General features: G+C 43.5%; 34 protein-coding genes, 1 tRNA gene and 1 pseudogene (1 of these 36 running past the window's edge). 31 read left to right on the forward strand and 5 right to left on the reverse strand.

Annotated features, from left to right (window positions below; all coding sequences use genetic code 11):
* Positions 1-828: 828 nt before the first annotated feature.
* The 6 genes and pseudogenes from ACGF5R_RS06500 (at position 829) to ACGF5R_RS06525 (ending at position 5691) form a co-directional block, all read left to right on the forward strand.
* Entirely contained in the window at positions 829-2121 is a 1293-nt protein-coding gene (locus ACGF5R_RS06500) for a hypothetical protein (RefSeq protein ID WP_387690185.1), read from the forward strand.
* Positions 2122-2191: 70 nt separating this feature from the next.
* Positions 2192-2383 (forward strand): hypothetical protein, encoded by a 192-nt coding sequence (locus tag ACGF5R_RS06505; RefSeq protein WP_112876726.1) that lies wholly within the window; start codon positions 2192-2194, stop codon positions 2381-2383.
* 597 nt (positions 2384-2980) lie between these two features.
* Positions 2981-4294: a hypothetical protein gene (locus ACGF5R_RS06510; RefSeq protein WP_112876725.1), complete on the forward strand. Its 1314-nt coding sequence runs from the start codon at positions 2981-2983 to the stop codon at positions 4292-4294.
* A 211-nt stretch (positions 4295-4505) separates the two neighbouring features.
* Positions 4506-4733: pseudogene (locus tag ACGF5R_RS06515) on the forward strand (helix-turn-helix domain-containing protein); the annotation flags it as partial.
* Positions 4734-4867: 134 nt separating this feature from the next.
* Positions 4868-5386, forward strand: coding sequence for a hypothetical protein (locus ACGF5R_RS06520; RefSeq protein ID WP_112876724.1), 519 nt, complete (start codon positions 4868-4870; stop codon positions 5384-5386).
* A gap of 53 nt (positions 5387-5439) precedes the next feature.
* Positions 5440-5691: a hypothetical protein gene (locus ACGF5R_RS06525; protein WP_112876723.1), complete on the forward strand. Its 252-nt coding sequence runs from the start codon at positions 5440-5442 to the stop codon at positions 5689-5691.
* A gap of 131 nt (positions 5692-5822) precedes the next feature.
* Here ACGF5R_RS06525 and ACGF5R_RS06530 read toward each other — a convergent pair whose 3' ends face one another.
* Both ACGF5R_RS06530 and ygfZ read right to left on the reverse strand, forming a co-directional pair.
* Positions 5823-6428 carry an HD domain-containing protein gene (locus ACGF5R_RS06530; protein ID WP_112876722.1) on the reverse strand — a complete coding sequence of 202 codons (606 nt, stop codon included), beginning with the start codon at positions 6426-6428 and terminating at the stop codon, positions 5823-5825.
* A 10-nt stretch (positions 6429-6438) separates the two neighbouring features.
* The gene (gene ygfZ, locus ACGF5R_RS06535; RefSeq protein WP_387690187.1) at positions 6439-7431 is read right to left on the reverse strand and encodes a tRNA-modifying protein YgfZ; all 993 of its coding nucleotides are present in this window, start codon (positions 7429-7431) and stop codon (positions 6439-6441) included.
* Positions 7432-7607: 176 nt separating this feature from the next.
* Between ygfZ and sdhE the strand changes: the two genes are divergently transcribed.
* Both sdhE and ACGF5R_RS06545 read left to right on the forward strand, forming a co-directional pair.
* Positions 7608-7874, forward strand: coding sequence for an FAD assembly factor SdhE (gene sdhE / locus ACGF5R_RS06540; RefSeq protein WP_112876720.1), 267 nt, complete (start codon positions 7608-7610; stop codon positions 7872-7874).
* Positions 7855-8271, forward strand: coding sequence for a protein YgfX (locus tag ACGF5R_RS06545; RefSeq protein ID WP_112894409.1), 417 nt, complete (start codon positions 7855-7857; stop codon positions 8269-8271). Before sdhE ends, ACGF5R_RS06545 begins: the two co-directional genes overlap by 20 nt.
* A 21-nt stretch (positions 8272-8292) precedes the next feature.
* On the opposite strand, the gene fldB is transcribed toward ACGF5R_RS06545, so the two are convergent.
* Complete coding sequence (gene fldB, locus ACGF5R_RS06550) at positions 8293-8811, reverse strand: flavodoxin FldB (RefSeq protein WP_112876718.1); 519 nt, start codon at positions 8809-8811, stop codon at positions 8293-8295.
* A gap of 107 nt (positions 8812-8918) precedes the next feature.
* Here fldB and xerD point away from each other — a divergent pair, with 107 nt between their 5' ends.
* The 11 genes from xerD to ACGF5R_RS06605 all read left to right on the forward strand — a co-directional run bounded on the left by xerD (position 8919) and on the right by ACGF5R_RS06605 (position 19919).
* On the forward strand, positions 8919-9830 hold the full coding sequence (gene xerD / locus ACGF5R_RS06555) for a site-specific tyrosine recombinase XerD (RefSeq protein WP_240000698.1): 912 nt from the start codon (positions 8919-8921) through the stop codon (positions 9828-9830).
* 23 nt (positions 9831-9853) lie between these two features.
* Positions 9854-10555, forward strand: a complete 702-nt coding sequence (dsbC, locus tag ACGF5R_RS06560; protein WP_112876717.1) for a bifunctional protein-disulfide isomerase/oxidoreductase DsbC — start codon at positions 9854-9856, stop codon at positions 10553-10555.
* A 5-nt stretch (positions 10556-10560) separates the two neighbouring features.
* Positions 10561-12294: a single-stranded-DNA-specific exonuclease RecJ gene (recJ, locus tag ACGF5R_RS06565; RefSeq protein ID WP_112876716.1), complete on the forward strand. Its 1734-nt coding sequence runs from the start codon at positions 10561-10563 to the stop codon at positions 12292-12294.
* A gap of 157 nt (positions 12295-12451) precedes the next feature.
* Positions 12452-13550 (forward strand): peptide chain release factor 2 gene (gene prfB / locus ACGF5R_RS06570; RefSeq protein WP_112876715.1). Its coding sequence is split into 2 segments (ribosomal slippage): positions 12452-12526 and positions 12528-13550, totalling 1098 coding nucleotides; the frame shifts between segments, so codons are not numbered across the junction.
* Positions 13551-13559: 9 nt separating this feature from the next.
* On the forward strand, positions 13560-15074 hold the full coding sequence (gene lysS, locus ACGF5R_RS06575) for a lysine--tRNA ligase (protein WP_112876714.1): 1515 nt from the start codon (positions 13560-13562) through the stop codon (positions 15072-15074).
* Positions 15075-15217: 143 nt separating this feature from the next.
* Positions 15218-15295: transfer RNA gene (locus ACGF5R_RS06580), tRNA-Gly, on the forward strand.
* 340 nt (positions 15296-15635) lie between these two features.
* Positions 15636-16388, forward strand: coding sequence for a hypothetical protein (locus ACGF5R_RS06585; RefSeq protein ID WP_112876713.1), 753 nt, complete (start codon positions 15636-15638; stop codon positions 16386-16388).
* 1083 nt (positions 16389-17471) lie between these two features.
* On the forward strand, positions 17472-18095 hold the full coding sequence (locus tag ACGF5R_RS06590) for a CatB-related O-acetyltransferase (protein ID WP_387690189.1): 624 nt from the start codon (positions 17472-17474) through the stop codon (positions 18093-18095).
* Positions 18096-18385: 290 nt separating this feature from the next.
* Positions 18386-19300 (forward strand): Rpn family recombination-promoting nuclease/putative transposase, encoded by a 915-nt coding sequence (locus ACGF5R_RS06595; RefSeq protein WP_387690191.1) that lies wholly within the window; start codon positions 18386-18388, stop codon positions 19298-19300.
* A 101-nt stretch (positions 19301-19401) separates the two neighbouring features.
* Positions 19402-19611, forward strand: coding sequence for a hypothetical protein (locus tag ACGF5R_RS06600; RefSeq protein WP_387690193.1), 210 nt, complete (start codon positions 19402-19404; stop codon positions 19609-19611).
* Positions 19612-19712: 101 nt separating this feature from the next.
* Entirely contained in the window at positions 19713-19919 is a 207-nt protein-coding gene (locus ACGF5R_RS06605; protein ID WP_049582303.1) for a hypothetical protein, read from the forward strand.
* Positions 19920-20289: 370 nt separating this feature from the next.
* Here ACGF5R_RS06605 and ACGF5R_RS06610 read toward each other — a convergent pair whose 3' ends face one another.
* Positions 20290-21057, reverse strand: a complete 768-nt coding sequence (locus ACGF5R_RS06610; RefSeq protein WP_387690195.1) for a DJ-1/PfpI family protein — start codon at positions 21055-21057, stop codon at positions 20290-20292.
* Between the two features lie 176 nt (positions 21058-21233).
* Here ACGF5R_RS06610 and ACGF5R_RS06615 point away from each other — a divergent pair, with 176 nt between their 5' ends.
* Positions 21234-22205, forward strand: a complete 972-nt coding sequence (locus ACGF5R_RS06615; protein ID WP_112876708.1) for a GlxA family transcriptional regulator — start codon at positions 21234-21236, stop codon at positions 22203-22205.
* Here the strand turns inward: ACGF5R_RS06615 and prpR are convergent, their stop codons facing one another.
* Entirely contained in the window at positions 22206-23870 is a 1665-nt protein-coding gene (gene prpR, locus ACGF5R_RS06620; RefSeq protein ID WP_262980182.1) for a propionate catabolism operon regulatory protein PrpR, read from the reverse strand.
* Positions 23871-24194: 324 nt separating this feature from the next.
* Here prpR and prpB point away from each other — a divergent pair, with 324 nt between their 5' ends.
* From prpB to ACGF5R_RS06675, 11 genes are all read left to right on the forward strand, one after another.
* Positions 24195-25085, forward strand: a complete 891-nt coding sequence (gene prpB, locus ACGF5R_RS06625) for a methylisocitrate lyase (protein ID WP_112876706.1) — start codon at positions 24195-24197, stop codon at positions 25083-25085.
* Positions 25086-25146: 61 nt separating this feature from the next.
* Complete coding sequence (prpC, locus tag ACGF5R_RS06630; protein WP_112876705.1) at positions 25147-26313, forward strand: 2-methylcitrate synthase; 1167 nt, start codon at positions 25147-25149, stop codon at positions 26311-26313.
* A gap of 55 nt (positions 26314-26368) precedes the next feature.
* The gene (locus ACGF5R_RS06635) at positions 26369-27820 is read left to right on the forward strand and encodes a bifunctional 2-methylcitrate dehydratase/aconitate hydratase (RefSeq protein WP_387690197.1); all 1452 of its coding nucleotides are present in this window, start codon (positions 26369-26371) and stop codon (positions 27818-27820) included.
* Positions 27821-27892: 72 nt separating this feature from the next.
* A complete protein-coding gene (locus ACGF5R_RS06640; protein ID WP_262980179.1) occupies positions 27893-29791 on the forward strand; it encodes a propionate--CoA ligase in 1899 nt (632 codons plus the stop codon).
* An 807-nt stretch (positions 29792-30598) separates the two neighbouring features.
* A complete protein-coding gene (ectB, locus tag ACGF5R_RS06645; RefSeq protein WP_192880989.1) occupies positions 30599-31909 on the forward strand; it encodes a diaminobutyrate--2-oxoglutarate transaminase in 1311 nt (436 codons plus the stop codon).
* Between the two features lie 16 nt (positions 31910-31925).
* Positions 31926-32774: a cupin-like domain-containing protein gene (locus tag ACGF5R_RS06650; protein WP_112876703.1), complete on the forward strand. Its 849-nt coding sequence runs from the start codon at positions 31926-31928 to the stop codon at positions 32772-32774.
* 18 nt (positions 32775-32792) lie between these two features.
* Positions 32793-33248, forward strand: a complete 456-nt coding sequence (locus ACGF5R_RS06655) for a GNAT family N-acetyltransferase (RefSeq protein ID WP_112876702.1) — start codon at positions 32793-32795, stop codon at positions 33246-33248.
* 59 nt (positions 33249-33307) lie between these two features.
* Positions 33308-43150, forward strand: a complete 9843-nt coding sequence (locus ACGF5R_RS06660) for an amino acid adenylation domain-containing protein (RefSeq protein WP_387690200.1) — start codon at positions 33308-33310, stop codon at positions 43148-43150.
* Positions 43147-52974, forward strand: a complete 9828-nt coding sequence (locus tag ACGF5R_RS06665) for an amino acid adenylation domain-containing protein (protein ID WP_387690202.1) — start codon at positions 43147-43149, stop codon at positions 52972-52974. The genes ACGF5R_RS06660 and ACGF5R_RS06665 overlap by 4 nt, the downstream gene beginning before the upstream one ends.
* Positions 52975-52976: 2 nt before the next feature.
* Positions 52977-56378, forward strand: coding sequence for an amino acid adenylation domain-containing protein (locus ACGF5R_RS06670; RefSeq protein WP_387690279.1), 3402 nt, complete (start codon positions 52977-52979; stop codon positions 56376-56378).
* Positions 56375-57671, forward strand: partial view of an amino acid adenylation domain-containing protein gene (locus tag ACGF5R_RS06675; RefSeq protein WP_387690204.1) — the 5' end (the start) only. The gene runs 8561 nt beyond the window's last position; 1297 of the gene's 9858 nt are visible here — the first part of the coding sequence; the start codon lies at positions 56375-56377; its stop codon lies off the right edge, out of view. The genes ACGF5R_RS06670 and ACGF5R_RS06675 overlap by 4 nt, the downstream gene beginning before the upstream one ends.

A 57671-nucleotide genomic window follows, 5' to 3' on the forward strand; every position in this document is an offset into this window, starting at 1 on the left:
TTTTTTATTGGAAATCGTCGCGGGCTTAATTGCTTATACATTCCAACCTAAAAAACCGAGCTTGAATTTACGGGATTGTGATATCGCTATTTTTAAACGAAGCTGAGGTTATTTACTTTTTTATCGGTCATTTAAGCGTTTATTTGTAAGAAATCTTCTTATTGTAAAGAGAGTTATTTTCTACTTTTAATTTAAATTATATTCATAATTTCATTATTCAATAATATCTATGGATTTATATCTTATGGTGATTTTTGAAAATACAATTATACTTGTTGTTTTTATTTGTATTTTCTAATAATACCTCATGAGATAAGTATAAAATTGAAATTTTAATTAGTATCTATTAAAAGGTAGTGATATATAACAGAAATATTCTCCATAATTAATGGAAAAAATGAGAATTTACATTAATATTTTAAATTGTGTAATTTCAATGTTGTATTTAATTGATTTCTGTAAAGTGAATAAATATTTACCTAATTAATTCTCGTTGGAATTATCTTTCTGGCCTACCTGTTGTTGAAGTAGCTGTATATTTTGCCAGAAAAAATCGGTGCTTTCGTTATGGCTAATTTTGACTATTAGCAATTTAGTGACATAACCGGTAGGGATAGCAATAGAGACTTTGGAACTTGGTTAAATGGATAATTGATATATGAAGTTATTCTAAATGTATATACCCTATGGATTCCAAGTTGCATCGCGACGGCAAGGGAATGAATCCCCGGGAGCGTAGATAACGATGTGACCGGGGTGAGTGAGTGCAGCCAACAAAGAGGCAACTTCAAAGATGACGGGTATAAATTTAAACTCAGGAGAATTCTCATGGATAAAATAAGAACGGTTGCTGAGACTTTGGCAATATTACATCAGTATCATCATCTGATTGGTGTAGAACGACAGCCAAAACAACTTAAGACCTTGGATTTTGACGGCAAGGTAATATTCTCCAACGATCCAGAAACAGCGACTGTGCCACCTGCATTTTTTACAGTACAAACTATACAAGAGTTGAAAGCGCTCGGCGGTGTACCTGACCGTGAGTACGGCCCTGGCAAAATGAAACCCCATCATACGTTACCGGAGCCGTTTTCTGCTGAACGGCTGGCAAATGTTTCTGGTAATCATATTGATCTGTGCAAAGCTTTTAGGGCCTATATCTATAGTGATTCTGCTTTAGTCAAAGATTATGAAGAAATGCTTAATGCTAAGCGCTTCCCGATGAAGGTTGCGTTATACAGTGGCGAGAAAATGACTATCTCCTCCGATAATCCATTGGTTGTTGAAGATAAAGATGATTATGGTGAACCGGTTGTCTTGGTGTATGAGCAGATAATCATTGAACCGGGAGGTCAAATTATTTACCGCACTAATGGTCGAATCGAAGCTAACACTATTGTAGGGAATGAAAATACTGGAAAGGAGAATGTTGTCAATAGAGGCAGTAATGGCACCGATGGTCTTGATGGCGCACCAGGAAATCAAGGGGCTAATGGCAGTGATGGTAAAGATGGTACAGATAGTAAAAATGGCTGCTTAATTAACGCCACATCAGGTACTGATGGAGCCAGCGGTTCTGTCGGAGGATTAGGGGGGGATGGTGCAGCGGCTGGAAATGCGAATGACCTGACTATTACTAGTCAATCTCTTACTGGAACAATAAATGCGGCAACGATAGGTGGTAATGGTGGTAACGGTGGAAGAGGCGGTCTTGGGGGACGTGGGGGTAATGGGGGTAATGGAGGTAATTGGGGCAATGAAACAATCAAGTGGTGTCCTGCTGGGGAGGCAGGAAATGGGGGCGCTGGAGGAAATGGAGGGAATGGAGGCAGGGGGGGGAAAGGTGGGGACAGTGGTAACATATATATTAATTACTCTGACGGTGGTCCAGTACTTCAGGTTATGTCAATTAATGGTCTTGGTGGGGAAGGTGGGAAGGCCGGTTGGGGAGGAATAGGGGGTGAACCTGGAAATAGTACCAGAGTACTCGGTGTACATGGTTTGTCGGGAGCCTATGGTACAGATGGTCTTAAAGGAGAATTTGGAGATGACGGTAACACCGGCAAGATATATGTCAACGGTCATGAACGGGAATCTGATCGGAAACTTAATCGCTAGTGGTGCCGCAATCAGACGGGTCTGAACGACGATAAATAAGGGGAAATAGGGTCAGATCTTGGTTTTGCTTATGTTCAAGTGGTTTACATTATTAATTACTGAATACTTATTGGGGCTGGCCTTGCTGGTTGGCTTCGTTTTTCGCCACTCAGGTTTTACAAGTGTACTGAGTATGAAGCCGATTTTGCATTGGTTCCTGGGTAAATTAATGGCGATTGTTATCGGCATGGCAATAGTGCCTGTTGCTCAATGTGATTTTTGAAGAATATAATCATGATTATTATCTTTTATTTGTATTTCCTAATAATACTTAATGAGACAAATATAAAATTGAAATATTTAGTCAGCACGTATTAAAAGATCGTGATGTATCACAGAAATATTCTCTTTAATTAATGAAAAAAGTGGGAAATTACATTAATATTTTAAATTGTGTCATTTAAATATCGCATTCAATCGCTTTCTGTAATGTGAATAAATACTTACCTAATTGATTCTTATGGAAATTATTTTTCTGGCCTACCCGTTGTTGAAATGCTTACATCCTTTGCCAGAAAAAATCGATGTCTCCACTATGGCTAATCTGGTAATTAGCCAGGGGCAATATTCTGGCTATTAGTAATTTAGTGTCACAATCGGTAGTGATAGCAGTTGATACTTTGGAGCTTGGTTAAATGAACAACTGATATATAAAGTTATCCTAACTGTATATACCCTATGGATTTCAAGATGCATCGCGACGGCAAGGGAGCGAATCCCCGGGAGCATAGGTAACTATGTGACCGAAGTGAGAGAGTGCAGCCAACAAAGAGGCAACTTGAAAGATAACGGGTATAAATTTAAACTTTGGAGAATATCTATGGATAAAATAAGAACGGTTGCTGAAACTTTGGCAATATTACATCAGAATTATCATCTGATTGGTGTAGAACGGCAGCCAAAGCAACTTAAGACCTCGGATTTTGACGGCAAGGTAATATTCTCTAACGATCCGAAGACCGCGACTGTGCCACCTGCGTTTTTTACGGTACAAACCATACAAGAGCTGAAGGCACTCGGAGGTATACCTGACAGCGAGTACGGCCCTGGCAAAATGGAACCCCATCATCCGTTACCTGAACCGTTTTCTGCTGAACGATTGGCAAATGTCACGGGTTATCATATTGATTTGTGTAAAGCTTTTAGGGCCTATATCTATAGTAATTCTGCTTTAGTCAAAGATTATGAGGAAATGCTTAATGCTAAGCGTTTCCCGGTGAAGGTTGCGTTATACGTTGGCGAAAAAATCACTGTTACCGCAGATGCACCATTGCTTGTTGAAGATAAAGATGATTATGGCGAACCCGTTGTCTTGGTATATGACCAGATAATCATTGAACCGGGAGGTCAAATTATTTACCGCACTAATGGTAAGATCGAAGCTAATACTGTTGTAGGGAACGGCAATGATGATAAAAAGCAGAGCATTATCAGTAAAGGCTCTGATGGAGACGATGGTTTTGAGGGTGAACAGGGAAGTAATGGGGTTAATGGCAGCAATGGTAATATTGGTTCAGAGAATAAACATGGTTGCTCTGTTAAATCCACACCAGGTACTGATGCAACTGGCGGTTCTTCGGGAGCACAAGGGATGGATGGCAAAAGAGCTGGCAGTGCAAATGACGTAATTATTAATGTTGACATTTTTACTGGAGTAGTCAATGCGGCATCGATAGGTGGTAAGGGTGGAAAGGGTGGATATGGCGGTAATGGAGGTAATGGAGGGAATGGTGGAAATGGAGGATCTGCAACAAACAAATGTAGTGCTGGATATGGAGGAAGGGGAGGAGATGGCGGTAATGGAGGGGATGGAGGTAATGGGGGTAACGGTGGGGACAGTGGTAACATATATATTAATTTCACTCAGGGTCAGCCAGTAATTAATGCTCTGTCATATAGAGGAGATGGCGGTAATGGAGGGGTAGGTGGTAAGGGAGGAATAGGCGGAGCAGGTGGGGTAGGTGGCGTTGGTAATAGAGGATTAAATAGTAATGGTCATCCCGGAGTATCTGGTGAAGCTGGTATTGATGGAAAATCCGGCAATGCAGGGACTTCTGGCAAGGTATATGTTAACGGTAATGTAGGGAATCATAGTGATAATCATACTTTAGACTGGCTTGAAGACTATAAATAAGGGGAATGGGTTCATATTTTCCGTATCGTTTGTGGCAAGGTTTACTTGCGACAACGAAGATGTGTTCATAAATAACTCTTTTTTTATCGTTATAGATCATACGGTAAATTTCGTGATGGAGTTGTACATCTAATAATTGTTTTCCACTGGTCAGTTATTTGTATTTCATAATGCATTTTCCTTTGGGTGGAAAGATGCTGAAGTATAGCAACTGACCGAAACAGAAAGATACCAGATTTCCAGTTTAAAAGAAGCCGGTTTTTCACAGCTTTTCATTGCTGAATCATTTAAGCGAAGCCCGTCGACCATCAGCAGAGAATTGAAGAGAAATCAAGAAGTCCAGATATACTGCCCTGAACAGGCTCATTTGAAGGTATTGGCTCGTCGTCATTTTGCAAAGAAAGCCGTGAAAATAACGCCGGAAGTAAATTGGTCAAAGATTATGAAGAAATGCTTAATGCTAAGCGTTTTCCGATGAAAGTTGCGTTATATAGTGGCGAAAACATCACTGTTACTGAAATTAATCCATTGATTATTAAAGATAAATAACACTCTGGTGAACTGGTTGTCTTGGTGTACAACCAGATAACCATTGAACCGGAAGGCAAAATTATTTGCTACACCAACGGTAGGATTGAAGCGAATATCATTCAAGGGGTTGGAAACGGTCCACAGCACTTTATCAGTAAAGGGCTTGATGGAGAAATTGGTGCTCCTGGTGCAACTGGAAATAGCGGAACTGATGGCGTTGAGGGTTCACCTGGTCGTCAGAATAAACATACCTGTCTAATTTCCCCTACATCAGGTACTGATGGAATTAAAGGTTCTTCGGGAGCGCAGGGATCGGGTGGCGCACCAGGTGGAGAGGGGCCGAGACTAACTGTCGTATGTGATAATGTGGATGGGCAGGTAGAGTTGTGGTCGGCGGGTAGTGATGGTGGCATGGGGGGGATGGTAGTTTTTATGGTAATGTTGCTGATTATAATCATTATCTTACTGTTGGCACACTGTGCCAGCCTGCGATTGGAGGGTGCGGAGGAGATGGAGGGGATGGGGGTAATGGAGGTTGTAGTGGAGATGGGGGTGACATAGATTTTAGCTATTCTACTGGTAAACCACACATTATTAGTTGGTCAGTACCAGGCATGGGAGCACCTGGCGGTAAGGGAGGATATGCAGGGAAAGGCGGTGATGGTGGTATCGGTAATATCAGACAGAGTAAGGGTGGAGACGTAAGTCAAAATGTAGCTTGTTCCGGAAAGGCGGGTAAAAAGGGTAAGAATGGATTGTTAGGTGGGGAAGGAAAGGATGGGCGGATATATGTCAACGGCAAATTGAGAGAGATGAATCCAAATGCATTGCCGCTTTCTGAGAAAGAACTGTCTGGAAACAAGTAGATTAGGGATAGTGAGATCATCGAGGTGAAATATAAGGTTTTTCATCAAAACAACTGTAGTCTGTAATTAACTCAGTGCACCGTATGGTTAATATGTGCACTGAATTTGTAGTGTAAAATTTTCGAGAAAAGTTATTTCAACCAACCTTTCTTCTGTGCGATTTCCAGTTGTGGCAGCAGATATTGCCATAATTCAGGATAGGCATCGGCAATGAATTTATTGCGGCTAATCACTTGCTCAAAACGAATACCGTCTTCTACCCAACTTTGCCCTTTATTATACAGATTCATCAGCATCGGCATTAGTCTATCCAGCGTAAGAGCAAAACGGGCGTCTTGGCTTTCTGCTGCTTCATACTCTTGCCAAAGTGACATAAAATGATTTTTCTGTGGTTCGGGGAGTAAACCAAAAAGACGGTCGGCGGCTTTGATTTCCTGTTCATGAATAGCTTCACGGGCTGCTAAATCGTAAACCATGACATCACCCGCATCAATTTCTACAATATCGTGAATTAATGCCATTTGAATAACCCGCTGGATATCCACCTCTTTTACATAGGGTGCAAAACTCATTGCGGCGATAGCAAAATGCCAACTATGCTCGGCTGAATTTTCCCGACGATGATTATCCAGTAACTTAGTCCGCCGTTGAACTTTTTTCAGCTTATCTAACTCCATCAAAAAACCGATGACATTCGTAAAAGGGCCAAAATCAACGGTAGGTACTGCTAACGACATATAAACCTCATTAATTATTTTTTTCATCAAGAGAATAAGGCAGAGGCTGAATAGTGAGTGAATGCCCTTCATCGTCACGGACACGGAATACACTATGACTTTCCATATCATTATTCATGACGACTTGTACCCAGATACTATTATCATTCAACTTAACGGCAGCCAAAACGGTACCCGTTCTCCGCCACTTATCCCCTAATTGCCATTCCAAATCATCTCCAGCCATAGGCGTTTTGGCGGCATTGCCAGCCAGCCAGTACATGGCGCGTTTATTTGCTCCGCGGTATTTAGCACGGGCTACCATTTCCTGACCGGTATAACACCCTTTTTTAAAGCATATCCCTCCTGCCAATGCCTGAAGGTTAGTTGCTTGGGGAATAAACTGTGCACTATTTGCTGCATCAATGACCGGGAAGCCTGCTTCAATATCCAGAGCTAACCACTGTTCGCTGTTATTAAGTTGAGCTTGAAGTTTTTCTGTTAACTGCTCAGCGATTGCGGTGTTTGTTACCAAGAGGAAACGTTCAGACGGCAAGGTAAAGTGGAGCAAAGTCGTAGTTTCATGTGCAACGACAGCGTTATCAGCATCCGGCAGAGTTGGGAAGAAGCTGCTTAATGCTTCCCGGCAGTTTTTACCTGCAACACCGAGCAGTACCGCGTTTTCATCCTGAACTAGTGTAATTTTAGAGAATACGGCATATTTTTTCAGTTCTGTAAGCTGATTTTCCAGCACACTGCGACGCTCAATATAAGCAAGGCTTTCACCACGATGGAAGAGGCGCAGATTACTCCACATTTTACCCTTTGCGTCACAATGCGCACTAAGCACATGCTGATTCGTTGCAAGTGCGGAAATATCTGCTGTAACCTGACCTTGTAGATATTTTTCTGCATCCGGTCCAGTTGCTGCTACCAGTCCCCAGTCATCTAGAGATATTAACGTCAGGGGAAGGATTGATGAAGACAATGGAGATTGTGAAGAAAATGGAGTTTTATAAGCCATGACACATCCTGCCAGTCAGATATTTGAGCTAATGATGCATAATGGTAAAAGAGTTGAAGCACAATGCAAGTAGTTATTATTGCTATTAGCTGGCATGATGCATCAGTTTGCCGGGCGACTTATATGGCTAATGGTGTTAAAACAAACAATGAGAATTAAAAGGGGATCTTTTGAACATGGATATTGATAATAAAGCACGTATTCATTGGGCATGCCGGCGTGGAATGCGTGAGCTGGATATTTCAATTATGCCGTTTTTTAAGTATGAATATGACTCGCTCAGCGATGATGATAAACGACTTTTTATTCACTTACTTGAATGTGCTGATCCTGATCTGTTCAACTGGCTAATGAATCATGGGCGTCCAGAAGATGAAGAGTTATTTCGCATGATTAAACTTATTCAGAATAGAAATAAAGATCGTGGTCCTGTGGAAATGTGATCTCAGGGTATCTTGGCATACCCAGCTAATTTCTACCTGTGTTCATGGTGCAATAGCGCTTATCGTACTACTTGCTCCGTGGCCTGCGGATGACGCTATTTTCTGGATTTTCTGGCTCCCTTTAGTACTGTTGATTATTGCCAGTTGGGGGCGTAGCCAGAAAAATATCCGTAAATCACAAGGGCTTTTAGTTCTGCTCAGTGATAATAAGTTGCAATGGAAGAAGCATGAGTGGCGAATTATCCGACGACCATGGCTGTGTCGTTATGGCGTATTAATTACGGCTCAATCTTTTTATAACCAGAAAAAAATCCGTTTATGGGTCGCATCCGATGGTATGTCACAGGATGAATGGAGGCATATTAATCAACTATTGTTGCAATATCCTGATATCTGATTGAGCTGAAATTTTCCTGACTTAAAGCAGAGGCTCCATTTCTTGCAGGATTTGCATACACCATTGCGATAAACGATCATCAGTTTGTTCATACTGGTTTACGTCATCTAATGCCAGCCCGACAAATTGTGAGCCATTATCCGTTAATGGTTTCGGGCTGGTAAATTCATAACCTTCGGTCGGCCAGAAGCCAATGAAATGTACACCTGAAGGGCGTAAATGGTGATATAGCATACCGAGAGCGTCAAGAAACCAATCGCTATAATCAATTTGATCTCCCATACCATACATGGCGACAATTTTCCCCTGTAAATCGAGGGAAGGAATTTGATCCCAAATAACCAGCCAATCTTCCTGTAATTCACCAAAATCCCATGTTGGGATACCGAGAATCAGCACAGAGTACTCTTCCATTAATTCAGGTGTTGTCTCTTTGATATTGTGGAGATCAACTAAATCTTCACCGAGGATATCGCGGATTTTCTCTGCTACCATCTCGGTGTAGCAGGTGCTGGAGCCGTAAAAAAGACCAATCTTCATCATTAATCATTATGGTTTTTGAATATCTGGATTGGCATTGTAACAGAATAATTGCTTTTTCAGGCATAATAGCCAGCAGAGATGTACAGATTTAAGGAAAGTATTTCGTGTCAAAACAACCAACTCAGTTGACTAATCCACTGATAGAACAATTTCTTGATGCTATCTGGTTAGAACATGATCTTGCGGAAAATACGCTTGCTTCTTACCGGTTGGATTTGCAGGCATTGGATAACTGGTTGATACATCATGGTCATAATTTATTATCTGTCCAGATGATAGATTTGCACTCTTTTCTGGCAGAACGCGTGGATGGAGGATATAAAGCCAGTAGTTCGGCGCGTTTACTCAGTGCCATGCGCCAATTGTTTCTCTATTTTTATCGGGAAAAAATGCGGGAGGATGATCCGACAGCACTGTTGTCTGCACCGAAATTACCAAAGCGATTGCCTAAAGATTTAAGTGAAAAGCAGGTAGAAGATCTACTTAATGCGCCCTGTACAGATCAGCCGGTAGAGTTAAGGGATAAAGCCATGCTTGAAGTGCTTTATGCCTGTGGTTTGCGGGTATCTGAGTTAGTGGGATTGACACTTTCCGATGTCAGTTTGCGTCAAGGCGTGGTGAGAGTGATTGGTAAAGGGAATAAAGAACGGTTAGTGCCTTTAGGGGAAGAAGCAATTTATTGGCTAGAGAATTATCTGGAATATGGGAGAGTTGGGCTGCTAAATGGTGCAACGTTGGATGTCCTTTTTCCTAGCAACCGAGGGCGCCAAATGACCCGACAGACATTCTGGTATCGTATTAAACATTATGCGCTGCTGGCTGGAATCGATACTGAACGGTTATCTCCCCATGTTTTACGTCATGCATTCGCCACGCATTTGCTTAATCATGGCGCTGATTTGCGAGTTGTGCAGATGTTATTGGGGCATAGTGATCTATCTACAACACAAATATATACTCATGTAGCAACAGAACGGCTCAAATTGCTACATCAACAACATCATCCGCGTGGGTGAGCACGGATTTAAAGGAACCGAAAATGAAAAAAAGCGTGTTATGTTTCCCTCTTTTGCTGGCCTGGTTTAATGGAAATGCGTTTGCTGATGATGGTGCTGTCCATAGAACAATGCAGAAACTAGGGATAAAAGCAGAAAACATCCAGCCATCACCTATTGTTGGTTTAAATACGGTAGTGACCGAGCAAGGGATCATTTATCTATCTGATGACGGGAAATATTTATTGCAAGGGCCAATTTATGATGTCAGTGGTAGCTCTCCTGTGAATGTCAGTAATCAATTGTTGATGAAAAAGCTGGAAGCAATGACAGATCAAATGATCATCTACAAAGCGCCAAAAGAGAAGCATGTCGTTACCGTTTTCACGGATATTACCTGTGGTTACTGCCATAAATTGCATGAAAACATGCAAGAATATAATAAACTGGGTATTACTGTGCGCTATCTGGCGTTTCCCCGTCAGGGTATGCAGCACCAATCTGCTAAAGATATGCAATCTATCTGGTGTAGCGCAACACCGCAGAAATCATTAGATGCTGCGTTTAAAAATGAAGATGTTTCGCCAATTAAGAGCTGTAAAGTGGATATTGCTAACCATTACAAATTGGGTCTCCAGTTTGGCGTCCAAGGAACGCCGGCGATTGTCCTTAAGGATGGCAGTCTGTTAGGTGGATATATGCCGCCAGAGGCTTTGGCAGCGGCACTGGCGCAACGTGGTAAATAAGTTTAGTGAATATTGAAACACAACTTCGCCGCCGTCCGGCGGTGAATGACAGTCATCTTCCACAACAGATTCATCCATTACTGCGTCGCTTATATGCCATTCGTGGTATCCAGCAAGCTAATGAATTGGAGCGTGGTGTTCAAGGGTTATTGAATTATCAGCATCTGAGTGGTGTGGAACAGGCGGTGTCACTCTTGTTGACTGCACTTCATGAACACTGGCGTATCGTTATTGTCGGTGATTTTGATGCTGATGGGGCAACTAGCACGGCATTGGCAATCCGATCATTACGCTCGATGGGATATCGCCATCTGGATTATCTGGTACCAAATCGTTTTGACGATGGTTATGGTTTAAGCTCACAGGTGGTAGAAGAGGTCGTCAAAAAAGGCGCTGACCTGATTATTACCGTGGATAATGGTATCTCTTCCCATGAAGGGGTTGCGGCTGCCCATCAGCACCGTATGAAAGTGATTGTCACGGATCATCACTTGCCGGGTGACGTTTTGCCAGCGGCTGATGCCATTATTAATCCTAATCTTGCCGATTGTTCGTTCCCGTCTAAATCATTGGCCGGAGTGGGTGTCACATTTTATCTGATGTCTGCCTTAAGGGCGGCGCTGAGGAAAGATCAGTGGTTTGAAAAGCAAGGAATTGCGCTGCCGAATCTGGCCGAGATGTTGGATTTGGTTGCGCTAGGAACTGTTGCCGATGTTGTACCTTTAGATACCAATAACCGGATTCTGGTTTATCAGGGCTTGAACCGGATTCGTGCAGGACGTTGTTGTGTGGGGATACGTGCATTATTGGAAATTTCCAGCCGTGATGCTTATAAGCTGACAGCCAGCGATTTGGGTTTTTTTCTGGGGCCAAGACTGAATGCCGCTGGTCGCCTTGATGATATGTCCATTGGCGTCACTTTATTGCTAACTGACGACATAGCAAAGGCGCGTCAGATAGCTTGTGAACTGGACGGTCTTAACCAGACTCGGCGTGAAATAGAGCAGGGAATGCAGCAGGAAGCACTGCAAATCTGTGACAAACTTGAACGTACCAGCACTGAACTGCCTTATGGGCTAGCGCTCTATCATCCAGAATGGCATCAAGGGGTAGTTGGAATTTTGGCTTCCCGGATTAAAGAGCGTTTTCATCGGCCTGTTATCGCTTTTGCACCGGCCGGTGACGGTATTTTGAAAGGTTCTGGTCGTTCAGTGCAGGGATTGCATATGCGTGATGCGCTTGAGCGGCTTGATACTTTGCATCCGGGGTTGATACTTAAATTTGGTGGTCATGCAATGGCGGCCGGTTTGTCACTTGAACAGGATAAATTCGAACAATTTCAGTATCACTTTTCTACGCTAATGGCGGATTGGTTAGATATTTCGCAACTTGAAGGTGTTATCTGGAGTGATGGTGAATTAGCAATTAATGAACTGTCATTGGACATTGCAGAAATGTTGCGTGATGGCGGCCCTTGGGGGCAGGCATTCCCGGAGCCTATTTTTGACGGTAAATTCAAACTACTGCAACAGCGCATTGTTGGAGAGCGTCATTTAAAAGTGATAGTGGAGCCATTAAACGGTGGGCCGATGCTGGATGGTATTGCGTTCAATATCGATCCTACCCGCTGGCCAGATAACAGTGTTCGCGAAGTAGAACTTGCCTATAAACTAGATGTTAATGAATTTCGTGGCAACCGTAATGTACAGCTTTTGATCCAACACCTCTGGCCTTATTAACCGTTTGATCAGCAGGTAGTCAGTCATTGTCACGTACTCTCGTATGAATACGTGACAAATCTGTTGAAGTGCTATAAACCCTGTGCCGAATCCGCTACAATACGCGGTTCGAAAATTATCCATTTATCTCCGACTACACAACGTAAGACACTAAAATATGTTTGAAATTAATCCGGTAAAAAACCACATTCAGGACTTGTCTGAACGGACAACGGTTCTGAGGGGGTATCTTTGACTACGATGTCAAAAAAGAGCGTTTAGAAGAAGTTAATGCTGAATTGGAACAGCCTGATGTTTGGAATGAACCGGAGCGGGCACAGGCTTTGGGTAAAGAGCGTTCCTCATTGGAAGAGATTGTCGAAACTATCGATCAGCTTGAGCAGGGTCTGGAAGATGTACAAGGTTTACTGGAACTGGCAATAGAAGCAGACGATGAAGAGACTTTTAATGAAGCCGTGGTAGAGCTGGAACAGCTCGAAGAAAAGCTAGGTCAGTTAGAATTTCGCCGCATGTTTTCTGGTGAGTATGACAGTGCTGACTGTTATCTTGATTTGCAGGCAGGCTCTGGTGGTACTGAAGCTCAGGATTGGGCAAGTATGCTGATGCGTATGTATTTGCGTTGGGCTGAATCCAAAGGTTTTAAAACGGAAATCATTGAAGAATCAGACGGTGAAGTTGCTGGTCTGAAATCAGCGACGATTAAGATCATGGGCGATTATGCTTATGGTTGGTTGCGTACTGAAACGGGGGTTCACCGGTTGGTACGTAAAAGCCCATTTGATTCTGGTGGTCGTCGCCATACTTCATTCAGTTCTGCTTTCATCTATCCTGAAGTGGATGATGATATTGATATTGAAATTAATCCAGCAGACTTACGTATCGATGTTTACCGCGCATCCGGTGCGGGTGGTCAGCACGTTAACAAAACAGAATCTGCGGTGCGTATTACCCATATCCCAACCAACATTGTGACTCAGTGTCAAAATGATCGTTCTCAGCATAAAAATAAAGACCAGGCGATGAAACAGCTAAAAGCGAAGCTGTATGAACTGGAGATGCAGAAACAGAACGCTAATAAACAGGAAATGGAAGAGAATAAATCTGATATTGGTTGGGGTAGTCAAATTCGCTCTTATGTTCTGGATGATTCACGCATCAAAGACTTGCGCACCGGCGTTGAAACTCGCAATACACAAGCGGTGCTGGATGGTGATCTGGACAAATTCATTGAAGCAAGCCTTAAAGCTGGCTTATGAGGAACTAAAATGTCACAACAACAACAGGGCGCAGAACAGGCTCCCGATTTAAATAATGAACTGCAAACTCGCCGCGAAAAACTCGTAGCTTTACGGGAGAATGGAACTGCATTCCCGAATGATTTCCATCGTGAAAATATTTCAGAAGATCTACACGCGAAATACGACGACAAAACTCAGGAAGAGTTGGAAGCACTGAATATTGAAGTGACGGTTGGCGGTCGTATGATGACGCGCCGCATCATGGGTAAGGCTTCTTTCGTCACACTACAGGATATGGGCGGTCGTATTCAGTTATATGTTGCCCGTGACGATCTGCCGGAAGGTATTTATAACGAACAGTTTAAAAAATGGGATCTGGGAGACATTCTGGGCGCGCGTGGCAAACTGTTTAAAACCAAAACCGGTGAACTTTCCATTCACTGTACTGAATTGCGTCTGCTGACAAAAGCGCTGCGTCCATTGCCGGATAAATTCCACGGCTTGGCTGATCAGGAGACTCGCTATCGCCAGCGTTATCTGGATCTAATCGCGAATGAAGAATCGCGCAAAACTTTCCAAATTCGTTCTCAAGTCTTATTGGCCCTGCGTAGCTTTATGGTCAGTAAAGGCTTTATGGAAGTGGAAACACCAATGATGCAGGTTATTCCTGGTGGTGCCTCGGCACGTCCATTTATTACTCACCACAATGCGCTGGATATTGATATGTATCTGCGTATTGCGCCGGAACTTTACCTGAAACGTCTGGTTGTTGGTGGTTTTGAGCGTGTGTTTGAAATTAACCGCAACTTCCGTAACGAAGGTGTATCTCCGCGCCATAACCCTGAGTTCACCATGATGGAACTCTACATGGCGTATGCGGATTACAAAGATCTGATCGTTCTGATAGAAGAGCTGTTCCGTACCCTGACGCAGAATATTTTGGGGAATACCTTGGTTAAATATGGCGAACAGGAATTTGATTTCGGTAAACCATTTGCCCAAATGACCATGAAAGAGGCCATTTGTAAATATCGTCCTGAAACCAACATAGCTGATTTGGATGATATGGATAAAGCGGTGGCTATCGCTGAATCTCTTGGTATTGAAGTGGAAAAAGGTTGGGGCCTTGGCCGTGTTCAGTGTGAAATCTTTGAAGAAACGGCGGAAAGCCACCTGATTCAACCGACATTTATCACTGAATATCCGGCAGAAGTTTCTCCGCTAGCGCGTCGTAATGATGCAAATCCGTTTATCACTGACCGTTTTGAATTCTTTATTGGTGGACGTGAGATTGGTAATGGCTTCTCGGAATTGAATGATGCCGAAGATCAGGCTGAACGTTTTGCTGAACAGGTTCGCCAGAAAGACGAAGGTGATGACGAAGCCATGTTCTACGATGAAGATTATATAACGGCTTTGGAACATGGTATGCCACCAACCGCAGGTTTGGGTATTGGTATTGACCGTATGATTATGTTGCTGACAAATAGCCATACCATTCGTGATGTCATTCTGTTCCCGGCAATGCGCCCGCAGAAATAACAGCTTGAATTAAATTTCAACTCCCCTGTGGCATAGCTATCAGGGGAGTTTTTATTTTCAACTGATTGAAATATAGACAACTTAAACAGATAATGGCTTGCTGATACCAATGAAATCGCTATAATAATTTATGTTATTCCTAAGCGAGCGTAGTTCAATGGTAGAACGAGAGCTTCCCAAGCTCTATACGAGGGTTCGATTGAGCACACTTTCTGTTTGTACATATTATGTGTATGCATGCGTGGAATAATTAAGTTATTAATTTCATTAACACATTATTTTTAATGTAATATATTATTTTGAGATATTTTGCAAGATAACAGTGTAATCAAGAGAAAATAATTACAATTAGGTAGAAATTGTACCAGTAACCATACGGGCCATTTTAATATCCTTGTGTGAAATGTAAATGTAAAATCATTTCATATCGAGAATATTGCATATTTTAAAATATGTAATAATTCGATATAAAGCCAATTTTTAAATAATTCTATATATATAGAAAATGAAATTTATTTATATTTATTAAGGGTGTTTTATGTCAGAAGAAAAAAATTTAACATGGATTTTTTGAATGGATTAGGTAAAAACATCTGTCCAGTGTGTGGTGAAAAAGAATGCAAATATCCAAAAGATAAAAGGTGGGAAAAAGTACTTAATAGATTGATGGAGAACTACGCTAAAGGCAATATGACACGGGTAAAAATGGAATATTTAAATTTGCTTTCTCTTAGAAAATCGAATTTTAGTAAAACCAGTATTGGTGCAACTCAAGCATTTAATGATAATGCAAAAAAAGACAACAGTATGAGTTCATTTGGTTTGTTATCGCATTTTTTCGGGAAATCAGGCCGAGAAATTTCACTCTCTGAGATAGGTGTGCATGATCAAATTCGAGGATTGATGCAGAAACCGGGTGCATTTGGCAGATCAGAGGGTAGCATTCAATCTCGTTTTATTTCACAAATTCAAAACGGTGAACGAATTGATTTTAAAAATGGTTATGATTTTGGTACGGAAAAAAAAGTTCCAGTTTACGACCCACTTTGGGGTATTGGAGGCGCAACTGTCAGTGGAAAATTGACAGATGTTAGTGCTGAAAAAATGGGTGATGGATATAATGTATATGGTGTAATACATTATAAACTGTATGATAAATTCACTGACCCATACGATACATTTAACTGGGGGAAGGAGGATAATAATTGGTTTGGAGAGCCATTTGATATTACTGGGGAATGGAAAGAAAATGTAAATTTTCATGTCGAAAGACAAATTTTTGAAAATAAAGTTATGCAACTTCTTAAAAAATAAATAATCTCGTTAAGGCCGTGCATTTAATGCGCGACCTTATGTCAAATACCAAATTAAAAAATACTGATGAATAGTTGGCGGAATAATAATGCTTAGTATTAAAACAACAGTCATCAATAACGATGCTAATAGAGTTTTTTTTATCTTTCTCTCTAAGATAAAAAAATAGTTAACCAATATAGCTAGTAAGAAAAAAATCACAACCATCATAAAAAGCATAGCGGTGAGTAGCATAACATATCCTTTGTCGAAAGAATTTCTGTAATCATATAGCCAATTAATTGAAAATCATAGTGTTATTTCTTCCATTAATGTCGTCAGCAGTTGTTAATTCATAGGGATGGCCAATGGTTTTGTATCACTGGTTATCACGCATTTTCCGTTTTCATCCCAGACGGCAATTCCCCAGTCAGGGACGGGCTGAGGATAAACTAGCGTGAATATATAGATATTACATAAAACTAGAGCCTCGGGTGCGGACGTCCAAGCGGACCCTCCACAATGGTTTTGATCCCCAGTTCTGCAACCGTTCAGGTAAATGGGCGTACTAAATTTTTGATTTTTAGATGATGGCTAAAATTTGAGCTATCATCTAAAAATGTGGGATATCACACCTTGGTTTTATACAGACGGGTGAGGATATAGGGATTTTCACCATACCTTTTGCTTTTGTACATGCTGGATTTTCCCTTATGTAACGTAATGACTGACGATGAATTTCTTCGGCAGTCCATCATAGAAAACCCCTATAGTTGCTGTCCGGCCTCATCCGCTGGAGGTTCCCAAAACTATCAATGTATTGACCGGATTGTTCTAAGTTCCTCGCTCTCCAGTTTTACTTCTTCCTAAAAAATGCTGAGTAGTTCGCATTGAAAGTATATCTTTTGGTATGATGTAAATAAGATCAAAAGAATTTACGAATAATAACCGATATAAATTAATAACTAACTCATCGCCTAATATGAAAAGAATCCCGTTATTAAATCAACCACGAATCAGTTAGGAGTGATATATTATGAATGCGGATACATCACCGTAGAAAGCATTCTATGGTAAATGAATAATTAATAGAGACTATTTACTATGAAAGAAAAGCATTGGTCAAAAATCCAATTTTTACATGAAGCTGTAACTAATCAAAGTATTGTCATCAAAGGAACTCATAGCTATTATAGCGATTGCTGGAGCGGCGGTTTTGAAGAATCTGTCGTTCGCTATTTGTACGGTGATAAGATCAGTCTTCAATGGGAGTCTAAGTGGCCAATTGATAAATTGTATATTGGCGATTATGTTTGCATAGGTGCTGAAACTATCATTCTTATGGGTGGAAACAATACACACAGAGCGGATTGGTTCTGTTTATATCCATTCATGGAATATATTGAAGAGGCATATGTAGGCAAAGGTGACACGCATATTCATGATGGCGTGTGGCTTGGTATGCGTTCAATGATTATGCCAGGTGTCACTATTGGAGAAGGCGCTATCGTTGCTGCTAATAGCGTCGTCACTAAAGATGTTGAGCCATATAGTGTTGTAGCTGGAACACCTGCGAAATTAATTAAATATCGCTTTGAGCCGCACATTATCAATGAGCTACTTGCATTAAAAATATATGATTGGTCAGAAGAGAAATTTAATGCTTTAAAACCCTATCTCTGCTCTTCGGATATTAAGGCATTAAGAACTGCTGTAAGAACATATTAAGATAAATAGTTAATTAATTACGTAAAATAATTAATTAGGCTGGATTAGACTAATTAAATATGATTTTTAAAATGTTCTATTACTGAATTATTTAACTAAAATACATTAATTATTAGCTGAAATACCGTTTCGGCATTCAAGCTGCAAACGGTATTTCTCCGAAAGGAGTCTATCTTTAACTAGTTAAATAAAAAACATTGTACAATGGTATAAAAGAGAGATGAGACAGAGTTTATTGTTATTTATTTAATATTCCTTCAATATAAAAGAAAATATGCTACTATCCTCTTATGAAAAGAAAAAATACACCGACGCCACATGATGCTATTTTTAAAAAGTTTTTAAGTCATATTGATACCGCCAGAGATTTTCTAGAGATACATTTACCTGCCACATTACGGGCAGTTTGTGATCTTGATACACTGCGACTGGAATCGGGGTCATTTATTGAGGACAATCTGCGGGTACATTATTCCGACATCCTGTATTCATTAAAAACTACGCAGGGTGAGAGTTATGTGTATTGTGTGATTGAACATCAGAGTTCCCCGGATAAGATGATGGCATTCCGGCTGATGCGTTACAGTATTTCAGCAATGCAATGGCATCTGGAGCAGGGACATGAAAAATTGCCGTTGGTTATTCCGGTGTTGTTCTATCACGGAAAAATACGGCCGTATCCGTGGAGTACCAACTGGTTCGACTGCTTCGATGCTTCGGCTATGGCAGAAGAGATCTATTCCAGCGCGTTTCCGTTGGTAGATGTGACGGTAATCCCGGATGATGAAATCCTGACGCACAAACGGGTTGCACTACTGGAAATAGTACAAAAACATATCCGGCAACGTGATATGGCGGAGTTACAGCAAGAGCTGACCATGTTGTTTGCGTATGATTATTATACATATGAGCTGCTAAAAAGCATGCTAAACTACATATTACTGGTGGGAGATACCGCCGATCCAGAAGGTTTTATCCGGCAACTGGCAGAACAGTTCCCGAAGTATGAGGAGTTACTGATGACAATAGCGCAGAAATTGAAACATAAAGGGCATCAAGAAGGGCTTCAAGAAGGATTGCTGAAGGGTAAAAAACAGGCAATTCTGGAAGTCGCTTGTAGAATGATGAACAATGGTATCGATCATGAAACAATAATGAAAAACACTGGGCTGAGCCAGAACGAACTTGAACAAATACATCACTGATTCGTGCTGAGAGCCGTAATCGGTATTTAAAGATTCGTGTTAGAAGAGGGGCTTATCCGGCAAATAGCTGAACCGTCCCCTAGAAATATAAGGAGGTACTGATGACAATAGCGCAAAAACTGAAACAGAAAGCGTTCCAAGAAGGATTTCAGGAAACATACCAAGAAGCATACCAGGAAGGATTGCAGAAAGGTGAAAAACGGGCGAGTCTGAAAATCGCGCGCGCATTGATGGATAATGGTATCGATCATGAAACAATAATGAAAAACACTGGGCTGAGCCAGAACGAACTTGAACAAATACATCACTGATTCGTGCTGAGAGCTGTAATCGGTATTTAAAGATTCGTGTTAGAAGAGGGGCTGATCCGGCAAATAGCTGAACCGTCCCCTAGAAATATGAGGAGATACTGATGACATATGAAGAACTACTGATAACAATAGAACAAAAACTGGAACAGAAAGAGTTCCAACAAGAATTTCGAGATGGATTACATATAGGGAGGAAACTGGCGATTGTGACAATCGCGCATGCAATGATAGACATTGGTATTAACCTTGAAACAATAATTAAAATCGTCGTGCTGAGCCAGAATAAGCTTGAACAAATAGCCGATTGACTTATGCCGATACCTTAATCGGCATGAAAGTTCGTGTAAATAAGTGGGCAAGACTTTACATATAAGCGGTATATTATTTGGATAAGTTTGAAATCATACTTTTTCTGTCTGGTATTGAGCTTTTTAATTGAAATAGTATTTTAATAATTAAAGAATATTCCTCAAATAGAATATTCGAAACATCGTAATCCGATAAGTTTTCTTTTGGAAGCGGCAACCGGATTGGTTGCCTATACCTTTTAATCTAAAAAACAAATCTGGATTTATGCACCTATGAATTAGCCGTTCTCAGAATAGAAAATATTTCCGTTATTGGTAAATAATCGAATGCTGAAATAGGTTGAATTGAGCCATAATACGAAAATATATATCAGTAGATATCTGATATTCTCTTGGCGCTTTTAATTAATATTTCTTTGTAATTAGGTGTCTGTTGTTCCACATTGGAAAATATAGCTTGAAGCGTGGCATTAGTCATTTCTTTGCCGGCGAGTTCTGGCATGCCGCTATTGAACGGCGGTTCTGGGCTATATTGCATCGCTAGTTGGACTGCTTGTGCATATTTTTCACCTTTGATTTCAACAAGCAATGTCAAACCGAAATCAATACCTGCGGTGACTCCACCTCCAGTAACCCGATTTCTATCGATAACGACTCTTTTATTAACCGGTATTGCACCGAATTCGTTGAGATCGTCTATCATCGACCAATGAGTCGCTGCTTTATACCCTTTCAGCAAGCCTGCGGCCCCTAACAGGATCGATCCTGTACACACGCTGGTGACCCAAGATGCTTTACTTCCCACTTTATGTATCCAATCAAGCATGTCTAATTTGGCAAGCAAAGCATAAGGATTTCCTGTACCCGGAACACACAAAATATCCACTTTATCTAATTGCTCAAATGTAGTGCTCGGTGAAAATGATATATGTGTCAGCTCAGTACGCACCGGAAGTAAATCGCGCCAGACATATTCAATATTTAACCATCCTCCTACTTCAAGAACTGTCGCGGGACCAATCATATCAAGTGGCGTCATGCCTGGGAAAATGACAAAAGCGAGAGTGGGTTTTTCTCCAGACGATGCTTTCATTAACGAAGATAATGCCGCAGGATGTTCCTTAGATGTGTTTTTCATGGAGAAGTTTTCCTTATCGAGATTGAAAAGAGAACTGAAATTCATATGCCGCTATTTTTAGCGAGCGCTGAATATTTGTATTCCCGGTAGCAAATTGATGGAACAACTGTAACCGTAAACTAATTGGCGTATATGCCAATATTGCGACGATTTACGCCAAATGCCATAATTGCCTTATGGACATTAAGACTCTCTATTTTCTGATCTTCCCCAACGTAAATCTGCTGGACCTTTCAGGGCCATTGCAGGTCTTTACCACAGCTAATGAGCTAGCAGAGAAGTCTGGTCACAAACGGCCTTATGCCATAAAAGTCGTGGCTTGTGATCCCGGACAGGTAATGACGCAGGCTGGAATAACTGTGCAAGCAGAACCTTTACCTAAGTTAGATTCTCCCGCCGATACTCTGATTGTTGCAGGGGGCATTGGCGTTGAGTCAGCGGCGAATCATCCGCCATTGCGTAATTGGTTAAAGGGACATGCATCGCTGGCTAGGCGTATTGTGTCTGTATGTAGCGGGGCATTCATTCTGGCTGCTTGCGGATTGCTTGATGGCCGCAGAGTCGTTACGCACTGGAATAGCTGTGCTGAACTGGCCCGGCGTTACAGTAAGTTGCGGGTAGAATGTGATCCTATCTTTATTCAGGATGGCCCGGTGTGGACTTCTGCTGGTGTCACCGCAGGAATCGATTTGGCTCTATCATTGCTGGAGGAAGATTTCGGTCATAAACTGGCACTGGATGTTGCGCGGGATCTCGTTATGTTTCTCAAACGTCCTGGTGGACAGGAACAGTTTAGTGCTTCACTGGCATTACAAAGCAGTACGAGTAAATTTGCAGATCTGCACGCTTGGATGATTAACAATTTGGCGGGAGACCTTTCAGTGGCAGCTTTGGCCGCTCGTACCAATATGAGTGAGCGTAGCTTCGTGCGCCACTATGGCCAACATGCAGGGATTACGCCAGCCAAAGCGGTGGAGCGATTCCGCCTAGAAGCGGCGCGTCATCTTTTGGTTGAATCTACGCTATCGCTCAAGTGCATAGCCTCCCGTTGCGGTTTCGGCTGTGAAGATACTTTACGCCGCAGTTTCTTCCGGGCGTTCAGTAGTACTCCACAGGACTACCGTAAGCATTTCAAGGCAACATTTTAGCTATTTATTCCCTGCCATCTCTTTCTTCAATCGTCGCCACAACGTAGTACGGCTAATCCCCAGATATTCCGCGGTTGCATGGTGATTGCCAGAAAATCGTTTCAAGGTTTCATGAGCTGAAAGTGGTGCAACAAGTGAAGATTGTTGAGTTAAAGAGAGGAAAGACTTCATACTTTGTTCTGCCAGCTTGAGTGTAGATTGGCGCTCCGGTGAAAGCGCCAATATCAATTCTGGTGTTAAGGTATGCTCAGGATGGGCACTAAGGTATAACGTGAGTCGCTCCATAAGATTACGTAGTTCCCGGACATTACCGGGCCAATGATAGGCTTGCAATGCCTCCTGACAAGCAGCAAGCTCTTGCACTCTTGATTGTGATACCGGCAAATTTAATGCAGCAAATGCTCGTCGCAGATATTCCAGCGCCAATATACCAATATCATGACCTCTTTCCCTGAGGGCCGGAATGTTGATGCGCAATACACTTAGGCGATAGAACAGGTCTGTTCGAAAACGCCCTTCTTGAACCCAAGTATCCAAATCGCAATGTGTGGCGCAGATGATCCGAACATCAACGGCAATAGGGTGGTGTCCTCCTACTCTGACAACGGATTTTTCTTCCAGTACCCGCAATAGCCGTGTTTGAAGAGGCAGTGGCATTTCACCAATTTCATCCAAAAATAGCGTGCCTCGATGCGCAACCTCAAAAAGACCTGCACGACCTCCCCGCCGAGATCCGGTGAAAGCGCCTTCCTCATAACCAAACAATTCAGCTTCCAGTAAGGATTTAGCAATGGCGCCACAGTTAACGGCGACAAACGGCCGTTGATGTTTACCTGTAATCTGACCATACCGCAGGGCATATTCATGGTGAATGGCTTGTGCCACCAGCTCCTTCCCTGTACCACTTTCCCCCTGTATTAGCACTGTGGCAGGCGAGCGGGCGTATAGCATAATAGTGTTGCGCACATGTTCCATTACCGCTGAATCTCCCCGGATATCATTGAGAGTATGGCGGGTACGTAAACTATTCTCGGTTGGATAGGCAGAAATTGAAGCTTGGCTGAGCTTGGTCATTCTGGCAATATCCAGTGCATCATGGAATGCCTGGCGAATAGAATCAGCAGAGTAGACAAAAACACCCACCAATTCAGCTTCATAGGCGAGGTCGGTAATTAGCCCGGCACCGACAATCACTTTAATGCCAATGGCTTTTAGTGCATTGACTTGGGCTCGTGCATCTTCTTCCGTTACGTAACTGCGTTGTTCAATACGCAAGTTGAACCGTTGCTGAAATTCTTCTAGCGCAGGTAATGTATTCTGATAGGTGATAACACCAATACGGGAGCTGATTTGTCGTGCACGGGCTAGTGCCTGCATAAAATCGAAACCACTGGCCTTAGCAATGATGACTGGTACTGGCAAACGGCTTTTAAGATAGGCGCCATTAGAGCCGGCACAGAGCACGGCATCACAACATTCAGTTGTTAACCGTTGACGAATATGTTGAACCGCATTTTCAAACCCAAGTTGGATAGGCGTGATATTGGCCTGATGATCGAATTCTGGTGTGATATCACGGAAGAGATCAAAAAGACGGGAAACAGATACTGTCCAAATGACCGGTTTATCACGGTTATCACGTTCTGTTGATGGTGTTTCTGCCATGCTATTCCTCTATCTGTACTCTGTTTTCATTTTTCTTAGCTGAATTTTATTCGCTTTTCCCACCACAATAATTCAATGTTTCGTAATTGTTTCGTTTATGTTTCATGAAACGTAATTGATTCATTATGAAACAGGTGGGTTTTTCTATCAATAGTGCTTTCCGACAAGCTAATAAATATTTTTAGTGCTATTTTTCAATTAAAAAACAATATAATAATTTTTTATTGTGTTTGTTTTTTAAAACCATCAGCCATTTCTAATTTTATTGGTACGAATATTGCTAGATAACAAATGTGTTTCATTATAATAACAATGAGGTCATGTATGACGTTTTCCTCGACCGGTTTGGCATTTCGTCAGGCGATAGAGGCTGAATCTCCACTACAGGTTATTGGCGCCATTAATGCGAATCATGCGTTACTGGCAAAACGGGCTGGCTATAAAGCTATCTATCTTTCTGGTGGCGGTGTATCGGCGGGTTCGTTGGGTATGCCTGATCTGGGAATTTCAACTCTGGATGATGTGTTAATAGATATCCGTCGTATTACAGACGTATGCGATTTGCCATTGTTGGTGGATGCTGATATCGGTTTTGGCTCTTCTGCCTTTAATGTGGCTCGCACAGTGCGTTCCATGATTAAAGCGGGGGCGGCGGGGCTGCATATTGAAGATCAGGTCGGTGCGAAGCGTTGCGGTCATCGTCCGAATAAAGAGATTGTATCCAAAGAGGAAATGGTTGATCGCATCAAGGCCGCTGTCGATGCCCGTACTGATAAAAATTTCGTCATTATGGCTCGCACTGATGCTTTGGCTGTTGAAGGATTAGCAGCGGCGCTTGATCGGGCAAAAGCCTATATTGAAGCCGGAGCAGACATGCTGTTTCCAGAGGCGATCACTGAATTACATATGTATCAAACATTTGCGTCAACAACCGGGGTTCCAATATTAGCCAATATCACTGAATTTGGTGCGACTCCACTTTTCACGACTGAAGAGTTGAAAAGTGTGGATGTCTCTATTGCGCTTTATCCACTTTCTGCTTTCCGTGCAATGAATAAGGCAGCCGAGCAGGTTTACACAACACTCCGTCGTGAAGGGACACAGAAGAGTGTGATCAGCATGATGCAGACTCGCAACGAGTTATATGAAAGCATCAACTACTACGATTTTGAACAAAAATTAGATCTGCTTTTCTCCAAGAAAAAATCTCAATGACGGACAGCTCCACCTGATATTCGTCGTTTTATATGGCATAAAAACAGTAGAGGTGATACCCATGAGCGAACAGAACACGATGACTGAGTTAACCACTTTCAAGCCTAAAAAATCGGTAGCCCTTTCTGGCATCAGTGCGGGTAACACGGCACTTTGTACAGTTGGGAAAACCGGTAATGATCTGCACTACCGTGGTTACGATATTCTTGATCTTGCAACCCAGTGTGAATTTGAAGAAGTTGCGTACCTACTGATCCATGAAAAATTGCCTTCCCGTGCTGAACTAGCTGCCTATAAAACGAAATTAACCGCACTGCGAGGTCTGCCGGGTAGCGTAAAGGCTGCACTGGAAACATTACCCGCAGCCGCCCATCCGATGGATGTTATGCGTACCGGCGTCTCCGTTCTGGGTTGTACATTGCCTGAGAAAGATGATCACAACCTCGCGGGGGCGCGTGATATTGCTGACAGATTACTGGCCTCTCTTAGCTCCATGTTGCTCTATTGGTATCACTATAGCCACAATGGACGCCGCATTGAGGTAGAAACTGATGATGAGTCGATAGGCGGACATTTTCTGCACCTCCTGCATGGTAAAAAGCCCTGTGAATCGTGGGAAAAAGCTATGCATACCTCCCTAATCCTGTATGCCGAACATGAATTTAATGCTTCGACATTTACCAGTCGTGTTATTGCAGGAACTGGCACAGATATCTACTCCGCCATCGTTGGAGCGATTGGTGCGTTGAGAGGACCAAAACATGGTGGAGCAAACGAAGTCTCTTTTGAAATTCAACAGCGCTATGAGAATCCTGATGAGGCTGAGAGTGATATTCTGGCGCGTTTGGCGAGAAAAGAGGTCATTATCGGCTTTGGTCATCCGGTTTACACTATTTCCGATCCCCGTAACAAAGTAATTAAAGATGTGGCTCTACAACTTTCTAAAGAGGCAGGAACCACCAAAATGTTTGATATCGCGGATCGATTAGAAGCGGTGATGTGGGCCACCAAAAACATGTTCCCGAATCTTGATTGGTTCTCAGCGGTTTCCTATCACATGATGGGAGTGCCAACGGCGATGTTTACACCACTGTTTGTGATTGCCCGTACAGCGGGATGGGCTGCTCATATCATTGAACAGCGTATTGATAACAAAATTATTCGTCCTTCAGCCAACTATACCGGGCCAGAAAATCGAGTATTTACGCCAATAGGTAAACGTGGGTAACGCTATTTTTGATGCAGAGATTCCTGCATGGGTGTTTTTTTAACAAGGAATTATTATGTCTACCTCTGTTGCAAGCAATCATCCTGAATATGATCAGGTCATTGTGGATATTGTGGATTATGTTATGGAATACGCCATCACATCATCCGTTGCCTATGAAACGGCTTATTACTGCTTTCTGGATACGCTGGGTTGTGGGTTAGAGGCACTGGAATACCCGGCCTGTAAGAAATTACTAGGGCCGATTGTGCCGGGGACAGTGGTGCCCAATGGCGTGCGGGTACCGGGAACCCAGTTTCAACTCGATCCCGTACAGGCGGCATTTAACATTGGTACGATGATCCGGTGGTTAGATTTCAATGACACATGGCTTGCTGCTGAATGGGGGCATCCATCCGATAACCTCGGTGGCATCTTGGCAGTGGCTGACTGGCTATCAAGAAATGCCGTTGCTGGTGGGAAAAAGCCGCTCACGATCAAAGATGTTTTGACGGGTATGGTTAAAGCACATGAAATACAGGGATGTCTTGCACTGGAGAATGCATTCAATAAAGTCGGTTTAGATCACGTCGTGCTGGTAAAAGTGGCTTCGACCGCTGTTGTTGCTGAAATGTTGGGGTTGAATCGAGAAGAGATCCTGAGTGCGGTATCATTGGCTTGGGTTGATGGTCAATCGCTGCGAACTTACCGCCATGCTCCCAATACCGGCTCACGTAAATCTTGGGCTGCCGGTGATGCAACATCCCGCGCGGTTCGCTTGGCCCTGATGGCGCAAAAGGGTGAAATGGGATATCCCTCGGTATTAACCGCAAAAACGTGGGGATTCTATGATGTCTTGTTCAATGGTCAGCCTTTCAAATTCCAGCGTGCCTATGGCTCTTATGTGATGGAAAACGTGCTGTTCAAAATCGCTTTCCCGGCAGAATTTCATGCGCAAACTGCGGTGGAAGCGGCAATGAGCCTGCATCAACAACTGAAAGACGCCGGTAAGACTATCAATGACATTACAAAAATCACTATTCGTACCCATGAAGCTTGTATACGGATTATCGATAAGCAAGGCCCGTTAAACAATCCCGCGGACAGAGACCACTGTATTCAGTACATGATTGCGATTCCTTTGATCTTTGGTCGTCTTACTGCGGCGGATTATGAAGATAGCGTTGCGGCAGATCCTCGCATTGATGCACTGCGGGAAAAAGTAGTGTGTGTTGAAGATCTTGATTTTACCCATGATTATCATGATCCGGAAAAACGCTCTATTGCTAACGCATTAACTGTTACGTTTACAGATGGCAGCCAGCTCGATGAAGTTAAAGTTGAATTCCCCATCGGCCATGCTCGTCGCCGTAAGGAAGGCATTCCATTATTGCTGAAAAAATTTAGAACCAACCTGGCACGTCAGTTCCCTGAAACGCAACAGAGGAGAATCCTGTCTGTTTCCCTTGACCGTTCGTTGCTAGAAAACATGCCGGTAAACGAATACCTCGACTTATACGTTATCTGAATTTCCAATACTATCGGCGGCCGCTCTCCCAAAGTGCCGCTCTATCATCTACGGCAGCACATAGGAGAGATTATGTCATTCAACGCTTTTTATCAGCAGTCCATTGATGATCCCAACGCTTTCTGGGCTGAGCAGGCGCAACGTATTTTCTGGCAACATCCTTTTGAGCAAGTGTTGGACTATAGCAATCCTCCTTTTGCTGGTTGGTTTTGCGGGGGAAAAACCAACCTATGCTACAACGCGTTGGATCGCTGGCTGGAAAGCCAGCCTGATGCTAAGGCGCTCATCACCATCTCAACAGAAACTCATAGTGAGAAAGTATTTACTTTCAGGGAATTACATCAGGAAGTGAATCGAGCGGCTGCCATGATGCTCTCTCTGGGCGTTAAAAAAGGCGACAGAGTTTTGGTTTATATGCCGATGATTGCTGAAGCGTTGTTTGTTTTGCTCGCTTGTGCCCGTATTGGTGCCGTTCACTCTGTTGTCTTTGGTGGTTTTGCTTCTCAGAGCCTTGCCACACGGTTGGATAATGCTGAACCGGTGTTGGTGGTATCTGCTGATGGGGGATCGCGTGGTGGCAAAGTCATTCCTTACAAGCCATTGTTGGATGAAGCTATCGAACTGGCGAACCACAAACCCCGTCATGTGTTGATGGTTAACCGCGGGCTGGCGGAAATGGTTTGGATGCCGGGCAGAGATGTTGATTTCGCTACATTGCGGCAAGAACACTTTGATGCTGATGTGCCAGTGACCTGGCTTGAATCAAATGAAACCTCCTGTGTGCTCTATACTTCCGGTACAACGGGCACCCCAAAGGGCGTGCAGCGTGATGTTGGCGGTTATGCCGTTGCCTTGGCAACATCTATGGATATCATTTTTGGTGGTAAAGCGGGAGAGGTATTTTTTAGCACCTCAGATATTGGTTGGATCGTCGGGCATTCTTATATTGTTTATGCTCCTTTAATTGCAGGAATGGCGACGATTATGTATGAGGGGCTGCCGATACGGCCAGATGCGGGCATTTGGTGGAAAATAGTGGAGAAATATCAAGTAACACGGATGTTTTCTGCACCTACAGCTATACGTGTACTGAAAAAATATCCAATTGAATGTATTGGTAAATACGATATTTCATCACTTAAGACATTGTATTTGGCGGGAGAACCGCTAGATGAGCATACTGCCCGCTGGATTTCTGAGGCTATCAACGTCCCTGTTATTGATAATTACTGGCAGACTGAAACAGGTTGGCCGATTATGGCTATCGCTCGTGCCTTGGATGACAGGCCGAGTCGATTTGGCAGTCCAGGCTTTCCGATGTATGGCTTTCATGTCAAGCTCATTAATGAACTGACTGGCAAAGCGTGTGGTGATAACGAAAAAGGTATGCTCGTTATTGAAGGACCTTTACCTCCGGGTTGTATTCAAACTATCTATGGTGATGATACACGTTTTATCAATACCTATTGGCGATACTTTGAGCATGCTGTTTATTCCACATTCGATTGGGGTATCCGTGATAGCGACGGCTATTATTTTATTTTGGGGCGTTCGGATGATGTGATTAATGTTGCTGGGCACCGTCTGGGAACGCGGGAGATAGAAGAGTGTATTGCCAGCCATGAAGATGTTGCCGAAGTAGCTGTGATTGGCATTAAGGATGCTATCAAAGGGCAAGTCGCGGTAGCCTTTGCTGTTCTCAAAGATGGAAAGGAGATCCAGAATGCCGAGCATTTTGCTATTTTGGAAAAGGTTTTGATGGATTTGGTAAATAAACAAATTGGTAGCGTAGGCCGCCCGGCACGAGTCTATTTTGTCTCTCAGCTTCCCAAAACACGTTCAGGAAAAATGTTGCGTCGAACCATGCAGGCAATCTGTGAAGGGCGTGAACCCGGTGATCTTGCCCTAATTGAAAATCCTACTGCACTGGATGTCATTCGAGAAGCTGTTTCAGTAAATAGCTTGTCATGATATTGCGGCACTTTTATTTTTCCTTGTTGATTTTCTAAAGAGGAAAGTGGCATTTGAATATCTGATGATTTCGTTTGTTGAGCACAACTATAACTCTTGTAATTAACTCCGAGGGTTTCTTTCTAATATATTCGTTTTTTTTTGATTAGTGTTTGGCTTTTATTAGTGTTTTGTTTGTGTTAATGTTCAGCCTATGTTAATGTTCCCTTTGTACTTTAAATATAAAAAATTATTTCAAGATGTGTTTTACTTTTGCCTTCGCATAAGTTGGCTGGCTATTATTTTCCAACATATATCGAAGTAGAGAATTAAGTAGCACGAAGCTAATTGGCTATAATTTGAATGGGGTTATAACCGCGGTAGATTTAAAAATGGCATTATGGAATAAAAAAGATATTAGAAATATGCGGAGTTCTATGTTTGCAAAACCATTATGTGAATACAAGTCTATCCATACCTATTATAAAAGGCAACAATTATAGATAGCAATTACAGGAAATAATTACAGGCAACAATTACAGATAGCAGAGATGGCTATTTTTTAGAAAAATAGATTAGGGAATAAAATAGTGATATGATGAAATGCGCTTCAAACCTGTATTTATCGGTAGAGGATTTAGGGCTGTATGTATGGTCGAAAAATAGGAAAATATCCGATTACTTTGATAGGTTTTAAGCTAAAGATTATAATGAGAAAGTTACAACAGAAATAACTTTTTTAGTTATTATTTTATGATTGTCTCAATATAAACAGATTACTCCGACTTAAATCAATTTGGCTTTTATCTGAATTACTGTGGAGTTATTATGGAAATAGAAGAAATATTTAATAATTATGAGTCTAAAGCTCGTTCATATTGCCGTAGATTTCCCGTAGTATTTAGAAGTGGTATAGGTTCTACCTTAATTGATATAGATGGTAACAGTTACATTGATTTTTTATGTGGCGCTGGCGCACTGAACTATGGACATAATAATACAATCATAAAACAACAAATTTTTAAGTATATTCAAGATGATGGTATTATTATGGGGCTTGATTTGTACTCGGAAGCAAAAATGGAGTTTATATCGACATTTGTTGATAAAATTTTGCAACCAAGACAGCTTGAATATCGTTTACAATTTACCAGCCCTACGGGTACGAGCGTCATTGAATCTGCGGTAAAATTAGCAAGAAAGTATACAAAAAGAGAAAATATTGTTTGTTTTACCAACGCCTTTCACGGTATGACAGGGGTGTCGCTCAGTTTAACAGGTAGTCAACATCATCGCCAACCTGGGTTATATTCTCAGATTACGCGCTTACCATTTGATGGTTATATCGATGGAGAATTTAATTATATAGGATATTTTAGAAAGCTACTTACCGATTCTAGTTCAGGGGTTGATCTTCCCGCAGCGGTAATTCTTGAGACTGTACAAGGAGAAGGCGGATTAAATGTTGCTTCTGTTGAATGGTTGAGAGCGTTGAGAGAATTGACCGAAGAGTTCAACATTCTACTAATCGTTGATGACATTCAATCTGGCTGTGGTCGTACCGGAACATTCTTTAGTTTTGAGCGCGCAAATATTAAACCTGATCTCGTTTGTCTTTCTAAATCTATTGGCGGTATTGGGCTGCCTATGTCTTTACTGCTTATTTCTCCCGATATCGATGTGTGGAAACCGGCAGAAGACAACGGCACATTTCGAGGTAATAACTTAGCATTTGTTGCTTCAAAAGCGATGTTAAATGAATATTGGGGCGACAGTTCTTTTCAGAAAATAATTCAGTATAAGGCTGAATTAATTCGAACGCACTTGAACGCTTTAGCTAAAGAGTATCATGAACTTGTACTGCGAGTTAAAGGGATTGGATTCATGCAAGGTATAGAAATGATTGATTCCTCATTAACACAGTATTTGGTGAAGCATTGTTTTGAAAATGGTTTGATTGTGGAGTTGTGCGGCCCCAATGATGAAGTGTTGAAATTGATGCCTGCTTTGACTATTGATGAAGAGACACTTGTAAAAGGATTGAAGATTATAGAACAGGCTCTCGCCAGTTTAAAAGCGAGGAACAGTGATAACGTCGAAAGTAAAGTTCAAAGGTTACCGGTTAGCAGCAATTATTAGCTAGGAGTGTAGAATTATGAGCCGTGTAGTAGAACTTACTAAGTTTAATCAGCTTGAATTTCATCAGACACTTGCTCGGGGATACGTAATTGTTTACCGAGGATTATTGCAAGACTGGCTTGCGATAAGACAATGGGATGCTAAATACTTTCAAGATAAATGTCCTCAAATTGACGTTGTGATCAAATTTTTTGATGCAAATGGCGTGCGTTCTGAGCAAACCAAAATGTATCGTTATTTAGAAATTCTGAATGCATATAAAAAAGGGGAGATGGGTAACGATATTCCCTATTGTCATGACATTCCTATCTTTTTACAAGCTCAGCAGTTACTTGATGATGTTGGTGATTTTCCTCTAACTATTTTGCCAGAGCTTTATCGCAATGAATGGTGGAAATTTGTTCAATTTTTTATGTCTCCAGCTGGCGCTATAACGCCACTGCATTTTGATACATTAAGAACGAACAATCTATTTTTTCAGATAAAGGGAAGTAAAAGATTCTCTTTTATTCCTTGGGAAAAAAGAGATGCCTGTTCTCGTCGAGGGTGGCGCTGGTTTGAGTATAATCCTGAAATTCAGCATGTGGGTGAGATAAACAAATCCACGATTGAGGTGCATCAAGGCGATATATTAATCATGCCAGCGGGTATGCTTCATCATGTAAGAACGTTGACTGATAGCATTTCTTTTAATATCGATTTTCATACTCGATCTTCGGCCCTTGTCAGTTTTAAGAGCATTAAAGAAAAAATGCCGAGTGAAAATTTGTATTACAATTGGCTAAGTTTATGTGGACTTTTGGGATTAATGAAGCGCGAAAATTTTTTCGAGAAGTACCGTCCGTATCTTAATTATATTTCTTAGAAAGCGAGTAGGTTAATTATGAAAGTATCTTTGATTGATGTCGATAAAGACAACTATGAGGATGTAATGTCTCTTGAAGTTGAACCTGGACAGGAAGTTTTCGTCGCACCAAATTCAGAGTCAATTGTCGAATCACATTTTAATGAATATTGCAGAGCAAGAGTGATCTGCTACGACGAGGAGGTGGTGGGTTTTGCAATGTATGAACGCTGCGTTAATGAAGGCAAACCCAACGAATATAATCTGTATCGAATGATGATTGATAAGTCTTACCAAAACCAAGGTATTGGCGGAGCGGCGATGCAGTTATTACTGGATGAAATGAAACAGCAGCCTGATTGTCACAGGATTACTGTCTGTTATGACGAAACTAGCGAACGCCATAAATCATTTTATCAACGTTTTGGTTTTGTGGAAGTGGGCTATTATGATGAATATGAGGAAATGCTGGCTGAAATTATTGTTAGGAGATGACTTTAATGAGCTTGTAAATAATAAAAACTAAAAATAACATCTTTCAAAGGGATTATAGTATGTTTCTAGATAAAGTTGAACAGCTTGTTATTCCACTAAATCAACAGCAAAAGGAAATTTATCTTGATCATATAAATAGAGAGGATACCTCAGCGTTCAATATAGGCGGTTATGTTGAGATTAAACAATCTATTAATATAAAGAATCTCGAATGCGCCATAAAACACACTATCCAAGAACACGCTGTACTTCGATGCTCAATAGTTGATAAGTACTCAATGCCGCATCATGTTGATTCGGATACGCTAAAAGGTACAGTTGAGTTTGCTCATATTGTTCAAGACCATCACTTTGAGTTGTCTCATTTAGATCTTTCGGGTGAAGAAGAGGCGGAATATAAAGCTTTGGCTATTGTTGAACGGATATTCTCTGAGCCATTTAGATTAGCACAGGATGTGCTTTATCGAGTCGGCTTAATTCAGTTGGCTGCAAATCGTTTCTGGCTATACTTTATTTCTCACCACATCATCATTGATGGTGTCGGTTATGCTAACTGGTTTCGAAGTATTTTCGACGCCTACCAGCAATTGGAACTGGGAAATACGCCTAAAGAAAACACGGGAGTACGGTTTCTCGATCTTGCGGCACAACCGTTACCTGAGAATTATAGTCAGCAACTCGCCAAAGCAGCTAAATACTGGAAAGAGTTGCTCCACCACTTGCCGGATGTGCCTTTCCAATGTAGGAAAGAAGGCTTTGGAACTGCTGATTCAAGAAAAAACAGCAGGCTTGTACACTTTATCAAACCTGATAGATATCAGTCATTTTTAACGAAGGCGAGTCAGTGCAATTTACCCATATCGCCACTTTTTATTACAGCTATTGCTTCTCTGGTAAACCGTATCAACCAAAGTGATGGGGTCCTTATCGGGACGCCTTTACATAATCGTACTACATCAGCTCAACGCAATATGGTTGGTTCGTTTATATCGATGCTACCGGTAATGTGCATGCAAAATGAGCAGATGTCGGTGGCTGAATCAGTGGTAATGACAGCACGTACTATAAAAAGTGGCTATCGTTATCGCTCTTATCCTTCGAGTGCCTTATATAAGGATTTGTCTTTACGTGCTCAAGGTCGTGAACGTCTTTTTGATATTGTTTTTAACTATCAACAGATTGATTTTGATTTTAGTGCTAGTGGCTTGGATACGGAGACTCATTACCTTAGCCATGGACGTGAAGATATTCCTCTCACCGTTATATTATGTGATTACGGTGACAAGCAAAGCACTCAGCTTCAACTAGATTATCGTCATGATTATTTCTCGTCACATCAGGCTGAACATTTGTTGCAAAGCATTATGACTTTGGTTGAACAAATGGTTGCACAGCCTGAAGCGTTATTAACTTCACTTGATCTGGTGAGTAAAGACGTTGAACAGGCGTTATGGCATCTTAGTCAATCGGCTGTGCCAGGAGAAAAACCTGTCTGTCCGACCATCACATTAGTGCATGAGCAAATTGAGCAATATGCAAAACGGCATCCTGATGCCATTGCTATCGTGGATGGCGAACGACAAATGTCTTACGCCGCATTGAACGATAAAGCCAATCAGTTAGCTAACTATTTAATTGAGCAGGGGGTTCGGCCTGATAGCCGTGTTGCTATTTGCTTGCCGCGTTCGAGCGAGATGGTCGTGGCGATGTTGGCGACGCTGAAAGCCGGAGCTGCTTATGTCCCTATGGACCCTGATTATCCCGATGGTCGTTTGCAGTTTATGCTGACCGATGCTGAACCTGTTGTTTGCATAACAGTGTCTTCCATTGCGTATCGATTCGCAGCATGCGAGATCACAACACTATTGCTGGATGATGCTCAGCTTAACGAACATTTGGCTTTGCGTTCTGTGGCAGACATATCTGCAAGCAATATTGGTTTACAGTTGGAACATCTGGCTTATGTGATTTATACCTCCGGCACAACGGGGCAGCCCAAAGGGGTGATGGTTGAACATAAACAGTTGAGTCATTTTGTTGCACACATTACAGAGTTTTATAGACTGACTGAACATGATAAGTTTTTGCAGTTTTCTTCGGTCAGCTTCGATATTTCCGTGGAAGAATGTTTCGGCTCCTTATGTAACGGCGGCACTCTGGTGTTACGAGCTGATGATATTCATTACGATTTTGATGCATTTTGGGCATTTTGCCGACACCATGAAATTTCGGTGACCAGTTTACCTACCGCTTTTTGGCATCAACTGGTGAATTACAGTCGTCAACCTATTGATTCTTCACTACGTTTAGTGATCTTAGGCGGCGAAATGGTTAAATCCGTTAGTGCTCGCGAATGGTTCGAGCGTGGTCCCGCTATCGAACTTATCAACACATACGGCCCGACCGAAACAACCGTAACCGCGTCTGCTTACTGCATGACATCCTTGGCTGATGTCACGGCGATGATCCCCATTGGTAAAGCTAATTATGGCACCCAGCTTTATATATTAGATACGAACTTAAAAAGTGTCCCCTTAGGGTTTCAGGGGGAATTATATATTGGTGGAACAGGTGTAACACGTGGCTATCTTAACCGTGAACAAGATAGAGTGAAGTATTTTGTGGTTAATCCTTTTGGTTCGGGGCGACTTTACCGCACGGGAGATATCGTACGTCAGTTACCCGATGGTAATTTAGAATTTATTGGGCGCAATGATAACCAAGTAAAAATAAACGGTTTTCGTATTGAGCCGGAAGAAATCAGCAATCAATTAATGGATTATCCCGGCATTCATGAAGCGGTTGTCTATCCTCGACAGCTTGGCTCTGATGATCGACTGCAATTAATTGCTTACGTTGTTGCTGAAGGAACCATCAATATTAATGCCATTCGTCTGGCGATGAAGAACAAATTGGCTGATTACATGTTGCCTGTTGCCGTTGTGCAGTTAGAAAAATTACCCCTGACACAAAACGGCAAATTAGACTTTAAGCAATTGCCGCTACCACAAAAACAAGATTATAGTCAGCAGGAATTTGTTGCCCCTGAAGGCGAAGCTGAGCGGGTATTAGCACAACTGTGGCAGTCGTTATTAGTTTTAAATAAAGTCAGTCGCCATGACAACTTTTTTGCCTTGGGCGGTCACTCTTTATTAATTATGTCAATGCGAGCAGAGTTGGCTCAACGTGGTTATGAACTGCCTATGCGCGCGATTTACCGAACTAACACGTTGGCGGAACTGGCATTACATTTATCTTGTGTCCGTAAGGATGAGGAAACGTTAACCCACCAAGAGGTGGCGGTTAACAAGCTTGCAGAGCATGTTGAACATATCACGTCTGATATGTTGGATATGGTGATTTTGAATGAAAAAGAGATCGCGGTTATTTGCCAACAAGTTGAGGGCGGCGCCAGTAACATACAAGATATTTACCCATTATCACCGTTGCAGGAAGGTATTTTCTTTCACCATCGAATGAATGAACAGCATGATACTTATATCATTCCCATTCTGATAAAGTTTACTCATGAGCAAAAGCTGACAGCATTTCTACATACGCTTGATAAGATAGTGGCACGTCATGATATTTTCCGCACCTCTATTCATTGGCATGATTTAACCACGCCAGTTCAGGTTGTTCATCGAACCGCTGCTGTTCCTTTACAATGGCAAGCTGTTGCTCCAGGTTTCTCAGCATTGGAAACGTTGGCGGAATTATCTGCTATTGAACACCACCATATGAAGCTGGATCGTGCGCCTATGATGCAAGCGATTGCGGCCAAAGATACGAAGACCGATGCGTGTTTTCTACTATTAAAGCAACATCATTTATTAAGTGATCATATTTCTGTCTTATTGCAAATTGCAGAAATGCACGCTTTGCTTGAAGATCCAAATGTATTATTGCCTACCCCGGTTCAATATCGTGAGTTTGTTGCTTATTCGTTAAGCGCTAATCAATCCAATAGCGGTGTTGATTACTTTAAAGCTAAACTGTCTGATGTTGCTGAAACCACCGCGCCTTTCGGGTTATTAGATGTTTATAACGACGGATTGAAAATAGAGACTGCCAGAGAATGGGTCGGTCCGCGTTTAGCGCAACAGATTATTGGCCTGTCTATTCAACACTGCATCAGCGCTGCGAATATTTTTTATTTGGCTTGGGCGTTGGTGGTTGCCAAATGCAGCGGTAAATCCGATATTGTTTTTGGCTCCATGATGTCAGGACGACAGCAAGCTATTCATGGTAGTGATCGTATTCTGGGCATGTTGATCAATTTGTTGCCTATACGCATCAATTTGGCGGATTTGTCGGTAAGCGAAGCATTAAGGCAGATTCATGATGAGCTAATTGAATTAGCCGACTATGAGCATTTTCCGCTTTCCGAGGCATTACGTTACAGTGCTTTGCCTGGCGGTACGCCCTTGTTTACCAGTTTGTTGAATTTCAGTCATAAAAGTGAATTAGCTGTTGCCAACCAAAGCCATCATTTTGAAATGATAGGCACTAAAGAGTACACCAACTATCCGTTAGAAATGGGCGTTGAGCAACTCGATAATGATTTCATAATGCAAGTTCATGTTGAATCACAAGTCGGGGCGGATAATGTTCTGACTTATATGAGAACAGCATTGGAGGCTATTATTCATGCGTTTGGTCAAGCTCCGCAAACACCATTACTGACATTATCTATAACGCCTATCAGCGAACAACAGCGGATTATTAACGAATTCAATAGCCCTGTAGTTGCTTATGATAAAACAGTGGCGATTCATCAACGCTTTGAACATCAGGTAGCAAAAACACCTGCGGCCATTGCTGCTGTATGTGATACACATCGCATCACTTATGCTGAACTTAATCAGCGCACTAATCAACTGGCTCACTACTTGATAGAACAAGGAGTGGTACGCAATCATATTGTTGCTATCTATGCCGAACGTTCCATTGAGTTTGTCATTGCCATACTTGGCATTATGAAAGCTGGCGCTGCTTACGTTCCTTTGGACCCGACTAATCCACCTGAGCGTTTGTCGTATATGTTGGCTGACTCTGGGGTTAATGTGGTTTTAACTCAAAGCCATTTAAATGGGTTAACTTTCAATAATCAGAAACGTTTTCGGTTGGATGTGGACTGGCCTTCATTGGGTCATTACCCAAATACTAACCCGGAGGTTGAGTGTTATCCTGATGATCTGGCTTATATGATTTATACTTCCGGTTCTACTGGTAAACCTAAAGGTGCGTTGGTGCACCATGCCGGGGCTTTGAATCATATTGATGCCGAATTTGATGTTCTTGGTTTTATGGGGCGTCATAACCAACTATTATCACGTAACTTTCTACAAAGTGCAGCTTCTTCTTCCGATGTATCTGTGTGGCAATTTCTGGCGCCTTTATTAAGTGGGGGCAAAACAATCATCCTGCCTGATGCGATGGATTTGCCTGAATATGTTCGTGTGTTGCAAGACGAACAAATTCACCTGATTCAAACCGCGCCGTCCGTGTTGAAAATATTATTAGAACACTTGCTTAGTCAGGGTGAGGCAGCAACGCCATTGCCGGATCTGAAATGGTTAATGATTATTGCTGAACCTTGTCCTGTGCCTTTGGTTAATCGCTGGTTGCAATATTACCCTGAGATTCCGGTGATGAATGGTTACGGGCCTAGCGAAGCATCGGACGATATTACCTATTTTATTATTGACCAACCACTAGAAGAGCGGGTTAAAAATATTCCTATAGGCAAGCCGTTGCCAAACCTGACCATGTATGTTCTGGATCAACATATGCAAATTCTGCCGACTAATGTTATTGGCGAATTATGTGTGTCCGGTGTTGGTGTGGGCAAAGGTTATTGGAATAAACCTGAAAAAACGGCAGAAAGTTTTAAAGATAATCCCTTCCACACCATGAACGGGCATGGGGCCCGGCTTTATCGCACCGGCGATTTAGGTTATTGGGACGCTAAAGGCAATCTGGAACTCGTTGGGCGGATTGATAATCAGGTAAAAGTTCGTGGTTTTCGTGTTGAACTGGGGGAAATTGAGTCGGCTTTGGTGAAGTTACCCCAAGTGGCGGAAGCAGTGGTACTCGTTCATAAAGACAGAGCGGGTGAGAATTGCTTGGTCGCTTATCTAGTATTAACTGCAAATGTTGCTCAGATCGAGCAGATTATTAACAACATTAAGCAGGGATTAAGTCATCACTTACCGGATTATATGATCCCCGGCTACTACGAAATTCTGGATAAGATGCCATTGAATGCGGCGGATAAAATTAATCGTCATGCATTGCCGAAGCCTTGTTTAGTCAATCATCACGTTGAGTGGGTTGAACCTGCCAACAAGATCGAGCGAGCATTAGCCGGTATTTGGCAATCAGTACTCAATGTTAACCGGGTTGGTCGAAACGACAACTTTTTCTACCTCGGCGGCCACTCTTTATTGGTTATTCGGGTCATTTCAAAAATACGTGCAGAACTTGGACGGGAAATTGCCGTTAAAGCTATTTTTGATCATCCAACGCTTGCCGAGCTTGCGGTTATGCTTGAACAGCGGGCGGTGACGACAGTGGATTCGATTTCCAAACAGCCACGAACCGGTGAGTTACTGCCTCTGTCATTTGCGCAAGAACGCTTGTGGATTCTTAGCCAAATTGATCAAAGTAGTGCGGAATACAATATGCCGATTGCATTTGCTGTTGAGGGCGAATTTGATGTTGGCGTAGCTGAACTCGCACTTAATCAAATCATCGAGCGTCATGAAATATTACGTACGGTCTACATTAAGAAAGATGGCAAACCGTTCCAGAAAATTTTATTTGGGAGAAACCTGACGCTTAATTATATTGATTTAACCTGTATGCCTAAGGAGCAACAAAGTCAGCATGTAGCTGAATTAATGGAAAAAGACGCTAAACAAATTTTTGATCTAAGCCGCGATTTAATGATTCGAGCTACCTTTATTCAACGTCAAGTCAATAATGGCGTATTGCTATTTAATGCTCATCATATTGCGTCTGACGGCTGGTCTGAAGATATTCTTACCCATGAGTTTATTGCTTATTATGATGCTTTACGCAATGGGAATAATGTCGAAATAAAGGAACTTGATATTCAATATGCTGATTTTGCAGTTTGGCAACGTGACAGGTTGCAAAGTGAGTATTTAGCGTCGCAGATCAGCTATTGGAAGCGGCAGTTGGATGAGATATCACCAGTACACGGTTTACCGCTGGATAGACCGAGGCCTAAGGTAAGACAACATCAAGGTGCCGTGGTGACAGGCTCATTGCCGGAGGAGACGACGCAGGCACTTGTCAGTTTGGCCAAACAACATCAACTGACTCCGTTCATGCTGTTCCATGCTGCATTGGCATTATTACTATCTCGTCACAGCAACAGCCATGACATTGTGATAGGTACGCCGGTGGCGAACCGTTTGCAGGCAGAGCTGGAAACGCTTATTGGCTTCTTTGTCAACACCTTGATATTACGAGTGGATACTAGGCACGCGATGCTTAGTGATTACCTTTCTCATGTCAAACAGGTACATCTGGATGCTCAGGCCAATCAAGACGTGCCGTTTGAACAACTGGTTGAACAGTTACAAGTAACAAGGAGTACAGCATATACGCCATTGTTCCAAATCATGTTGACGACCGATACAGATTATGGACTGACTAGTGACGTTGGCGAGGTGACCTTCAGCCTGCCGGGAATGAAGCTGAATTCAATAGCTCCGAACCATATCCAAACCAAGTTTGATCTCAATATTGACTTGAGTATTAGTGAGCATAGATTGCATTTGCACTGGGTCTATGACACCAGCTTGTTCAGTCATGAACATATTGAGCAGCTCAATGATCACCTGTCACGTTTACTGGTAGGGCTGGCCGAAGCGACGAAGGCCGATGACGATACACGGGTTTCGCTTGCCAGTTTGCCGATGCTGTCAAATGTGGAGATCGAGTACCTGCGGCATACTCTCAATGATACTTATGTAGAATATCCAAAGAACCAATGTATCCATGAGCTGTTTGAACAACAGGCCGAAGAAAACCCCGATAACATTGCGCTGGAGTGCGGTGATCGCCAATTGACTTACAGGCAGCTCAATGAAAAATCCAACCAGTTGGCGCACTATCTGTTGGAACACCACGCTATTGAACCGGATACGCTAGTAGGTTTATGCGTGGCGCGTTCACTGGAGATGGTAATTGGCATTTTGGCGATCCTCAAGGCGGGGGGAGCTTATGTGCCGCTGGACCCAAGATATCCTCAAGAACGTCTGGGTTACATGTTGGAAGATGCACAGCTTGAGGTAGTGCTTATCCAGTCGCACTTGGAGCAGGTACTGCCAGACTTCAACGGTTATCGGGTGATATTAGATAATCTTGGCAGTGCGAGTAGTCAAATCAGCACAGCATACCGCCACTATCCTACTACTAATCTGGATAAGCATTCATTGGCGTTGACTGCCGGTCATCTGGCCTATGTAATTTACACCTCAGGATCAACGGGTAAACCTAAAGGGGTGATGATTGAGCATAGTAATACCATTGCCATGCTCAGTTGGGCTCGTTCGCAATATACCAAGGAGGACATTGCTTGTGTTCTCATGTCAACGTCTCTGAACTTTGATTTATCAATATTTGAACTATTTTTACCTTTAGTTTCGGGTACACGGGCGTGTATTGTTGAGGACATTCTGGTTCTACATCAAGGCATTGACCGCAAGGTGACTCTGATAAATACAGTACCTTCGGCAATGAACTCTCTGGTTGAACAAAATGCGATACCGAGGGGGACTAGGGTTATTAATTTGGCCGGCGAGGCGTTATCTGCAAATTTGGTCAATGCAATATATAAGAAAAATCAAGGTGTAACAGTTTATAACTTATATGGGCCGTCAGAGGATACGACATATTCTACTTGGGCGAAATTGGATTCTCCCGTGCACACCACACCGGCTATTGGCAGGATTATTAGCAATAGTCAGGCTTATATTTTGGATAAAGAGCAGCAACTTGTGCCTTACGGCTCTATGGGGGAGCTTTATGTCGGCGGAGCGGGCTTAGCCCGTGGTTATCTCAATCGTCCTGAACTCACGAAGGAACGCTTCGTTGCCAACCCATTGCATGATCTGACCAATATCAATAGTAGTGAGCGTTTGTATAGAACCGGCGATTTGGTGCGCTACCTGTCAGACGGTAATTTGGAGTTCGTTGGTCGTATTGATGATCAGGTGAAAATCCGTGGTTTCAGAATAGAGTTGGGTGAGATTGAATATCAACTCAATCAGCAGGCCGGAGTGAACTCGTCTCTGGTGCTGGTCAAGACAACTTTGACAGGCGACAAACAACTGGTTGCCTATATCAAACAGGTATCGGATAAGCTGACGAATGAGAGGGAGCGTGCAGAGGAATGGCAGCAGGCTCAAGCTCAGTTTATTCAGGGTATCAAACCTGCATTAGCCAAATCCTTGCCAGACTACATGATACCGTCAGTCATGGTGGTGGTTGAAGAATGGCCGTTGACGCCTAATGGCAAGATTGACCGTAAGAGGCTGCCTGAACCCAATACAGAGCATGATAAAAGCGATAATTTTATTGAACCGGTTGGTGAAACGGAAATCTCTTTGGCGGCAATTTGGCAAAGGGTACTGAATGTCAAACAAATATCGCGTAACGATAACTTTTTTGAACTAGGTGGTCACTCATTATTGGCAATCAAATTAGTCACGGAAATCAATGCTGCATTTGTCATTGAACTTGGTGCTATGCAGGTTTTCCAGACACCTCTCTTGCATGAGCTTGCAGAATTAATCTGCAACCAGCAATTACAAGGACAAATCCAAAATGAGCTTGAAACGGCAGGTGAAGAGGGGTGGTTATGATGGACATGTTTAAATTAGTTAAAGACGCTTATGAGCAGGGTGTATTGCTATTCAGTAAAGAGGGTAAGTTAGGGTTTAAGCTAAAGGGGGCTGATTTCCCCGATGAACTAAAAGCCAGGATTAAAGCACACAAAGTTGAGCTGATTGATTTTCTCGATAAAGGCAGAATGGATATCCCTGGCAATGAAATGGTGATTGAACCGGCTTTTCGAACCCAAGAGTTGCCTCTAAGTTCTTCACAGCAACGGATCTGGTTTATCGAGCAGTTTGGCGGTGGGAGTACCGCCTACAACATGGTGTCAGCCTATACGGTAAGCGGTGAATTTGAATTGGCGGCGGCGAATCTGGCCTTGCAAACCATCATAGATCGACACGAAGTGCTGCGTACTGTTTACCACAGCGATGAAAATGGAACCTGGCAGGTTATCAAGCCGGAGTGGTCATTCGAGATAGCCCAATCAGATATCCATGATATAGGCGAAGCCGGGCAAGAGGCGTGGGTTGAGCAGGCCATTCAGGATGAAATGACCTACCGATTTGATTTGGCTCAGGATGTGATGGTGCGTTGTCGCTATATCAGCACTTCGATGAAGCAGGGCGTGCTGTTATTTAACATGCATCATATTGCTTCCGATGGTTGGTCGATGGGGATATTGGTTAAAGAGTTTGTGAGCTTGTATCAGGCTTATCGCCAAGGTCGGGCTAACCCGTTACCGGCGCTGGAGATTCAGTATGCCGATTATGCGGTCTGGCAGCGCAGCCCGGAGAGAGAAGCTCAGTTAGCGGCAGGGTTAGCATATTGGCAGCAACAGTTGTCGGATTTACCCCCAGTACACGGGATGCCTCTGGATTACGCGCGACCAACCAATCAAACCAGTCATGGCGGCAGTTATGAATTTAGCCTGAACAACGCGGTTAGCCGAGGGTTGCAGCAACTGGCGCTGGCGCAGGGTTGCACGCTTTTTATGGTATTGCATGCGGCGTTTACGGTACTGCTCGATCGTCACAGCGGGCAACGGGATATTGTGGTGGGAACCCCGGTAGCTAACCGTTTGCAGATATCATTAACGCCGTTGATAGGCTGCTTTATGAATACGCTGGTGTTGCGCAGCGAGTGTGATCTCGAACAATCATTCATCGATTACCTAGGCTCGGTCCGGGAGATAAACCTGACTGCCCAGCGGCATCAAAATGTCCCATTTGAATTATTAGTGGAGAGATTGCAGCCGGAACGCAGCACTAGTTATTCACCGTTATTCCAAATCATGTTTTCTATGAATACGAATGACCGTGTGGAATTGCAACTGGAAGGGGTAAGTTTGCAGCCGCGGCCGGAACAGACCCGCAATGTGATGTATGAATTGACGTTCGAGGCCCAGCAAACAGAGGAAGGTCTGACTTTTAGTTTCGAGTACAACATGAATTTGTTTGCAGAGGAGACAATAAAGCGGCTGGCGGCGCGTTTTACGACTTTGCTGATGGGCATAGTGGCCTCTCCGACCGAAAAGCTTGGCGATTTGGCGCTGTTGCCGTCGGAAGAGCAGGATTATCTGCTGCACAATTTGAACCAGACCGCAGTAGAGTATGACCGTAGCCAATGCATTCATGAGCGGATAGAAGCATTTGCTGAACGAACGCCGGATGCCATTGCGCTGATCTTTGGCGACCAACAGTTGACTTATGCTCAACTCAATGTCCGCGCTAATCAGTTAGCGCATCAATTAAGAGCTCAGGGCGTTTCAACGGGTGGACGAGTTGCTGTGTTGTTGCACAGAGGCATCGACATGGTTACCGCATTATTGGCAGTGATGAAAGCAGGCGCTGCGTATGTTCCGGTTGATCCCAGCTTTCCTGCCGACAGAGTGCGGTATATGCTCCGCGATGCGGCGCCACAATGTATTATAAGCAACCGCGAATGTGCATCACGATTAGTCGGTTTTGCGGAACTCACCTGCTTACTGGATCACCTTGATCTTAGCCAATCACCCACCACAAATATTCCTAAACAGTCGATCGGTTTAGCAGCATCTGCTCTGGCCTACGTGATTTACACCTCGGGTTCTACGGGCAAGCCCAAAGGTGTGATGGTCAGCCACTCTGCGGTTAATAACTTCTTGATCTCAATGCAAGATAACTTGCAGTGTGTGGCACAGGACAATATTTTAGCCATCACGACTATTTCTTTTGATATTGCCGTGTTAGAGCTCTATCTGCCTTGGTTGTCTGGTGCCGCTTGTGTAGTGGCGGCGCAGCAGGATGTGACTGATCCCGCCAGGCTGATTGCGCTACTCGAACAACATAACATTTCGCTGTTACAAGCCACGCCAACGACTTGGAATATGTTGCTTGAATCAGGCTGGCAGGGGCGCTCGTCGTTAAAAATGATCAGTGGTGGCGAGGCTTTGCCATTAGCGACAGCAACGGCATTATTGAGCAAAGGCAACGCGCTCTGGAATATGTACGGGCCGACAGAAACCACGGTTTGGTCAACCATTGCGAAACTGGACGCACAACGGCTTGAACAGCAACTTGTTACTATCGGATTACCGTTAAACAACACCACAATTTATTTACTTGATGAACAGTTAAAACCGGTGCCTTTTGGGGCGGAGGGAGAGCTATACATTGGCGGTGATGGGCTTGCTGAAGGTTATTTCAAACGTGAAGATCTGACTGCTGAGAGATTCATTAACTTGACATTTTCTGACGGTTTAACCGCCAGGGTTTATAAAACGGGTGATCTTGCCCGTTACACGACAGAAGGTTCACTTGTGTATTTGGGCAGAAATGATTACCAAGTGAAATTACGGGGCCACCGAATTGAACTTGGCGAAATTGAACAGGTTATCAACCTGTTTCCACAAATAACTCGTTCTGTTGTGGTTGCGCTAAACGATCAGCAAACACAACAGTATCTCGCGGGTTATGTGGTCGCCGAGCAACAAATTGATATTGATGCGCTACGTCAACATCTTGAACAGAAATTGCCGGCCTATATGTTGCCTAGGGCAATTATTCAGCTCGAAACATTGCCGCTTACGTTAAATAACAAGATTGATCGCAAAGCGCTTCCGGCACCGCAAGACAGTGATATCGCTATTAAAGCCAGTACGCCACCTATCGGCGAGACAGAAGAAGCACTGGCAGCTATTTGGTGCGAAATGCTCGGTATTGAGCAAATAGGCCGGGATGACAACTTTTTTATGGCTGGAGGCCACTCATTAATTGCGACTAAGGTGATCACAAAGATTAATGAGCAGTGTCAATGCCATTTACAGGTAAGAGATATCTTTGAGGCTGCAACGGTGGCTTTACTGGCAGAAAGAGTGCCTTATGCAGCGTCGGATAAGCGTTATCAGACGATTCCTATTATTGAACGCAAGACAAATTTATTACCGCAATCTTATGCTCAACAACGGATCTGGTTTATTGAGCAGTTTGGCGGTGATAGCACCGCCTACAACATGGTGTCAACCTATACGGTAAGCGGTCAATTTGAACTGGCGGCCGCGAATCAGGCTCTGCAAACCATCATAGATCGGCACGAAGTGCTGCGTACTGTTTACCACAGCGATGAAAATGGAACCTGGCAGATTATCAAGCCGGAGTGGTCGTTTGGGATAGCTCAATCGGATATCAGTGATATAGGCAAAGCTGAGCAAGAAGCGCGGATTGAACAGGCCATTCAGCATGAAATGACCTACCGATTTGATTTGGCACAGGATGTGATGGTGCGTTGTCACTACATCAGCACCTCGATGGAGCAAGGTGTGCTGTTATTTAACATGCATCATATCGCTTCTGATGGCTGGTCAATGGGGGTATTGGTTAAGGAATTTACGAGTTTGTACCGGGATTATCGTCAAGGCCGAACTAACCCGTTACCGGCGCTGGAGATTCAGTATGCCGATTATGCGGTCTGGCAACACAGTGCAGAAGGAGCATCTCAGTTAGCGGCAGGGTTAGAATATTGGCAGCAACAGTTATCGGATTTACCCCCGGTACACGGGGTGCCTCTGGATTACGTGCGACCAGCCAACCAAACCAGTCATGGCCGCAGTTATGAATTTAGTCTGGACAATGAGGTTAGCAAAGGGTTGCAGCAACTGGCGCTGACACAAGGGTGCACTCTTTTTATGGTGTTGCATGCGGCGTTTACGGTACTGCTCGGTCGTCACAGCGGGCAACGAGATATTGTGGTGGGAACCCCGATAGCTAACCGTTTGCAGACATCATTAACGCCGTTGATAGGCTGTTTTATAAATACGCTAGTATTGCGCAGCGAGTGTGAGCTGGAGCGATCGTTTATCGATTACCTGAGATCGGTCCGGGAGGTAAACCTGTCTGCCCAGCGGCATCAAAATGTCCCGTTTGAGTTATTAGTGGAACGGTTGCAGCCGGAACGTAGCACCAGTTATTCACCGTTGTTCCAAATCATGTTTTCTATGAATACGAATGACAGTGTGGCGCTGCAATTGGAAGAGGTCAGTTTGTGTCCGAGGCCGGAGCAGACCCGCAATGCAATGTATGAATTGACACTGGATGCTAGCCAAACAGAGGAAGGTCTGACTTTTAATTTCGAGTACAACACGGATTTGTTTGCAGAGGAGACAATAAAGCGGCTGGTGGTACGTTTTACGACCTTGTTGATGAGCATAGTGGCTTCTCCATCCGAAAAGCTTGGCAATTTGGATCTGTTGCCACCGGAAGAACAGGATTACCTGCTGCATCGTTTGAACCAGACAGCAGTGGAGTATGACCGTAGCCAATGTATCCATGAGCGGATAGAAGCGTTTGCAGAGCAAACGCCGGATGCCATTGCGCTGGTCTTTGGTGACCAACAGTTGACTTATGCACAGCTTAATGCCAGAGCTAATCAGTTGGCACATTATTTGGTTGTTCAGGGTGCCAAACCGGATTCAATGATTGCGATATGTATTGAACGAAGTATTGACATGATTGTATCGGTACTGGCCATCTTGAAATCGGGTAGTGCCTATTTGCCTCTTGATCCTGCGTATCCGCAAGAAAGGCTTGCTTATATTATTGATGATGCACAGCCTTTGATGGTAATAACCAATAGCCATAACAGCAAGTTATTGCCTGAAAATAGTCCATTTAGCATTGATGTGACGACAACCTCGTTTGCCGGGCTCTCAACCGATAATATTCCCGCCACTGAATTAGGTTTGTGTTCTACCCACTTGGCCTATGTTCTCTATACCTCAGGTTCTACGGGCATGCCGAAAGGTGTGATGATTGAACATCAGGCATTGATGAATCTGGTGGTGGGGCTTGCGGATGCCTATCTTTATTCAAAGCAGGATCGGGTACTGCAATTTGCCGCCCTCAGTTTTGATATGTCTATCGAAGAGATATTTGGCGCCCTTGGTAATGGCAGTACTTTAGTCTTACGTGGCGAAGATTGGTTGATGGATGTCGCCACTTTCTGGCAAAGATGCCGGGAATACCAGATCAGCGCGGTGAATTTGCCAACCACGTTCTGGCACGAAGTGGTAAGTGAAGATACGGTTTTGGTGCCTGAGCATATTCGCCAAATCAGTGTCGGAGGCGAGCAGATTAAGCCGGATAAAGTGGTTGCATGGTATCAGCGGCCAGGGCATTTACCCCGTTTAGTCAATGCCTATGGGCCAACTGAATACACGGTCAATACTTGCATTGCCTACGATTTTCAGGGAGACACCCTCAGTATTGGGCGCCCAATTCAAAATACGGCGATCTTCTTGTTGGACAAAAACCAACAGCTTGTGCCTTTTGGTGCTGTTGGTGAAATTTGTGTCGCGGGTGATGGTGTTGCGCGGGGCTATATCAACAAAGAGCAATTAACCCGTGAACGATTTATTGATAATCCTTTTGTAAGCCGCTATCCAAAGCTCTATCGAACTGGCGACTTGGGACGTTACTCATTGGCAGGGGATATTCAATATTACGGGCGTGATGACCATCAGGTTAAGATCCGTGGATTCCGTATTGAGTTAGGGGAGATAGAAACAAGGTTGCGTAGCCTGCCTACCATTCGCGATGCGGTTGTCATTGCTCGGGAGGATGAACCGGCTCACAAGTATCTGGCAGCATATATTACCCTTGATGGACAGCAGAAAATTGCTGAGATCCGGCACCTATTAAGTCAGCAACTACCGAGCTATATGGTCCCCGCCGCTTTTGTGGTGCTAGAGGAGATACCGCTTACCGCCAACCGTAAAGTGGATCGTAAAGCACTGCCTAAACCAGATTTTGTTGCTCAGGGGGAAATTGAATATATCGCGCCGGCCACTGAACAGGAGACACTGCTAGCTGAAATTTGGCGAACACTGTTTGGATTGGCGCAAATCAGTGCTGTTGCCAACTTCTTTGAGTTGGGTGGACACTCGTTGTTGAGCATGAAGATGCTATCCCATCTTAAAAAGCAGGGTTATCGATTGGATATTCGGGCCTTATTTGAATACCCGAAATTGCGGGATATGGCAAAACAACTTTACGATCCACTACAGGCAACCGAGCAGCAATCACCGCTGTTGACAGCCCATGAAGCACTGGAAAGTAGAGTTTCCCTGTCGGAAACTGAGCGGGCCTTGATCGTATCTCAGTCGCCGGGAGGTGAGCAAAATATTGTTGGCATTTATCCTTTGGCGCCATTACAGGAAGGGATCTTGTTCCATCACATGATGTGTGAGCAATCTGACCTTTATGTGACGCCGATGCTGTATTCATTTCCGTCAAACACCGCGATGGAAAGCTTTATTGGAGCATTGGATAAAATAGTACAGCGGCATGATGCGCTGCGAACCGGAATTTTTTGGAAAGGCATTGATGAACCGGTGCAGGTTATCTACAAAGAGGCACCATTGCCGGTGGTTGACATCGATTTGAGGGATGATGTTGATATCCAGCAGCAGTTAGCGCAGTTTATGGAACCATCACAACAATGGATGGATGTTACTCAGGCACCGTTGGTCAGAGTAACCCGGTTTATCGACCGCCAGCAAAAGCAGCGCTATGTTATGGTGCAGGAGCATCACCTGATAAGTGATCATGTGTCATTGGAGATTATTCAAGAAGAGTTGCTGGCTATCTTGGCAGGTGATGAAAAATCACTGCCGGCAGCGTTGAGTTATCGGGAGTTTGTCCTAAATGCTATCAGCCAAACCGACACGAAAGCGGCGCAGCAGTTTTTTACCGAGCAGTTGGCTGGGGTTGATGAAATCACGGCACCCTTTGGGATCACAAGTGGAATGGTTGACAATAACTTATTCACTGAAATCCAAGTTGGCTTGCCTGCGGATTTATCCGCACAGATTCGTCGGTCTTCTTCTGCATGGCGGATAAGCCCTGCGCTTATTTTTCACATGGCATGGGCATTGGTTCTGGCAAAAACCAGCGGCACTAAAGATGTCATATTCGGTACTGTATTATCTGGTCGCTTGCAGGGGGTTGATCATGTTGAGCGAGTCGTTGGTTTATTCGTCAATACCTTGCCACTGCGTGTTGATTTGAGTCAGTTGAGTGTTGATCAGTTAATGCAGGAAATGCAACAGAAACTGGCTAGCTTGCTACAATTCGAGCAAGTACCGACTGCGATTGCTGAACAGTGTAGCAAATTGGCCGGTTCTAGCCGTTTATTCGACAGTATCTTGAATTACCGTCACTCCGAAGTGAGTGGCGAGACAAGTGAGCTTAACCAGCTTTGGCAAAAAACCGGCATTGAGTTAGTTAATGTAAAAGAACGTACCAATTACCCGATTACCCTATCCATTGACGATTTTGGTGATGATTTTTCTGTTGCAGCCCAAATTGACAGTCGATTTGATGCTGAACGCTTGGTGGCGTATCTCATCAATGCTAGCAGGCAACTTGTTGCTGCTTTACAAAGTCAGGAACAGGTTGCCGCACTGTCACTCGACATCCTTGATGCTGAGGAACGAGCGTTCCTGCTGCATTCGTTAAATCAAACGGTATTACCGTATGACAACTCACAAACTCTGATTGATAGATTCGAAGCCCAAGTTGAGGCGACTCCCGATGAGATTGCGTTGAATTTTAATGGCGAGACCATGACGTACCGTGAGTTAAATCAGCGAACCAATCAACTCGCGCAGTCTCTCCTGAACCGTGGGGCGAAAGTGAATACTCCCGTCGTGATGTTCATTGAACGCTCCTTCGAGATGGTCATCACTGTTATCGCCATCTTAAAAACGGGCACCGGTTATGTGCCACTGGATACCTCATTACCGACAGAACGCTTAAACATCATTCTTAGTGATCTGTCTGATGAGATCTTAGTAACGACGTGCGCCTTGAATGATAGGATTGCGGTAAAACGCCAGAAAATGGTGTTATTGGATGACCCTTGCACAGCAGAGATACTGGACAAACAGCCAATCAGTAATTTGGCTATCGAATCCTCTCTGGATGACCTCGGTTACGTGCTCTATACCTCAGGTTCAACGGGTAAGCCTAAGGCGATTGAAATGTCACAGCGGGCGCTGAGCAATTTATTACAAGGTATTAGCCAGCTTGAACCCGCGCTTGCGGGGCCGAACCGTTGGTTACAATTCTCATCAATCGGTTTTGATCTCAGTTTTGAAGACATATTCATGCCGCTGTTGTCCGGGGGTTCAGTACAGCTTATTGATAAATCGACTCAGTTGGATATCCGGCTGCTCGCGAAGCAAATCCAGCAAGCGCAACTTCAAGTTCTGAACTTACCTTATGTGGTATTGCAGAATTTGGCTGAATATAGCGGTGTCAATGGGCTACAGTTCCTCGAATTAAGGGTGATTGTTTCGAGCGCTGAAAGGCTCAAAATCACGGCGGCCATCAGACAATTTTTCACGACACATCGTCACTGTACGTTAGTGAACCACTATGGCCCGGCAGAGACTCATGTCGTAACGTCTAAGACATTACAGGGAGAACCTGCTTCATGGCCTGATTTACCGACGATTGGCCGATCATTGCCTAACGTGGCCGGTTATATTTTGGATGAGTATTTGCAGCCTGTCCCGATGGGCGCCATCGGCGAACTGTATTTGGCTGGGGACTGTTTATCAAGAGGCTATTATCAGCAGCCCCAGCTTACCGCAGAGCGTTATCTTGATTGCGATTGGGTTCTTGGGAAACGAGTGTATCGAACCGGGGACTTAGCCAGCTTTCATCAAAACGGTGAAATCAACTACTTTGGCCGCAACGACCATCTGGTCAAGATCCGTGGGTTCAGAATTGAACTCGGTGATATCGAAGCCCAATTGAGTAAGTTCGATGGAATAACCGGAACCGTAGTCATTGCTATTGATACAGAAGCCGGTGATAAGCAGCTTATCGCTTATTTTATCGCGGCTAACCCATTGGATTTATCCGAAATTAAAACCTATTTATCGGCTAGCTTACCTGATTACATGTTGCCATCTGCGTATGTGCAGATGGCGGCTTTTCCGCTGAATACCAATGGCAAAGTGGATCGCAGCCGCCTTCCACAACCTGGAGCAGAAAACTTTGTAAAAGCCAGATACATCGCGCCAGTGACTGAACTGGAACAAAGCGTTGCGAAAATTTGGCAGGGGTTGTTGCAGCAAGACAGGGTAAGCATGGCCGACAGCTTTTTTGATTTAGGTGGTCATTCCTTATTAGCTATGAAGCTAATTTCTCGAATTGAACAGGCATTTTCCGTTGGCGTACCGATTGCGATCGTGTTTGAGAGATCAAGATTAGAACAGTTATGTGATTGGCTTGAAAAAGAAATGGTTATTCAACGCAACAAGTCAATTGGAGCTGTAGTGGAAGAATATGAGGTAACCGAGTGGTGATTATGAACCTAAAAGGCTTTATTGATAGATTGTCCGAGCAGGAAGTTCGTCTTTTTGTTGAAAATGGGACGCTAAAATCTCAGTCTGCTCCGGGTGCCATCACACCTGAACAGGGAAAATTTATTAAACAAAACAAACAAGCAATTATTGATTTTCTCTCTCATGCAGAAGTAGGGGGGCAACAGAAGTTTTCGTTATTACAACGTCGGCGCCTTACCAAGGCACCGTTATCCTTTGCACAGCGCCGTTTTTGGCTGGTTGAACAGGTTTCTACTGTTGAACGTCAGTATAAGATTTCAACCGCGTTCAATTTATATGGTCAATTTTCCTTGGAAGCCGCAAGCCAGGCGATGGATGCCATTCTTAAGCGACATGAAATTTTACGAACTGTTTATCAGGAATCGCAGGGCATGCTCGAACAAGTCGTGTTGGGCGACTATGTTTTCCAGATAGACAAAGACACCCTTGCCGATGATGTTGACCAACAGCAACACATAGAGGATTGGCTGGAGGGGCAGAAACAGAGATTATTTGATTTAAGTAGGGATTTGCCGCTAAGAGTGGCTTATCTGGCATCTGATCTAAAATCAGATACATCTGATAAACCGTTGGCCGGCGTATTGTTTTTTGATTTGCACCATATTGCTGCTGATGGTTGGTCTTTGGCGATATTAGTTGATGAATTTACCCTTCTTTATCAGCAAGTTGTTCATGGTAAACCTGCTTTGTTGACTGAGCTTGAACTGCAATACTCGGACTATGCCTACTGGCAGAATCAAGCTGAAACTCAGCAAATGTTTGACGAGCAGTTGCAATATTGGCAACAACAGCTAGCCAACTTGCCATTGGTTCATGAATTGCCGTTGGATTATGCTCGCCCTCAAAAATTGGATATGCGTAGCGCAATGCACACGCAAAAGATACCCATGGAGACGGTGAGTAAACTTAAGCGATTAGCTGTGGATTCAAATGCCACGTTATTCATGCTGTTGCATACCGCTTTTGCGGTGATGCTGGCTCGCTACAGTGATAACCCGGATGTGGTTATTGGGACACCTATTACAAGTCGACCGGTACAGAAGCTGGAGTCGCTAATTGGCTGTTTCCTCAATACGCTCGTATTGCGTTTGGATTGTACATCGACGCTGACATTCAATGAGTTGTTGAAGAGTGCAAGGCAGGTGCACCTTGATGCACAGAGCAATCAAGCCATTCCATTCGAATTATTGGTTGAGAAGTTGTTAGCTGAACAAAGCACTGCGTTTACTCCCTTATTCCAAGTGCTTTTCTCAATGCAAAATTATGAATCTCAACAGCTAGAACTTGCTGATGTTGAATTTGAAGAGGTTATGGAGCAAAGGGGACAAACGCAGTTTGATTTGACCTTAACCGCAGCAGAAGATAAGGACGAACTGTCGCTGATTTTTGAGTTTAATCAAGGGCTCTTTAATCCAGACACAATCGCCCGTTTTGCCGAAAATATGCAGTTGTTGTTAGCGCACATTGCGCTCAATGGTGATAGGCCAATTAATCAATTGGCGATCGTCAGTGAGCAGGAACAAGCTGTGTTGGACAAATCTCATCAATCAGCTTGGCAACTGCCTGAGGAGCAACCTTTTGTGCATCGGCTTATTCAACAGCGGGCGGCTGAGTATCCTGAGCGAGTGGCAATTTGCTATCAGGATCAAAGCCTCAGTTTTGCTGAACTTGATGCAAGGGCTAATCAGATCGCCCAATTATTATTGACTAAAGGCGCCGACAACAACCCGTTGGTTGCGATTTTGATGGCGCCTGGCATTGACTTTGTTGTCAGCATGCTAGCGATATTGAAAGCAGGGTGTGCTTATTTGCCATTGGACCCCACTTATTCTGTGGCGCGGTTAAATTTTATCTTGGCTGACAGCAATGTTGGTTTGGTTATCGTCGATAACAAGAGTATCGATAAGGTCGATTTACCAACGGGTCGCGTTTGCACTATCTTGCTTGATGATACTGAAATTGCCGCCCAGTCCCGTACTGAACCGTTGTTGACTTCAAGTGTGACAGCGGAGTCCCTCGCCTATGTCATTTATACCTCGGGTTCGACGGGTAATCCTAAAGGGGTGATGATCCAGCATGGGGCGTTGAGCGCATCCACTGTTGGGCGGTTTAATTCATACTCGATAGTGCCGGAGAAATTTTTACTGGTTTCATCATTTGCTTTCGATTCATCGGTTCCGGCTATATATTGGGGGCTTGGCAGCGGCGCAACGTTGCATTTAATGGCCCCTCAGGATGCGAAAGATGCATCGCATGTGGCGAAGATTATAGACAGTCAACAAATTAGCCACGCTCTTTTTATTCCCAGTTTCTACGATGCCATTCTTGATTACCTTGCAGGACATTCACTACGTAAGGTGATTTGCGCCGGTGAAAATTTGTCGGACAACGTAAAGACAAAACATTTCCAATATCAGCCTCAGGCAACGCTTGTCAACGAATATGGGCCAACGGAAACCACGGTATGGTCTTCGTTGAAACTCTTTGAAAAGACGACTGAGCCAGTCACGATTGGTCGTCCCGCTCCCCATGTGTCACTTTATGTGTTGGCAAAAGATCGCTCCCAATGTCCGGTTGGTGTAGTTGGAGAACTGCATGTTGGTGGTGTCGGACTAGCAAAAGGGTATTTGAACCGTCCAGAACTGACGGTTGAACGTTTTATTGATCATGTGGACTCTAAAGGTAACCGCGAACGGCTATATCGCACCGGTGATTTAGTGAAAGTGTTGCCATCAGGCGAAATTGCTTACATTGGCCGAAATGATTTTCAAGTGAAATTGCGCGGTTTTCGTCTCGAATTGGGTGAAATTGAGAACTGTATCCGCGCTAATTTTGATGTAGCGGATGCTGTGGTTTGTGTGAGACAGGATGACAAGCTGCGGCAATCCTTGGTGGCTTATTTGGTGGCTCCGTCGATGCTCGACATACGCGCACAGCGCGATAAAGTCGAGCGCATCTTGCCGGAGTTTATGTGGCCTAGCTTCTATGTGTTATTGCCGGAAATGCCATTGACTGAGAATGGCAAAGTTGATCGTAAAGCCCTGCCTGCGCCAAGCATGGAAAATATCGCTAAGGAGCCTTTTACATCACCAGAAACGGCAACTGAAAAGCAGTTAGCTGGATTGTTCCATCGGGAGCTTGGGTTGACACCAATCAATATTGGGGCCCGGTTTGTACAGCTCGGTATTCACTCACTGCAATTTGTCAAACTCGGCAGTGCCATCAGCGAAGAATTGAAGATCGAACTGTCCGTGAAGGATTTTTACGTCTATGACACGCTGTTTGCTTTAGCACAGTATGTTGAGCAGCAGCTTGCCGAACAGCAGAAACAGAGTGGGGAAGAAAGGGAGGTCGTTGAACTGTGAATATCGCCGCATTTTTAGCTGACTTAAAACAGCAAGACATTATGGTATACCTTGAATCTGATTCGCTTAAGTTAAACGCGCCTAAAGGCGCGGTATCGCAAGATATGCTGACTGAGTTGAGAGCGCATAAGGTAGAAATTATTGCGTATCTGCAAGGGCAACAATTAAATCCATTACCGATCAAGAGTGTCGACAGAGGGCTGACTCGATTACCTCTTTCTTTTGCACAACAACGCTTGTGGTTCATCGACCAGCTCTTTGGCAGCAGCGAACATTACAATATGGCGACGGTGTTGGAAGTGAGTGGCGCGTTCGATTTAACGATTGCTGAAAAAGTCATGCAACGAATTGTCGAACGCCATGAAGTGTTGCGCTCAGTTTACCGAGAAGAACAGGGCGAAGTATGGCAAGAGATTCAGTCAGATGTTAAGGCAAAAATCAATGTTCGGCATTTGACATGTGAACCTGCCGAGATGAAAGCGATACTTTATCAGTATGTTTCTGCTCAGTTTGACTTACAGAAAGATCTAATGGTCCGGATCGACTTTTTTACCACTGATATTCAACGGCAATTCCTTATCATCAATTTGCACCATATTGCGGGAGACGGATTATCTTTCTCTCTATTGATGGAAGAATTTGTCGCTCATTATCAAGCGATTAAGCAAAATCTGCCGGAATCCTTGTCGGTATTGCCCGTACAATATGCAGATTATGCTTATACTCAGCAGTCATGGATTGCTGATGGGGTGTTTGATGCGCAACTTGATTATTGGCAACAAAAATTAGCGGATATACCGCAAGTTCACCAATTTCCATTAGATTTTCAGCGGCCGGTAAAACAGACCAACTATGGTGTTAAGGTGCGATTCCGATTGGATCGGCAATCTTCGGCAATGTTGCGTAAGCATGCAGGCAATGCCGGTGCGACCCTGTTTATGTTATTGCACGCTGCATTCTCAGTATTTATTGCTCGCTATAGCCAGCAAACGGATATTGTCATTGGTACGCCGGCCACCAACCGTAAACAAAAAGAGTTGCAGCCACTGATTGGGTTGTTTGTCAATACGCTGGTGCTGAGAACCGAATATCAGGGCAAAGTTGATTTCATGCAGTTTATGCAGCATGTAAAGCAAGTCAACATTGAAGCACAAATGAATCAGGATTTGCCGTTTGATGTTCTCGTGGAGAAATTGGCGGTGAGTCGGAACATCGCTTATTCACCTATATTCCAGTTCATGTTCACAATGGATACGACTGAGGCCAGTGAATCGCGACTGGATGACGTAGTGT

The organism is Photorhabdus sp. RM71S, from assembly GCF_042879355.1.
In the GTDB taxonomy this organism is placed as follows: domain Bacteria; phylum Pseudomonadota; class Gammaproteobacteria; order Enterobacterales; family Enterobacteriaceae; genus Photorhabdus; species Photorhabdus kayaii.

Bases quoted from the DNA above. Each gene is read 5' to 3' on its own strand.
- ACGF5R_RS06585 (WP_112876713.1), top strand. From the start codon at position 15,636: ATGGATTTTTTGAATGGATTAGGTAAAAACATCTGTCCAGTGTGTGGT.
- ACGF5R_RS06615 (WP_112876708.1), top strand. From the start codon at position 21,234: ATGGACATTAAGACTCTCTATTTTCTGATCTTCCCCAACGTAAATCTG.
- prpC (WP_112876705.1), top strand. From the start codon at position 25,147: ATGAGCGAACAGAACACGATGACTGAGTTAACCACTTTCAAGCCTAAA.
- ACGF5R_RS06670 (WP_387690279.1), top strand. From the start codon at position 52,977: ATGAACCTAAAAGGCTTTATTGATAGATTGTCCGAGCAGGAAGTTCGT.
- ACGF5R_RS06605 (WP_049582303.1), top strand. From the start codon at position 19,713: ATGACATATGAAGAACTACTGATAACAATAGAACAAAAACTGGAACAG.
- ACGF5R_RS06635 (WP_387690197.1), top strand. From the start codon at position 26,369: ATGTCTACCTCTGTTGCAAGCAATCATCCTGAATATGATCAGGTCATT.
- dsbC (WP_112876717.1), top strand. From the start codon at position 9,854: ATGAAAAAAAGCGTGTTATGTTTCCCTCTTTTGCTGGCCTGGTTTAAT.
- prpB (WP_112876706.1), top strand. From the start codon at position 24,195: ATGACGTTTTCCTCGACCGGTTTGGCATTTCGTCAGGCGATAGAGGCT.
- ectB (WP_192880989.1), top strand. From the start codon at position 30,599: ATGGAAATAGAAGAAATATTTAATAATTATGAGTCTAAAGCTCGTTCA.
- ygfZ (WP_387690187.1), bottom strand. From the start codon at position 7,431: ATGGCTTATAAAACTCCATTTTCTTCACAATCTCCATTGTCTTCATCA.
- ACGF5R_RS06505 (WP_112876726.1), top strand. From the start codon at position 2,192: ATGTTCAAGTGGTTTACATTATTAATTACTGAATACTTATTGGGGCTG.
- ACGF5R_RS06595 (WP_387690191.1), top strand. From the start codon at position 18,386: ATGAAAAGAAAAAATACACCGACGCCACATGATGCTATTTTTAAAAAG.
- ACGF5R_RS06665 (WP_387690202.1), top strand. From the start codon at position 43,147: ATGATGGACATGTTTAAATTAGTTAAAGACGCTTATGAGCAGGGTGTA.
- ACGF5R_RS06640 (WP_262980179.1), top strand. From the start codon at position 27,893: ATGTCATTCAACGCTTTTTATCAGCAGTCCATTGATGATCCCAACGCT.
- ACGF5R_RS06600 (WP_387690193.1), top strand. From the start codon at position 19,402: ATGACAATAGCGCAAAAACTGAAACAGAAAGCGTTCCAAGAAGGATTT.
- ACGF5R_RS06530 (WP_112876722.1), bottom strand. From the start codon at position 6,428: ATGTCGTTAGCAGTACCTACCGTTGATTTTGGCCCTTTTACGAATGTC.
- lysS (WP_112876714.1), top strand. From the start codon at position 13,560: ATGTCACAACAACAACAGGGCGCAGAACAGGCTCCCGATTTAAATAAT.
- prpR (WP_262980182.1), bottom strand. From the start codon at position 23,870: ATGGCAGAAACACCATCAACAGAACGTGATAACCGTGATAAACCGGTC.
- ACGF5R_RS06660 (WP_387690200.1), top strand. From the start codon at position 33,308: ATGTTTCTAGATAAAGTTGAACAGCTTGTTATTCCACTAAATCAACAG.
- ACGF5R_RS06650 (WP_112876703.1), top strand. From the start codon at position 31,926: ATGAGCCGTGTAGTAGAACTTACTAAGTTTAATCAGCTTGAATTTCAT.
- fldB (WP_112876718.1), bottom strand. From the start codon at position 8,811: ATGAAGATTGGTCTTTTTTACGGCTCCAGCACCTGCTACACCGAGATG.
- ACGF5R_RS06500 (WP_387690185.1), top strand. From the start codon at position 829: ATGGATAAAATAAGAACGGTTGCTGAGACTTTGGCAATATTACATCAG.
- sdhE (WP_112876720.1), top strand. From the start codon at position 7,608: ATGGATATTGATAATAAAGCACGTATTCATTGGGCATGCCGGCGTGGA.
- ACGF5R_RS06510 (WP_112876725.1), top strand. From the start codon at position 2,981: ATGGATAAAATAAGAACGGTTGCTGAAACTTTGGCAATATTACATCAG.
- ACGF5R_RS06590 (WP_387690189.1), top strand. From the start codon at position 17,472: ATGAAAGAAAAGCATTGGTCAAAAATCCAATTTTTACATGAAGCTGTA.
- ACGF5R_RS06525 (WP_112876723.1), top strand. From the start codon at position 5,440: ATGGGAGCACCTGGCGGTAAGGGAGGATATGCAGGGAAAGGCGGTGAT.
- ACGF5R_RS06655 (WP_112876702.1), top strand. From the start codon at position 32,793: ATGAAAGTATCTTTGATTGATGTCGATAAAGACAACTATGAGGATGTA.
- ACGF5R_RS06610 (WP_387690195.1), bottom strand. From the start codon at position 21,057: ATGAAAAACACATCTAAGGAACATCCTGCGGCATTATCTTCGTTAATG.